Genomic DNA, 55,998 nt, shown 5'->3' with positions numbered 1-55,998 from the left:
AACATGAGCTATTTCCAGTGCCCGCAATGCGGCACGAAATCCGACATTTTCGGCCATGGCGGCGCGCGCCACGAGGCTGAGAAGCTCGGGGTGCCGTTCCTGGGCGAGATCCCCCTGCACATGGCGATTCGCGCCACCTCGGATGCGGGCACGCCCGTTGTGGACAGCGAGCCGGACGGTCCCCATGCGGCGATCTACCGCGCCATTGCGGGACAGGTGCGGGACCAGCTCAAGGGCGTCGTCGCCGCGGCCTGAGCGGATCCAAGGCAATACCTTCAAGCCAACCCCTTCAAACCAATACTCTGGGGACATGCGACTTTCGTAGAGCCCTGTCATGCCAATGTCGCGTTTCGAAAGCGGGGCTTCCGTGTTAAAGGCCCACGGCAGTCAAGCCCCTTCGGTTCGACGCGGCCCAAGAACGCGTCGCCGGAATGAGCGGCAGCAAAGAGGAAGTTAGGGGAAACGCCCCAACAAGGAGAGACTGAAGATGAAGCGTCGTGATTTTCTGAAAGTGTCGGCAGCCGGCGCGGCGGCGACCGCCGCGGTGGCCTCGCCGGCAATCGCGCAGTCCTCGCCCGAGATCAAGTGGCGCCTGACATCGAGCTTCCCGAAGTCGCTCGACACCATCTATGGCGGTGCCGAGCAGATGGCGAAGTACGTCGCCGAGATGACCGACAACAAGTTTCAGATCCAGGTCTTCCAGGCGGGTGAAATCGTTCCGGGCCTGCAGGCGCTCGATGCGACGCAGAAGGGCACCGTCGAGATGTGCCACACGGTGTCGTATTATTACGTCGGCAAAGACCCGACCTTCGCGATCTTCGCGTCGGTGCCTTTCGGCCTGAACGCACGCCAGCAGAATTCCTGGCTGTACCAGGGCGGCGGCAACGAACTCGCCAACGAGTTCTTCAAGAAGACGAACGTGGTGGGCTTCCCCTGCGGCAACACCGGCACCCAGATGGGCGGCTGGTTCCGCAAGGAGATCAAGACCGTTGCCGACCTCTCGGGCCTCAAGATGCGCATTGGCGGCATTGCCGGCCAGGTGCTCCAGAAGGTCGGCGTGGTGCCGCAGCAGCTCGCCGGCGGCGACATCTATCCGTCGCTCGAGAAGGGCACCATCGACGCGGCCGAATGGGTCGGCCCCTACGATGACGAGAAGCTCGGCTTCGCCAAGGTCGCCAAGTACTACTACTACCCGGGCTTCTGGGAAGGTGGTCCGACCGTTCACGCCTTCGCCAACATCGACAAGTGGAACGAGCTGCCGAAGAACTACCAGGCGATCCTCACCAACGCGACCGTCAACACCAACACCTGGATGGCCGCGCGCTACGACATGGTGAACCCCGGCGCCCTGAAGCGTCTGGTCGCCGGCGGAACGCAGCTTCGCCCGTTCACCAACGAAGTTCTGGAAGCCTGTCTCAAGGCGACCAACGAATTGTGGGGCGAGATCTCGGCCAAGAACCCCGACTTCAAGAAGTCGATCGACGCCATGCAGGCCTACCGCTCCGACGAGTATCTGTGGTGGCAGGTTGCCGAATACACCTACGACAGCTTCATGATCCGCTCGCGCACTCGCGGTTGATCTTCGAATAAGCCGCAAGACGACAGGCCCGGTCTCGTTCGCGAGGCCGGGCTTTTTCTTTGGGACGAGGCTGCGGAGCGGCGTTGTCGCCGGGGTACGGGTGGGGCGTCCAACAAAAAATCTGAAAAACAACCCCATGCACAGTAGACGAGGGGTGAGAGGACAAGGCGCTGCGCGTGCAGCCAAGCGCTTGATGCGATGGAGCTAATTGGCAGGCAGGCCCAAGCATCGCGCGGTGGATGGGAACTTCGCATTTTAAGCGCAAAAGCGGGGTGAGCCCAGGCGGACCAAGCGAATGTTTCAGCGAGGGCCATTTGACTCGTCGGGCAAAACAGGAGCATAAAGGTATTATCGCATAATCCGAAATTGCTACCTCGGTGCCGCTCCGTGGGGTGATGATGAGCTTCGATCCCGATGAGGTTCAAAGCGCGCTGCGCAAGGCCTGGTCGTTGGCAACGGCCAGTCAATGGACGGCGAGCAATCCGGCGGCAGGACAATGCAACGTCACCTCGCTGCTGATCCACGAGCTCTTCGGCGGCGACATGCTGAAGACGCCGCTGCCTGCCGGCGACCATTTTTACAATCGCATCAAAGGCCGGCGGTATGACTTCACGGCGAGCCAATTTGATCAGCCGATTGCTTACAAGGATTTACCTGCAAGCCGTGCCGATGCGGGATTGGGAGCGACAAGCGATGAACTGGCCGAACTCAGAGCCGCCTTTCAGGAGCGTCGTACGAAGAAAAGGTAAGGGCCAATCGCAGACGGATGACAGGACTGTGCGCGGGAAATCAGCTGAACATCAATTCGCAAGACGGTCTTTGCTCATGCGCAGGATGACCACCACACCCTCATCCGACCAGTCAAAAGTTATAGCCCCGCCAAGCTGGGCGGCCATACTTCGGTGCACCAACTTGCTTCCAAAGCCTTCGAGCTTTGTTGGAGCGACAACGGGAGGACCGCCCCGTTCCGTCCACTTGACCACGACCTCGTCCTCGTGGGCGTTGCACGACACGTCCAGGGTACCACTTGAAAGCGACAGCGCACCGTATTTCGCAGAGTTGGTTGCCAGTTCATGCATTACCAAGGCGAGCGCTGTGCTGGAAGTCTCTCCCACGTTCATCTTGGGGACCGAGACGCGAATACGAACGCTGGCTCCCTTTTCATCGTACGGAGCAAGCAGAACAGAGATGAGGTCTCCAAGAAGCGTCCCCTCTCGATTTCGTCCTGGTACCGGGCGAACAAGGTCCTGAGCACGTCCAAGAGCGATCAGGCGGCTGGTCAGCTCATGGGCCATATCTTCTTTTGATGTTGCCGAGCGTGAGCTCATTTGAGTCAGCGCCGTTGTGATGGTGAGAAGGTTTTTCAGCCGGTGACTCATCTCGCCCGCCAGCAGCTCGTTGGCTTCCTCAGCTTGCTTGCGTTGGGTTACATCCAGGAAAATACCGAACATGGTTCGATCCGCGATGTCGGCGTCGTCGCCTTGGCCCCGAGCGGAGATCCAACGGATATCGCTTCCGGTTAGAATACGAAAATCTATTTCGTAGGAGCCGACGACTGCGCGAGTAGCGGCAAATGCCGATCTCACCCTCTCGAGATCGGCGGGGTGGATGTTTTTGGACAGTATCTCAAACGTAATTTTCTGCTCGCCCTTGGGCACCTCCCAAAGGTCGTACGCGGGTTCATCCATGGTGATGGCGTCGGTATCAACGTTCCACGACCATAGAGCGACACCGGCCGCGCGAGTGGCAGCCCGGAGGTGCCTTTCGTGCCACAACGGCATCGTCACCTGGCTAGCACACATTGCGCTTTGCTTTCCTGCATATCCGGCCAAATCGGCCCCCCTGCCGACCGGTGATTGACAGATACCATACCCGGGCGAAAAGGTCTCGGTTCTATCGAAAGGGCGGGTTGAAGCCTGGTCCCGCGCCCGAGTTGGCTCAGAAGCGATCCTCCGCGAACGACCCATGAGGTTCGCCGGCGGCCATCAGCGGCGTTGTTGGTGAGCGATTACGCGTTGCTTCGCGAAACGCCTGAGTCTGCCCTTCCATGAATCAACACGGCCTCGGCAGCAGCTTCGTCGATCGCCGCCATCACGTCCGCGGTTGCGGAATGATGAATCATGTGACCCGCTCCGTCGATCCGGCGCAATTTGCTCTGCTTGATCTCGCCATGCAGCCTGACCGACTGCTTGATATCGATCATACGGTCGCCCTGACCCGCGATAATGATCGTCGGCATCTTGAGTTCAGCGTAAGCCTTCGCGCCTGAGAATGCGGCGGGGACCAACATCGTCGCTTCGGCCGCTGCGGCCCGCATCTGTGATGGACGCAGCGCCATTTCTTTCGGAAAGCCCGCGAACTTGGCCGGGACCGGCCGGGGCCCAAACAACTTGCGCAACGTCGCGGGCCACATCATCCGACCGGCTAGCGGCGAAATCGTGGAGCTGATGAGGTCCCCGAGCACCGGTAGGGCGGACAGCACTGACGCGGCGCTGTCCGAGCGGGGCGTCGGGAAATAATAGCCCGAGGCCAGCACGAGAGCCTGCACGACCGAAGGATGTCTTGTCGCCAGCGCAACCGCAACCGACGCGCCCCACGAATGGCCAAGGACAATCGCTTGAGAGACGCCGAGCTGATCGAGCGCCTTCTTGAACAGGTCCGCCTGGGCATCCGGGGTCCAGACGACGTGCCTCGGCCGCGAGCTATGCCCAAATCCGGGACGATCGAACACGATGACCCTGTAGTTTTCGGCTGCGAGATCGATCAATCCACTCGCGTCGAAATCCTGGACCAGGCTGCCATTGCCGTGAAACAAAACCAGCGGCTTGCCCCCTGCCGCGTTCCAAATAGTGCAGGCGAACGCCATCGATATCGATGAACCGACCCTGCGGAGGATTATCGCGTTGCGCTTTGTTCGCGAGCCGCCGGTTTATGATTGCGCTAGCCGCGATGAAGGTACCTGCGGCAGCAAACGCGGCGGCGCCCGGATGTCGCGTGATGGCGGCCAGGCAATCGGATAGAAGGGAGCTGGAACGTGTTCGTCGTGCAAGGCGCATGTGCATTACCTAGGTGGTCTGCACGACGCCCCATCAAATGAGAAATGTTGCAGCTGAGTTGAACGGTTCGCCGGGGTGTTCGTTCCTTGGCAGGATCGGTGCGGCGCCGGCGGCGGGGCCCAAGGGGGCAAACGTCCGCGCCATCCGCGACCTCATTCGCAGGTGCCCTGATTGGCTTACAGGAACCTGACGGAAGGGAGCAGCCGGCCCGCCGGCTGCTTTTTCGCTGGCCGAGATGCCCCGGATGATGGATGACAGCGAAGATGCGGCGGAAGCCGTGCGGTGACAGCGGAACATCCCGCGGGAAAATGCGATGCGCCTTCTAATCGTCGAGGACAATGCCGAGCTGTCACGGCTCGTTGCCGGCGGGCTGTCGGCGGCCGGCTATGAGAGCGACATCGTCGGCAGCGCGGCCGAAGCGCGCGAGGCGGTCAGCAGCGTCAGCTATGCCGCGATGATCCTCGACCTCGGACTGCCCGACGGCGATGGCCTGTCGGTGCTGCGCGAGCTGCGCCGGCAGATGGAGCCCTTGCCGGTGCTGGTGCTGACCGCGCGCGGCGGCTTGCAGGACCGCGTCAGCGGCCTGCGCAGCGGCGCCGACGACTATCTCGCCAAACCGTTCGCGATGGAGGAGCTGGTGGCGCGGCTGGAGGCGATCCTGCGCCGTCCGGGCCAGTTGCTCGGCCGCTCGCTGCGCCTCGCCAACCTCGTCTATGACACCGAAAGCCGCCAGATCTTCGTGGACGACCAGCCGCGCATCATCTCCGCGCGCGAGACCTCGGTGCTTGAGATCCTGCTGCGCCGGCAGGGCAGGGTGGTGCCGAAGAAGAACGTCGAGGACCACATCTTCGGTCTCGACGGCGAAGTCGCCTCCAATGCGGTCGAGGTCTACGTCTCGCGGTTGCGCAAGCAGCTCGCCGAGCACGGCGCCAAGGTCGTGATCCACACCATCCGTGGCGTCGGCTATCTTATGGCCGAGGAGAAATAGCGTGGCCCGGATCGGATCTCACGCCGGATTCCGCGCCGGAATCCATGCGAGGTCGCCAACGTTCAAATCGCTAATCTGGCGCATCGTGTTCCTGCACATCGTGGCGGTCGCGGTGGTCGCGATCTTCCTGCCGCTGGTGCTGTTCTGGCTGCTCAATTCCGAGATCGACCAGTTGCATCGCGATGCCATGCGCGCGCAGGCCGAGGTGTTGGCCGAGCGCATCGTCGCCCAGCCCGACGGGCTGTTGACGTTCAACCTGCCGGACAGTCTCAAGGGCCTTTATTCGGAAGCCTATGGCCGCTACCAGTACGACATTCGCGATGCCGAGGGGAATCTGCTGTTCTCGTCGCGGCGCAAGACCGGCACTGCTACGGCCGCGCCTCCGCCGCTCTCCGAAACGATTTCCGGCGCCGGCGTCACTCGCATCATCGACGGCAAGGTGATGCGCATTCGCGTCGCGGAGGACCTCGCGCACCGCGACGTCATCATCGATGACATTGTCTCGAACTTCTTCCGGCGGGTCGGGTGGATCACGATTCCGATCCTGCTGGTCCTGCTCGCCATCGACATCATCATCTTTCGCCGCGCCGTCGCGCCGCTGTGGAAGGCCTCCGAGGAGGCGAGCAATATCGGCCCGGCGCGCACCGACATCCGCCTGCCGACGGAGCAGATCCCGCGCGAGATCATGCCGCTCGTCACCGCCGTCAACCAGGCGCTCGACCGCCTCGAGGACGGCTTTCGGGTGCAGCGGCAGTTCACCGCCGACGCCGCGCACCAACTGCGCACGCCGCTCGCGATCCTGCGCACGCGGATCGAGACGCTCGGCGACGGCGCTGCAAGGCAGGCGCTGCATGCCGATATCGAGGGCATGAGCCGCATTGTCGCGCAATTGCTGGAGATCGCCGAGCTCGACACGCTGGTGCTTGATCCCGGCGAGACCGCGGATTTGCGCGCAGTCTGCGCCGAGGTGGTCGGTTCGATCGCGCCGCTCGCGATCGCGCAGCACAAGGATATCGCGCTGAGGGGCACCGAGGCGCCGGTGCTGATCCACGGCAACTCCATGATGCTCCAGCGCGCGATCTTCAACCTCGCCGAAAACGCCATCAAGTTCACCGCAAAGGACACGTCGGTCGATGTCGATGTGAGCGAGAACGGTGCGGTGCGCGTGCGCGATTGCGGACCGGGAATTGCGGAAGCCGAGCGTGAATTGATCTTCCACCGCTTCTGGCGCGCCGACCGCCAGCGCAGCGACGGCGCCGGCCTCGGGCTCTCGATCGTGCGCGCGGTGGCGGATGATCACGCGGCAACGGTTGCGGTGGAGAATCTTCCGGGCGGCGGCGCGCAGTTCACGCTGCGGTTCAGGCTGGCGGAGAAGCGGGGCGACGTTGATTTGAACGCAGTGCGGCACTGACGCTGCACCCTCGCCCCTTGTGGGAGAGGGTGGCTCGCCGCGACAACGGCGAGCCGGGTGAGGGGTCTCTCTCCGCGAGTCCGACTGCGAGTTGAATGCGCGGAGGCAACCCCTCATCCGGCGCTTCGCGCCACCTTCTCCCACAAGGGGAGAAGGAAGAGAGCGCTATTTCAGCTTGCCGGTGGACAGATCCATGATCATGCGCGTGGTCAGATAAAGGCGCGGCACGATGCTGTCGAGTTTGACATATTCGGCGTCGTTGGAATGCGCGCCGAAACCCGACAGGCCCATGCCTTCGACCACGGCTCCGCTGGTCTTCAGCGCGGCAAACGCGGCATCGGTGCCGCCGCCGGTCGCCTTCTCGTCGACCTTGAGGGGCAGTCCGATCTCCCCATAGATGGTCTTGCCGTAGGCCGCCACGCGGCGCGAGGCGTCGTTGGCCTCCAGCGGCGGACGGCGCACCTCGAATTTGAGCGCGACCTTGGAGTCGGGCAGCAGGTGATTCTTGATCTTGTCCTGCAGCGCCTTCTCCAGCTCGTCGAAATCGGCGACCTTGAGGGCGCGCGCATCGGCCTGGGCCGTGGCCTCGGCGGGGATGACGTTGCGGTTGGTACCGGCCTTGGAGACCGTCCAGTTCAGTTTCAGGCCCTGCTCCGGTTTGGACAGGTCCTTCATCTGCAGCAGCTGATGGGAGAGTTCGTACAGTGCATTGACGCCGCCCTCGGGCCGCGAGCCTGCATGCGACGACTTGCCCTGTACCGTGAGATACGCCGAGCCGATGCCGCTGGTGGCCAGCCGCAGCGTGCCGTCGGTGCCGCCGCCTTCAAACGAGAACACCACATCCTGATCCGCGGCGAACCTGGTGATGGTGCTGCGCCAGCCGGGCGACGAGATCTCCTCGTCGCCATTGGTAAGCACCGTGAGCGTGCCGTAATCCCGGAAGCTCAGCTTCTGCAGCAACGCTACGGTGTGAAGAATGAGCGCGACGCCCTGCTTGTCGTCGGCAATGCCGAGGCCGTAGGCCTTGTCGCCGTCGATGCGGAACGGTTGATCCTTCAGCATGCCCTTCAGGTACACGGTGTCCATGTGGGCGATCAGCATGATCTTCTTGCTGCCTGTGCCCTTGAATACGGCGTGTACGGCCGGGCCGATCTTCTCGGGTGTGTCGTCGAGGCGATAGACGTCGGTGGGCTGCAGGATCTCCACCGTGCCGCCGAGCTGCTTGAGCTGGCCGGCAACGCGCTCGGCGATCTGATTCAAGCCTTCGACATCCTTGCTGCCGGATTCGATGCTGACGAGATCGCGCAGCGTGTCGAGCAGCGGCTGCTGCTCCTTTTGCGCCAGCGCATGGACGTCGGCCACGACATTCGCACTGGGCTCCGCATGCGCCGGCATTGCCGCACATGCCAGCCAGAGCGACGCGATCAACGGAGCAACGAGCGATGGAGCAGGGTGGGATCGAGACATGCGTGGCGGCCCTAGGTTGGGGGGATGGCGCGGTATGCCCGTGTTTCCGGCGCTTGTCACGCGCCCGGGGCACCCGGCATGCCCGGCCGAGGCGGACGTGATGGGAAGGGCCAGGGCGCCGGCCGCCTAAGCCTAAAGTCGTAGGATCGGATGGCGTGGGAGCTGAGCATTTTTGTCCCTCACATCGTGAGGGATGGAAATCGGACGACACTTGTTCCATGCTGGCCTCCAAGCCTCGGCAAGAAGGCCCACCGTCACAATCCATCAGGGTAGGAAATCATGAAAAGACGAGATTTTATCAAGGTCACCGGGCTTGGTGCGGCGGGTGTCGCCACGCTCGCCGCTCCAGCGATCGCGCAGACGACGCCCGAGATCAAATGGCGCATGCCGACGAGCTGGCCGAAATCACTCGATACGCTCTATGGCGGCGCCGAGATGATGGCCAAGATGGTCGCGGAAGCGACCGACAACAAATTTCAGATTCAGACATTTGCCGGCGGCGAGATCGTGCCGGGCCTTCAGGTGCTCGATGCCGTGCAGAACGGCACCTGCGAAATCGGCCACACCGCGTCCTACTATTATTTCGGTAAGGACCCGACCTTTACTTTCGGCTCGGCTGTGCCGTTCGGACCGAACATGCGCATCAACCAGGCCTGGTACATGCTGGGCGGCGGCAGGGACATCCTCAACGAGTTCTACAAGAAGTACAACGTCGTCTCGCTGCTTGCCGGCAACACCGGCTGTCAGATGGGCGGCTGGTTTCGCAAGGAGGTCAAGACGCCTCAGGACTTCAACGGGTTGAAATTCCGCATCGGCGGCTTCGCCGGAAAAGTGATGGCCAAGCTCGGCGCGGTGCCACAGCAGATCGCCGGTGGCGACATTTATCCTGCGCTGGAGAAGGGCACCATCGACGCCGCCGAATGGGTCGGACCCTATGACGACGAGAAGCTCGGCTTCGTCAAGGTCGCGCCGCATTATTACTTCCCGGGCTGGTGGGAAGGCGGGCCCATGCTTCTGGCCTTCGTCAACCAGGACAAATGGAATGCGCTGCCGAAGCACTATCAGAGCATCCTCGAGCAGGCGGGGCATTACGCCAACAACTGGATGATGGCGAAGTATGACCAGTCCAATCCGCCGGCGTTGCGACGCCTGCTCGCGGCCGGCGCCAAGCTGCATCCGTTCTCGCCGGAGGTCATGCAAGCCTGCTTCAAGGCGGCAAAGGAGCTGCACACCGAAGTCTCGGCCAACAACGCGGACTTCAAGAAGGTCTACGAATCGCTGACCGCGTTCTCGAACAACGGATATCAGTGGTTCCAGGTCGCCGAAGTCGGCTATGACAACTTCATGGCGCGCAACTCGCAGAGCTGATCGCAGAGCGCACGATCGGCCCAAACAAAAAACCCGGGGCGCAAGCTCCGGGTTCTTTTTTGCGGGTGGGCCGGGCGCTATTGCTTCGGCTGGCCGAAGTCGAGCGGCGGCAGATCGATCTGGGGAATCTCGATCTTGATGCTGTTGGGATCGACGGTGGACTGCACGCCCTTGTAGTGCATCACCATCGACGGGAACATGATCACCAGAAGCACCATGATCATCTGGATGACGACGAACGGCACCGCACCCCAATAGATCTGTCCCGTCGTGACCGGCTCCATGCGCTTGCCGGTGACGCGATCCGTATAGCGCTCCTTCGGCGCGACCGAGCGCAAATAGAACAGCGCAAATCCGAACGGCGGATGCATGAACGACGTCTGCATGTTGACGCCGAGGATGACGCCGAACCAGATCAGGTCGATGCCGAGATGCTCGGCCGCGGGCCCGAGCAGCGGGATCACGATGAAGGCAAGCTCGAAGAAATCGAGGAAGAACGCCAGCACGAACACGAAGGCGTTGACGAAGATCAGGAACCCGATCTGGCCGCCGGGCAGGGAGGTCAGCAGGTGCTCGACCCAGACGTGACCGCTGACGCCGTAGAAAGTGAGCGAGAACACGCGCGCGCCGACCAGGATGAAGACGACGAACGCGGACAGCTTCGCCGTCGATTCGGTGGCCTGACGGATCAGGTCCCAGGTCAGTCGCCGCTTCGCGGCTCCGAGAATGAGGGCGCCGGCTGCACCCATGGCGCCGCCTTCGGTGGGCGTCGCGACACCGATGAAGATCGTGCCCAGCACCAGGAAGATCAGGAACAGCGGCGGCACCATGACGAAGGTGGTCTGTTGCGCCATCTTCGAGAGGAAACGGAAGCCCGTCAGCTTGTCGATGGCCCAGTTCGCGATGGCGACGAAGAACGCGAAGAGGATGCCGAAGAACATGCTGAGCACGACGAAGTCGGCGCCGTGTGTCTCCGAATTCCGCATCATGAACCAGCCGAACACACAGCTCGCCAGGAACAGCACGCCGAGCGACTTCAGGCCGCGGTCGCCGCTCTCCTCGCGGAAGCCGATCGCTTCTTTGGGAAGACCCGGCGCCGCCTTCGGGAAAATCATGGTGACGAGGAACGCGTAACCCGCATAGAGGCCGGCGAGCACCAGGCCCGGAATGAACGCGCCCTCATACATGTCGCCGACCGACTTGCCGAGCTGGTCGGCCATCACGATCAGGACGAGCGAGGGCGGAATGATCTGCGCCAGCGTGCCGGAGGCCGCGATGATGCCGGTCGCCACACGGCGATCGTAGCCGTAGCGCAACATGATCGGCAGCGAGATCAGGCCCATCGAGATCACCGACGCCGCCACGACGCCGGTCGTCGCCGCAAGCAGGGCGCCGACGAACACCACCGCGTAGGCGAGGCCGCCGCGGATGGTGCCGAACAACTGACCGATGGTGTCGAGCAGATCCTCGGCCATGCCGGAGCGCTCGAGCACCAGTCCCATGAAGGTGAAGAAGGGAATGGCGAGCAGCGTGTCGTTGTTCATGACCCCGTAGACGCGCTCGGGCAGGGCCTGGAGAAAGTCCGGGTGGAATTGCCCGAGCTGAACGCCGATGATGGCGAAGAACAGGCCGACGGCGCCGAGCGAAAATGCCGCCGGATAGCCGAGCAGCAGCACGATCACCAGCGTCGCGAACATGATAGGCGCCAGATTGGCGATAATAAACGCGGTCATGACTTCCCCCTAAACCGTCGCCAACGGCTACTTTTTTTCGATCGCTTCGACGAGGTGCTCGACCTCGGCCTCCAGTGCGGACACCTGCGACTCGTGTGGGTCCGGGATCATGCCGCGCATGATCGCAATTCGCTTGATCAGCTCGGAAATGCCTTGAACGAGCAGGAGGGCGAAGCCGATCATGATCAGCGCTTTTGCCGGCCATTGCGGCAGGCCGCCCGCATTGCCGGATTGCTCGTTGATCTGGAGCGAGCGCAGGAAGAACGGTACCCCGGTGACGATCATGACGACGGTCAGCGGGATCAGGAAGAAGATGTGCCCGATGATGTCGATGATGTTGCGAGCCCGCTTCGGCATCATGCTGTTGAAGATGTCGATCCGGATGTGCTCGTTATCGAGCAGCGTCCACGACGAGCACAGCAGGAATACGATGCTGAAAAGCACCCATTGCAGCTCGAGCCACGAGTTGGACGACGTGTCCAACGTCTTCCGAATGATCGCATTCAGCGCCGAGATGACGACGGCGACCAGGATCAGCCAAGCCAGACGCTTGCCCGTCCAACGTGTGAACGCGTCAATTCCATTGCTCAGCTTCAGGAGCGCTTGCAAGATTGGTCCTCCCCGATTTGCCCCGGCCGTCTTGACTGCGCCGAGTGGCGCGTTGGCTTGTCTCGCCGCGCAGGCATGAGGCAGCCGCACCAAACCAGCGAGTTTGCCGCCAGTCAATCGGAAGTTTGTTGATAGTTAAGGGGAATAAGCCGCGGCCGGGCAGCCGATGCTAGCCGCCGGTGACGCTCATGTGCCTGCTGACGCTGGGGCGGTCGTGGCGGCGGTCGATGATGAAATCGTGGCCCTTGGGCTTCAGGCCAATGGCGCGGTCGATCGCATCCGCAAGCAGCGAATCGTCGTCCGATGCACGCAGAGGTTTGCGCAAATCGGAGGCATCCTCGTGGCCGAGGCAGGTGTGCAGCGTTCCCGTGCAAGTGACGCGCACGCGATTGCAGGATTCGCAGAAATTATGGGTCATCGGGGTGATGAAGCCGAGCTTGCCGCCGGTCTCGGCGACGCTGACATAGCGCGCGGGCCCGCCGGTGCTCTCGGCCAGATCCGTCAACGTGAACTGCTGGGCGAGGCGCGCGCGCACCAGCGACAGCGGCAGGTATTGGTCGATTCGTCCGGATCCGATCTCGCCCATCGGCATGACCTCGATCAGCGTCAGCCCCATGCCCTTGCCGTGGGCCCAGCGCATCAGGTCGGGAAGCTCGTCCTCGTTGAGGTTCTTCAGCGCAACGGCATTGATCTTGACCGCGAGGCCCGCAGCGCGTGCCGCCTCGATACCTTCCAGCACCTTGTCGATCTCGCCCCACCGGGTGATCTCGCGAAACTTTTGTGGGTCGAGCGTGTCGAGCGAGACGTTGATGCGGCGGACGCCGCAATCGGCGAGTTCGCTGGCATGCTTCGCAAGCTGGGTGCCATTGGTGGTCAGCGTCAGCTCGCCCAGCGCACCGCTCTCGAGATGCCGCGACAGCGAGCGCACCAATGTCATCACGTTGCGGCGGACCAGCGGTTCGCCGCCGGTGAGCCGCAGCTTCTTCACGCCCTTGGCAATGAAGGCCGAGCAGAGCCGGTCGAGTTCCTCCAGCGTCAGCAGGTCCGCCTTGGGCAGGAACGTCATGTCTTCCGACATGCAGTAGAAGCAGCGCAGGTCGCAGCGGTCGGTGACGGAGACGCGCAAATACGAGATGGTCCGTCCGAACGGATCGGTCATCGCGCTCGACAGCGCGGCGCGGGAGCTCGCGGAAAGTCCGTTCATACCAAATGCCTTGTCACTTGCGGCGGCGGGAGCAGCTTTGCTTCAGCGGCGCCCTGAACGCAATCTAAGCATCGGAGGCGTCAGAGACAATTGGGGGGATGACGGAGGTCAGCGCTTGCCCGTGTTCGGATCGGGGAACGGCGAGCCCGCAGCCGGTGCGGCAGCAGCAGCCGGGGCGGTGGCGGGCGCCGCCGGTTTCGGCTTCTTCAGCCGGTGCGGCTTGCGGACCGGTTTTGGCGGAACGGCCGGCTGGAGCTCCGCGAAAACCGGGTTGGGGTCCGTGGTGACCGAGGCGGGCGTCGTGAAGTCGCCGGGGTTCTTGATGACGTTCACCGGCACGCTTACCGGCTGGTATTTCGGCAGCGCGAAAGCGACCGTGAAGGGGACGTCGGGGGCGGGAACCGATACGGAGCAGGGGGTCTTGCAGCCCTGTCCGAGCGAGGTCGTGGCGTCAGCACCCGCAGGATTGGATTCGAGCCGGACCTGGACGGTCGGCGGGGCCGATTTGAACATGTTCCAGGAAGTTGAAGACATCGAGGAGCAGCCGGCAAGGCTCGTTGCCCCGAGGACGCTCACTCCAGCTAATGAAAACGAGATGACACGACGCATGACATTCACCTAGTGCGGCGAACCGCCACACCCCGGACAAACTTAGGAGTGTCGTTCCGAGCGAGCAACCGGCGGGCCTCGCATAGTTAATAGATGGTTAACGCGGGATTTCTGCGGAATAATCAAGCTATCTCAGCTATTTGAGATCTGCCTGCGCAGTCATCAGGCTGCTGGCGGCTGCCGGCAGGTCGCGCATGTGATGGATCAGCCGGTCCGGCTTCAGCTCGGCGATCGGGACGTCCGTATAGCCGAAGCTGACCCCGATCACGGGAACTCCGGCGCGCCGGGCCACGCCGACATCGGGTCCGGCGTCGCCGACCATGATGCTGGCTTTGACCTCGCCGCCGGCCCGCGCCACCGTTTCGCGGAAAATGGTCGGATCGGGCTTTTGGACGCCAAAAGTGTCGGCGCCGCAGATCGCGGCGAAGCGTCGGCTCAGGTCGAGCTGGTCCAGCAGGCGCTTCGACAGCCATTCCAGCTTGTTGGTGCAGACCGCGAGACGATGGCCCTGGGCCGCAAAATGGTCGAGTGCGGCCTCCAGTCCCTCGAAGGGCCGGGATTCGACGGCGATATTGTCAGCGTAATAAGCGATGAAATCGGCCGTCATCCGGTCCATGTCGCCAACCGTGACGCTGCGGCCCTCGGCCTCCAGCCCCCGCTCGATCAGCTTGCGGGCGCCGGCGCCGATCATGTTGCGGGCCGAGGCCATCGGCACGGGCGGCAGCCCTTCGCGGTCGAGCACGTAATTGAGCGCGGTGATCAGGTCGGGCGCCGTATCCACAAGCGTGCCGTCGAGATCGAAGACGATGGTGTGGGGGGAGGTCATGGTCCAGCGCTACCGGCCCGGCCCCGCCCGCGCAAGGGCGGAAGCCATAAGATCACCTTATAAGGTGGGGCGGGAGGCCTGTTCCCCAGACCCTGTTCTCCGAGGGAAAACGAGGCTACACAGGCCGCCGCGAGCCTATAAGGCACGACACTCGTAATTCAGGGACGGCGCAAACGTGAATATGGACCAGTTGAAGCGGCAGGCTGCGGCGCGCGCCCTCGAGGACGTCCGTGACGGCATGCAGCTCGGGCTCGGCACCGGCTCGACCGCAAAACATTTCGTCGAGCTGCTCGGCGAGCGGGTCCGCGCTGGACTCAAAGTGATCGGCGTGCCGACCTCCGAGGCGACGCGCCTCGATGCAATCCGCTGCGGCGTGCCGCTGACCACGCTGGACGAGATCGACCATCTCGACATCACCGTCGACGGCGCCGACGAGATCGATCCCGAACTCAATCTGATCAAGGGCGGCGGCGGCGCGCTGTTGCGCGAGAAAATCGTGGCGGCCGCCTCGGATCGCATGATCGTGATTGCCGACGACACCAAATGGGTCCCGACACTTGGCCGCTTTCCGCTGCCGGTCGAAGTCATCCCGTTCGGGCTCGGCGCAACGCGGCGCGCGATCGAGAAGGCGTTTGCGGAATGCGGCGTTTCCGGGCAGATGGCGGTCCGCAACGGCAAGGACGGCCACGTTTTCGTCACCGATGGCGGCCACTGGATCGTCGATGCCCAGCTCGAAAAGATTGAGGATCCCGCCCGCCTTGCCACGGCGTTGAGCGCGATCCCCGGCGTCGTCGAACATGGTTTGTTCATCGGCTTGGCCAGCTCGGCTGTTTTGGCGGGTGGCGAAGGAATTCGCGTGATTGAACGGCGAAAGCCGAAAGGAGACTAGGAATGAAGAGCGTTTTGAAATTGTTGCCGGTCGCGACTCTCGCTGTGGGACTGGCCCTCTCGGTCGCCCCGGCCGGGGCCCAGCAGGCCGCGGCGCCGAAATCGTCGCCGGCCGCCGTCGCGGCCGCCAAGGAGATCCTGGCGATCAAGAACGCCAGTGCGATGTACGCCAACGCGGTGCCCGGCCTGGTCGAGAAGACCAAGATCGCGCTGATCCAGCAGAACCTGAACTACCAGAAGGACCTCACCGAGGTCGCCCAGATCGTCGCCCAGCAGCTCAAAGGCCGCGAGAGCGAAATCGGCGATGGCATGGCGCAGGTCTATGCCAGCGAGTTCACCGAGCAGGAGTTGAAGGATCTCGTCACCTTCTACAAGTCGCCGCTGGGCAAGAAGCTGATCGAGGCCGAGCCGCGCGCGATCGGGCTGAGCATGGCCTTCATGAACTCCTGGGCCCAGAACTTCTCCGAGACCGTGATGGGCAACTTCCGCGCCGAGATGCGCAAGCGTGGCAAGGAGATCTGACAGTTCCTATCTGATCAGAATCCGGATCATGTTCTGAAAGAGGTCGGAGTGGACAATGGCTGAATTCGACGTCGACCTCTTTGTCATCGGTGGCGGTTCGGGCGGCGTGCGTGCCGCCCGCATCGCGGCCGGCTACGGCGCCCGCGTCATGATCGCGGAAGAGTACCGCATGGGCGGGACCTGCGTGATCCGCGGCTGCGTACCGAAGAAGCTGTTCGTCATCGGCTCGCATTTCCGTCACGAGATCGAGGACGCCGCCGGCTTTGGCTGGACCGTTCCGCCTGCGACCTTCGACTGGCCGACGCTGATTGCCAACAAGGACAAGGAGATCGCGCGTCTGGAGGCGGCTTACACCGCCAATGTCGAGAAGTCAGGCGCGCAGATCGTCAAGAGCCGGGCGGTGATCGAGGACAAACACACGGTCCGCCTGCTCGAGAACGACCGGAAGATCACCGCAAAATACATTTTGATCGCCACCGGCGGCGCGCCCAATCACGGTGCTCCGATTCCCGGCATCGAGCACGTGATCTCCTCCAACGAGGCGTTTCACCTGACCAGGCTGCCGAAGCGGATCGTGATCCAGGGCGGCGGCTACATCGCGCTGGAGTTCGCCGGTATCTTCGCCGGCTTCGGCTCCGACGTCACAGTCATCTATCGCGGCGACAACATTCTTCGCGGGTTCGACGAGGATGTTCGCGCCCATGTCCGCGCCGAGATGGAGAAGCAGGGGATCACCATTCTCACCGGCTGCACTGTGACGAAGGTCGATCGGCACGGCGAAGAATTCACCACGCATCTGTCGAACGGATCGAGCCTCGCTTCCGACCAGGTGATGTTCGCGATCGGCCGCCATCCGGCGGTGGCCAATCTCGGCCTGGAGAAGGCCGGCGTCGCCATCAACCCGCGGAACGGCGGCATTGCGGTCGACCATTTCTCGAAGAGTTCGGTCGACAGCATCTATGCGATCGGCGATGTCACCCATCGCTTCAACCTGACGCCGGTCGCGATCCGCGAGGGCCATGCGTTCGCCGACACCGTATTCGGCAAGCGCGAGGTGCAGGTGGATCACGCCAACATCCCGACCGCCGTGTTCTCGCAGCCGGAGGTCGGCACCGTCGGCCTCACTGAGACCGAGGCGCGCGCGCAATTTGGCCATGTCGACATTTACAAGACCACGTTCCGCCCCATCAAGGCGACGATGTCGGGCCGCGATACCCGCGTGCTGATGAAGCTCGTCGTCGACGGTGCCTCCGACCGCGTGCTCGGCTGTCACATCGTCGGCGATGCCGCGGCCGAGATCACGCAGGCAGTCGCGATTGCCGTGAAGATGAAGGCGACCAAGGCCGATTTCGATGCGACGATCGCGCTGCATCCGACCGCGGCCGAAGAACTCGTCACCATGCGCACCCCGACCGCACGCCACGTGCGCCAGGCGGCGGAGTAAACTCCGCTCAGCCGTACAAATATCCGACCGGCTTGCCCTCGGTCCGCAGGGGACGGATGTCCCTCTGCGTGATGATCTGACCGGCGAGGCCGTCGATTTCGTCGCGTTGCGTCGGCGTCCAGCTGCGGAGGTCGTTCATGCCTTTGAGAAGGCCGAGCCGAAGGACCTGCGTGTTCTCACCGACACCGATGAGGCTTGTGGCGTTCTTGCCTGCCGTCACCACATCGCCGGCCGTGAGCTCAAAGGTCTCGCCAGTCTTGTTCTTGAATTCGGCCGTGCCGCGGATGACGCGGTAGATCACGACCTCGCCCTTGGCGAAACATGTGGTGTCCGCTGCTGCCGACGTGCTCTTGGGCAGCAGCGATTGGCCGCGTGGGTCGGTTGCGATGATGTGGCCGGTGACGAGACGGCCGCTCGGCACTTCAATGCCGATGTCGCGCACGTAAACCGGCATGGCCGATTTGACCGGGCTGTCGGTGAGCGGCTTGAACAGCGCGTCGAGCGCCAAAGGGTCTTGAAGCCAGAAGCCTGCATCGGCCGGGCGATCATGCAGAGAGTGGCTCCATGCCACCCGTGGCGTCTCGTCTTCGTTGATCTGATCCGGGCCGACAATGGTCGGGTTTGGAAAGGTCGTCGGATCGGTGATGAAGGCTTCGAGGAATTTGCCGGAATAGCCCATGGAAATCGGATCCGGCGCCACTGTTTGTGGTGTCTTCAAATTCTCTTCGGTCGACAGTCCCGACCAGGTGTAGAACAGCTGGCGGTGCACGATCGCGCTTTGCAGCATCACCGCGCCGGGGCCGACATTGTAGAAGCGCCCGTCATAGTCGAAGGTGAACGCGCCCGAGGTGACCAGCACGAGCTGAAAGCCGCCCGGTGGCAGATGAAGATGGAAATCTGTCGGTCCGGTGTCGGGCAGATAGATCGGCAGATTGGTCGCGACCTCGTGCAGCAGGAAAGTTTCGTTGTTGGCGTGAAAGCCCTCGTTGGCGCGATTGTAGAGGGCCTGCGGCCGGTACGTCGCCTCGAACTTCGCATTCCGGTCGCGGTCGATCGCCACGAAATCCCGGTCGTTGAGGCGAAGGGGGGCGCCGTCCGGGCGGGTCAGGCCGGTGATTTTGAGATCGCCGGCGGCATGCACGTTCATGGCAGTCTCCGATTCTAGGCCGCTCACCCGGTCTCTCTCGGCGCACGCATCTTGCTGCTGCAATCAGGAGAGCAGGGGATCAGGCCTGATGCTGCCTTGCGAATTTTGGGCCAGTCTCGGCGCCGCGCGGCACGGAGGCTTTGCGACCCGCCGCCACTCGAAGAAAAATCAAGGTTGCACCTGAGGTTAGATGACACGCTTCGCCAGCCTGCATGGCCATGTTCGCCCAGTCTGCAAGCCTGGCGACGAGACGTGTCTTGTCTAATTTGTCGGCATTCTGGCGCGGACGTGCAGCCGCGCCGATCAGGAGAAGTTGGCGGCCGGGTGTCTGAAGCCGTTCATTCGAAAGATCGACGCACCGTCCGCTCGCGCTTTCCGTACGGGCTGTCAGCCCACTTCGCCATGTCTGCTGCACGCGCCTCGATCAGCTCGCACCAGAGGCAGCTGAGCTCCGCACGACCTTTGGCCGAGAGCATCGGAATGAGGCCATGGCCGCAGCCGGCACAACATTTGACGCGATTCATGGTTCTCCCCGCGAGCTTCCGAATTCAGGAGCGACATTGTTGCTCCCGAAGCTTGCGCGGGCGCTATGAGGGCGTAGGGACGCTTGCCGGCGCGGCGCTCGTCCCCGAGATCGTCGCGTCTGCGATCCAGCGCGACACGGCGGCGATGTCCTCCGCATTGTCGCGGAAGGCACGAAGCTGGAATTCAGCCGAGCTGCCACGCTCGACGATGGTGCGGCAGTGTTCGACCTCGGCGGCGCAGTTCAGCGTGGCCGCGTCCCCGGCGACGTCCTCGATCACGCGGGAGAGCAGTTCGGAGATCTCGACCGGCCCCTCCCTGGAGGCAAAGATGCAATCGGTGCCGTAGCGCTGGGCTCGCCATTTGTTCTCCACCGCAATCGCGCGTTCGACCGCGGTGACCTCTTTCGACAGATGAGGTCGCAGGTAGAGATAGCGCGTCAGGCAGCGATAGAGCGAGGCAATGGCAACGGCGTCGTCGACGAAGGTGCAGGTATCGGGCGCACGCAACTCGAGGGTCGGGTGCTTCATGGATGGGCGCATGGCCCACCAGATGTGGCTTTCATCGGGGATCACGCCGGAGCGTTGCAAGGCGCCGACATATTCGTCGTAATCTTGCCTGCTCTCGAACAATTCGGGCAGGCCTGTGCGCGGCAGCTCGGAATAAGCGGCGAGCCGGTAGCCCTTCAGACCGGTCTTGTGTGAATTCCAGAACGGAGAGGAGGCCGACAGGGCGATGAACAACGGCAAATGCGGCAGCATCGCTCGCATCACCGCCGTGCGCTTTTCGGGATCGGGCAGCTGGACGTGCACATGCATGCCGCACATCAGGTTGCGGTGGCCGATGCTGCGCAGATCCTCGATCATCTCCTCGTAGCGCGGCTTGGGGCTCGGCTGCGACATGCGCCAGACCGCGGTCGGATGCGTGCCGCAGGCCATGATCACGAAGCCGTATTGTGCCGCGACGTTCGCGACTTCGCGCCGCAGGAAGCGAAGCTCTTCGCGCGCGTCGGCGACGTCGACATGAACGTTGGTGGCGACCTCGAGCTGGGACTGCAACATCTCCCGCATCGCCTGGCCGCCTGTCGACCAGTTTGCAGATTCGAAAAGCTCATTGGGGGTCTGAATCGCGACCTCCAGGCTACGGCGATCGGCGAGGAAGTATTCCTCCTCGATGCCGAACGAATATTCCGCAGCCTTGCCGCGTCCGCCGGCCGAGCGAATGACGAGGTGCTGCTTGTCTTCCGAGGAATCGAGCCGCAGCAGTTTTAAAACGTCTGATGCAAATGTCATTGTGCCACCCGGCCAAGGTATTTACCTGCGGGCGTTAATCCTTCTGACGGGGGCGGGTTCCGCGTCGAGCCCACCGGAAATTGCAAGGTCGAACGGAACAATTTTCGCGCTTTCGGACGCACGTGCGACCAGCGCGTGATTCGCGGGCACTTCCGTCCAGTCCGTTTCCTTGTCGAACGGCTCGGACACGACGATGACCTGGCCGCCAGCCTCGCGGAAATACAGCGTGTTGGCGGCATCGTTGACCGCGCCCCGGAAGGCATAGAGATCGCGGCCGTTGGCGATGGCACTGGTGAAGCGTAGCCGCTCACGAAGCTCGCCTTCGTTGACGAGATCGACGAGGGCCCGCAGCACGCGATGCGTCGCACCCAAGGGATCGGCATCGAGCCCCGCGCCCATCATGGCGAGAAATACGGCTTCCGAATCGGTCGTGCCTGTCCGCGAAGGATAGTAGGCGTCGGGGATCAGCGCCTCGACCTTGCGCCGTAGGCGATTCCAGCTGCCGACGAAACCGTTGTGCATGAACATCCAGTGGCCGCAGGCAAAGGGATGACAGTTCTGCCGTGTCACCGCCGTGCCGGTGGCGGCGCGCACATGGGCGAAGAACAGATGCGAGCGCAGATGCCGGCAGAGATAGCGGAGATTTTCGTCCGACCAGGCCGGGCGTGTTTCACGATAAAGACCAGGCTCCGGATGCTCGCCGTACCAGCCGAGACCGAAGCCGTCGCCATTCGAGCCGGCCGTCGACTGGAGCGAGCGGATGCTTTGCGCGATCAGCGAATGCTCGGGCTCGGTGACGTAGGGCTCGAAAGACGTGGTCTCGCCACGGTATGCGATCCAGCGACACATGGGAATCCTGTCAGGAGATGCTTGCTGAAATGTATCAACGAACCTGACAGGAGGATGGTTCCCGACAGCGAGTGTCGGGAACCAAGTGGTCACTACACCGGCACCGGAATCAATGGAGCAACCTCGCGATCCAGCGCGTTCTCGCTAGCTGCGAGACCTTGTGCGACGCCGACCCGGTCGGCCTCGGGACGGTTCTGGCTCATCTTGCGCTTGCCTTCGAACCGCATGACGGGAATGCGCACGCCGACGATTCCGCGCAGCTGCGCGGCGATGAAATCCGCAGGGGCATCCGTCACGGCCCAAGGCTTGGCACGCGATCCTTCGTGCCTGTTCGTGAGCCGCGTCACGGCGTCGAGCAGGCGCTCGGGCTCCTGGAAGAATTCGACCGGGCCGTAGGCATGCACCGCGACGTAGTTCCAGGTCGGCACGACCTTTTCGGTCTCCTGCTTGGTCGCGTACCAGGACGGCGTCACATAGGCGTCGGGACCGCTGAAGATCGCCAGCGCATCTCCGATCGGCGGCAGTTTCCATTGCGGATTGGCTTTCGCCACATGTCCGTACAGCACGCCATGCTCGCCTTCGCTCTCATCGAGAAAGAGCGGCAGCGGTGTGGCGACCGGGCCTTCGGTGGTGGCCGTGACCAGACTGGCGAGGCGGGCGCCGCGAATGGTCGCCCGGATGCTCTCGATATCGTCCTTGAAGGCGGGAGGGATGTACATGGTCTATCTCCGGTGTTGGTCTGGAGATAGCCGGAATCTGGCCTATAATAAACTGCCAGTTATCGCCTATTTAATCAGTCCAGTTCGGCGACGGCCTGAGCGAGAAGCCTGCAGCCGCGCTCGATCTGTGACACCTCCAGTGCCGAATAGCCCATGACGAGGCCGACTGTCTTCCGCGGTCGGCGAGGTCCGACGAACAGTGCCGAGACGGGATAGATGCCGACGCCCTTTGCATGGGCCGCCTTGATCAACGCGTCCTCTCGCTTCTGTGGCAGGTTGTCGAACCACGCCACGATGTGCAGGCCGGCGGCCGTGCCCTCGATCCGGACGCGATCCCCGAACCGGCGGCGAAGCGCGTCGAGCAGCGTGCGCTGGCGTTCGGCGTTGCGCCGGCGCACGCGTCTGATGTGGCCGTCATAGGCGCCGCTTTCCAGCATCGACGCGAGTGCGTCCTGTTCGATCAGCGGCGTGTGCCGGTCCATGATCTGCTTGGCGGCGGCGAACAGGGATCGCAGGGCGCTGGGCACCACCAGATATCCAATCCGCAAGGTCGGCGACAGCGTCTTGGAGACGGTGCCGAGATAGATCACGTTGCCGCCGCCTTCCAGCGCATGCAGCGGCGGGATCGGCTTGGTGTCGTAGCGATACTCGCTGTCGTAATCGTCCTCGATCACGTAGGCGTCGTTTGTCCGGGCCCAGGCGAGCAATTGGTGCCGGCGTCCGATCGGCATGACGCCGCCGAGCGGATATTGATGCGACGGCGTGACATAGGCGAGGCGGGCTTCGACGCCCTCGAGCCGCGTGGTCTCCAATCCATCCGCGTCGACGGGAATCGGGATCGTCTTGGCGCCCGTCGCCGCAAAAGTATGCCGCGCCATCTGGTAGCCGGGATCCTCCATCACGAAGCGGTCGCCGGCATCGAGCAGCAGGCGCGCGCAGATGTCGAGGCCTTGCTGCGAGCCGTTGACGACGACGATCTGATCGACCTCGCAGCGGACGCTGCGCGACCGCCACAGATAGCCTTGGAGCGCGGTCCGCAGCCGCAGCGCGCCGCAGGGGTCATCATAGGCCAGCCGCTCGGGCTTGCGTGCCATCGCAGCAGTCACGGCCTTCTTCCATGCCACTACCGGGAAATCCGACGGCGCGAGCTCGCCATAGCGGAAGTTGGCGACGAGCCCGCGCGGCGGCTCGGTCCAGCGCGGCGGGTCTTGAAGCAACCGGTCCCCGAAAGCCGACAGCCGCACCTTCCGCGCCGACGGTCGCGACACTACGCGCGCGTGTCCTCGCTCGACGACGGCGCGAGCCACACGCGGCCGCGCGCCATGGCGTGTCTCGATGAAGCCTTCGGCGGCGAGCTGTTCGTAGGCGATCGTCACGGTCGAGCGTGCCACGCCCATCTCGCCGGCCAGCGCGCGGGAGGACGGCAGCAAACCGTCGATCCCGTACACCCGCGCCAGGATCTGATCTCTCAAGGCCTCGTAGATCTGGCGCGCGCCCATGCGGTCGGCACGGGGCGCGGGATTGGTCTTCATCTGGGTCATCCACATTCCAAGCCGGCATTCGCCCGAGCGGACGATGTCGGAATGTGGTTCTAATCCCGTTCGCCGAGAGTTTCGACGTAAGCCTTGCCGTAGGGATGAAAATGCTCCTTGCGGCCCTGGTCCCACAGTGCCCTAAGGCCGGGCGTCGTGATGTCCCAATCCGGCCGGCACTTCATGCCGACTGCCCTGAGGTCCTGGCGGAGCTCTTCGACGGTTGGACGGCCGAAGAACCAATAGCCGTTGTAGATCTTGTGAATGACGAGGCCGGGCTCGAGCACGATCACGTGCGGAATCATCGGATTGTGGACGGGGTCGGTGTATTCGGCGATGTCGAGATCCTTCTGAACGAGGCGCCGCGAATCCGAGAGGAAGGGCCAGTGCGCTCCGACGCCGCTGCGATATTCGCTGGTCTGGGTGATGTTGTCGGTCGTGATCGTGACCATCCGGCAATAGCCCACCTCCATCTCGCGATGGAGCTGGAGCAAGCCTTCGGCCTGGCGGCGATCCTTCGGACAGTATCCGCCGCGGCCGAGCACGAGCACCATGGGAGCGCCCGCCTGCAGTTCGGAGAGCTTTCGGTGCTTGCCGGTGTGGTCGCTGAGCTCGTAATCCGGGAAGGTTACTCCCGGCATGATGTCAGGTCGCATTACGCTCTCCCAGTTTTACAGATCAATCACGACGTCGTTTCGGGGCCGTGCGCAGCAGATCAGGACATTGCCGTCCGCCGGCGGATCGAGCGGATCCGGCGCATAGTCGACCGTCCCTGCGATCAATCCGCTCTCGCAATTGTGGCAGACGCCGGTCCGGCACGACCAGCGCACGGGAACGTCGCAGGCTTCGGCCAATTCCAGCAGGCTGGCATAGGCCGGTCCCCAGCGGACATTGAGGCCGCTGCGGGCGAACGAAACCATCGGGCCGGGGCCAGGAGCGCCGACCGGCGGGTGCGCTCGCTTCTGCGGAGAGGATGCTATGCCGGGCGTCAAGGATGGTCCGGCGCCGAACAATTCGGTGTGGATGCGATCCGGTGCGATGCCCAACGTGGTGAGGCCAGCTTTCAGATCGCTCATGAAAGCTGTCGGTCCGCACAGATAGAAATCGCCGTCACGCGGCACGCTCAGGCTCTGGAGCAGGCGTGCGTCGAGATGTCCGGCTGTATCGAACGCGACATTGAGACGATCGCCCGGGTCAGGCGCGCTGTAGCAGACGTGGCTATGGTGACGAGAGAGCCCACCTAGCAATTCGCGCGCCTCGGCGGCGAACGCATGTTCGCGGCCGTTGCGGGTGCCGTGCAGCCACCACACGTCCCGCGTCGTCGCTTCAGCGGCGAGGGCGTGGAGCATCGCGAGCACCGGGGTGACGCCGATACCGGCGCTCAGCAGGACGACGGGCCCGGTGCCCGGTCGTAGCGTGAAACTGCCGCGTGGCGCACCGAGCTGCACGGCAGCGCCGTCCACCAGCTCGTCGGCGATGTAACGGCTGGCGGCGCCGTGAACTTCGCGCTTGATGCTGATGCGATAGGACGCGGCATCGGAGCCGCTCGACAGCGAATAGCTGCGCGTCATCGGCTGCGCACGGGAAGGCTCGAGCCTGATGACGACGAACTGACCGGGCAGGGCGGCCGCCACGGGATGTCCGTCGACGGGTTCGAGGATCAGCGACGTCACGTTGTCGCTTTCGGCGATCTTGCGCGCCACGCGAAAGGAACGGAATCCGCGCCAGGCCGGAGGAGCGCTCGCCGCCGGCCCAAGCCCGGCGTTTCCCGCGGTCTTGTTTTCCTTCTGCTGCTCGAGCAGCGCCTCGAATGAACGGTGCCAGCCGCGGCTCAGCGCGGGAATCCGCAGCGCGCGCTCGAGGCGTTCGTGCGGATGCGGCGGCAGGTAAAGCAACGCATTGATCTCGGACACGCTCATGCGCTCGGGTCCCACGGCGATCTGCGTGATCTCGTCACCGGCCTCGACGTCGCCTTCCTCGATCACACGAAAATAGAATCCCGGCCGCCCGTGCCTGACGAGCAGCGCGGCCATGTCCGGCTCCTCCATGCGAATACCGAGCCGGTAGCAGGTGACGCGCGGCTGGGTCACTTCGAACACCGCGGAGCCGATCCTGTAGCGGTCTCCGATGCACACGTTGGTGTCGGCGAGGCCCTCGACCGTAAAGTTCTCGCCGAACTGGCCATGAACGAGGTTCGATCGACCCAGATGCTCCTGCCAGTACCGATAGGATTCCTCCTGATAGACGAATACGGCACGATGTTCGCCGCCATGACCGGCCGTATCGCCCTGGCCGTCGCCATCGATGTTGAGCCGGCGCACCCTGCGCGGGCCTGCGACCTGCGCCTTCCAGATGCCGGTGTGGACGGTCCGACCCTGCCAGGCAACGTCGCGCGGCAGGCCGACATTGACCGAAAGCAGATTTGCCATTGCGTGTTCCCGATCTGACTGCGCGGTTCTGCCGTCATCCTTGCATTCGGATGGGGTTTTTGGCTCGTTAGTCGTTGTTAGACGTTGCGAGCAAGCCTTGCCACCGGCGGCCTTGAGGCCAATCTCAGATGGCATAACGAGAACACAGTCAAACGGGAGATCACGATGGATGATCAGGGTAAGCTGGCCGCGCTCCAGCGCCATTGGGACGCTTCGGACGCGAACGATTTCGAGGCCGAGCACGACATCTACCGCGAGGACGCGGTGCTCGACTATCCGCAATCCGGCGAGCGGATCCGCGGTCGCAGCAACATCCAGCAGAGCCGGTTCGTACAACCGAACAAGAAGCGCTTCACGGTTCGGCGCATCGTCGGCGGTAACGATCTCTGGGTAAGCGAATTCGTGCTGACCTATGACGGCGTGCCGTCCTACGTCGTGAGCATCATGGAATTCCGCGACGGCCTCGTGGCGCACGAGACGCAGTATTTCGGCGACGGGTTCGAGCCGTCGCCCTCGCGGGCGCATCTTGTCGAGCGGGTGGGGTAACACGGGCTCGGTCGCAACACGGAACCCGATGCGGCGGCTGGTCGCAGCCGCGTCGCCTTGATTCCGACAGCCCCATCTTTATGTGTGAAAGGAACAAGAATCCGGGCCCCTCTGGCGAGGACGTCGACACTGTCGGCAAAACCTCGTGATGTCGGATGACCTGTCCCGCGCGAATGCGATGGATCGGCCGATCGTCGGGCCTTCTTGAGAGCCTCTCCGACCCAATCGTCCCCATCGCAGCCCCGTGCGGTCATTTCGCAAGATAAGGGAGCAACGATGTCTGACGCCAAGCATTCAAATCCGATCGAAATCGAGATCACGGAGCCGTCCAGCCTGAACGAGCAGGCTGCGGTGGCGCTGGTGATTGTCGGCGCGCTGGTTGCGGTTGCCGACCGCCAAGTTTCGCCGGTCGAACGCGACGAGGTCGTCCGTTTCATCCGGGATCGCAAGCTGGCACCGCACATATCCGAGAACCGGCTCTACGCCATGTTCGACGAGCTTGCCGAACGGCTCGAGGAACCGGATTTCGCCAATGTGGTGATCGAGAATTTGCGTCCGGTTTCGGACCTGCCGCTGTCGGCTCATTTGATGGAGCTGTCGGAGCGCGTCGCGGCCGCGGACGAGGACGTGCATCCCCACGAAGTGCAGGCGATCAAGCTGTTGCGCCTGCTGACGCTGGTGCTGCCCCGCGCAAAGCAGGTGGCGCCGGGCGCCGTGCGCGCCGAACAGCGCATCGCCGCCGAGGAGTAAGCATGAGCGCAGTTTCGGACGAGGATAAGACAGGGACTGCGGGCGCTACCGGCCAGATGGCTGGCGGCGACCCGCGCCTCGACAAGCTTGTCCATCGCCTGCCGCCGCGCATGGGCGAAACCGTCGCCTATCTGCTCAAGCCGTCCAGCCGCTGGGTGAGAATCCCTTCGGGCGCGCTGCTGATTGTCGGCGGCGTGCTCTCGTTCCTGCCGGTGCTCGGCGTCTGGATGCTGCCGCTCGGCCTCGCTTTGCTCGCGGAAGACGTGCCCGCGCTGCGATCCTCGCGCAGCAAGGTTTTGGATTGGGTCGAGCGGAAGAAGCCGCAATGGCTCGATCCTGCCGCACCGAAAAATGACCAATCATGACTGAATTCATCACCACCGAAGCGTTGACCGCGCTGCTTCAGGTCGTCTTGATCGACCTCGTGCTCGCCGGCGACAACGCCGTCGTCATCGGCCTTGCCGCAGCCGGCCTGCCGGCCGAGCAGCGCCGGCGCGCCATCGTCGTCGGCATCATCGCCGCGACCGCCCTGCGCATCGTCTTTGCCGGCGTCGCGACCCAGCTTCTGCAAGTGATCGGGCTGTTGCTCGCCGGCGGCGTGCTGCTGCTCTGGGTGTGCTGGAAGATGTGGCGGGAGCTACGCGAGCAGTCCGCGCATGCGAACGAGCTCGCGTTCAGCCATGGTGGCAGCGGCGCTGCTCCTGCCTCCCGAAAGACCTTCAGGCAGGCGGCCGTGCAGATCGTCGCCGCCGACGTCTCGATGTCGCTCGACAACGTGCTCGCGGTCGCGGGCGCCGCGCGCGAGCATCCCTACATCCTCGCCTTCGGCCTGTTATTGTCGGTCGCGCTGATGGGTGTCGCCGCCGATTTGCTCGGCCGCGTGCTCCAGAAGCAGCGCTGGATCGGCTATGTCGGCCTCGCCATCATCGTTTACGTCGCCTTCGAGATGATCTATCGCGGCTCGCTCGAGCTCGCGCCTGTGATCGCGAGTCTCTGAGGCAACGCGTCTGTCTATCATCCGGAGTGATCAATGACGTCCGAACCCAAAGCACCTTCGGCGGTTTCCGTGCCGGCGCCGCAAATCGGCCCGTTTGCCCAACTCATCTTTGGCTCGCGCTGGCTGCAGGTCCCGCTTTATGTCGGCCTGATCGTCGCGCAGGCCGTCTATGTGCTGCTGTTCCTGAAGGAGCTCTGGCACCTGGTCGTGCACTCGTTCGACGCCAGCGAGCAGCAGATCATGCTGGTCGTGCTCGGGCTGATCGATGTCGTGATGATCTCGAACCTGCTGGTGATGGTGATCGTCGGCGGTTACGAGACCTTCGTCTCGCGCCTGAACCTCAGCGGTCATCCGGACGAGCCGGAATGGCTCAGCCACGTCAATGCCAGCGTGCTCAAGATCAAGCTTGCGATGGCAATCATCGGCATCTCCTCGATCTCGCTGCTCAGGACTTTCATCGAGGCGGGCAATCTCGGCACGACGCGGAGCAATTTCACCGAAAGCGGCGTGATGTGGCAGGTGCTCATCCACCTGACCTTCATCATTTCCGCAATCGGCATCGCCTGGGTCGACCGCCTCAGCGATAGCGGCCAGCGCAAGGGAGCTGGTCACGGCTGAGTGTGACAGACGGCCGCTCAAAGACCGAAGGCTGCGCTCAGGAACGTCGGCTCCGCGCCAGCGTCTCGGAGGGTGCCTCGCCGAACGCCAATCTGTAGCCGCGCGAGAACTCACCAAGATGCCAGAAGCCGTTGCCGAGCGCTGCGGCCTTGACGCTCATGCCGCCGCCTCCGACCATGAGCTGGATGCGGGCGGACCACAGCCGCTTGAGGCGCAGATAGTGGTGCAGGCTCACGCCGTGCACCGCATGTGCGGCGGTCTGCAGCGTACGCACCGATACGCCGAGCGCAGAGGCGAGGTCGTCACTGTAGAGTGCCTTGCTGCCGGACCACATGACCATTTCGTCGAGGCGCGCGATCAGCTTGCGGTGCTTGGCGAACGATCCGCGTCGCGCGGTCAGCCCGCCGGCCGGCGCCATGGCATCGTCGAGACAGGCGAGCAGCGTCTCCTGGATGGGTCGGTTGAGCGCCTCGAATTGCCGGGGATCGTTGCACGCCGAGGCGAGTGAGAACATCTCCAGGATAGCGGCACGTAGGCGCGCCATCGGATGGTCCTGCGCGCGAACATATGCGAGGCCGGTGTCGAAATCCGTCCAGCCGCGATGGCGCATGTCCGAGTTGAAGCGCAGCATCAGGTAAGTGTTGGGATGATGCTCGATCGCGTCGACGGGGGTTTTGCCGCGCATGATCGCAATCGTTGAATTGTCGACCTCGCGGCCGTTGGAGGTGGAGTGAAACGTGAGGGGGACGACGAGGCCGACACCATTGTCCGTGCCGATCTCGGCCTCAAATCGCCGTGCAAAGGAGCGCTGGAGCACGAACAACCCATCCTGGAGCGGCAGGATGGCGCGAGACAGCGAGAATTCGCGCGGGCGGAGCGGCGTGCTGATGCCGAGGCCGAGCACCTCGTTGGCGCGAAACTCGGCGAAATCCGAGAAGCGCTCGATGCCGAGGATTCGCGAAGGCTTCAGCCGAGCTAGCGGCATTTCGGGATCCTGGCGCGAGGGATGAGCCGCAAAATACAAACGGTATCAGATGGTCGACCGTCGGCCCTATCCCGGGAAACTACTGCGACGCTTCATCACGCAACCTGCGGATAGGCCGCGTTTTCCCGCCGCTCGCGCTCGCCCAGCTCGCGCACCAGCTCCTGGAGGAAGGATTCCGTGTGGGCGGGCAGGGTGCGCTCGGCGCGAACGTAGATGCCGAGATCTGACCACACCGGACTGCCGGCATTGTCGAGTGGCAGGAAGACGAGCCGGCTGTCGCGCGACAGCCTGTCGATGCCGAGCTGGGTCTGGAAGGCGACGCCGACGCCGCGCGCGGCGAGCTCGCGCATCAGGTCGATCGAGTTGGCCTGGATGGCAGGCTCCGGCGTCTCGGACAGCTGCGCGATCAGCGGCTGGAGCAGATGATAGATCGACAGCTCCGGCAGCGCGTGGATGACGGGAAAGGCGAGACATTGGGTTAGGGTGACCGTCTTGCGGCGCGCCAGTGGATGCTCGCGCGCGACGACGGCGCCGAGGCGAAACCGTTTCAAGGCGACCTGGCGCAGGTCCGGCGGATGGCGCAGCGCCATGGCGATGCCGATGTCGGCCTCGCCGCGGCTCAGGGCCTCCAGCACATCCGACGATCCCTTCACCTCGGTGGTGAAGCTGACGCGCCGGGCGCGGCCGCGATGTGAGGCGATCAGGTCCGGCAGCACCGATTCCGTGAGCGACTCGATGCAGGCAATGCTGACGGTGCCGTGCCAGGTCCCCGACAGGGACGCGACGTCCGAGCGGAAGCGGTCGAGGTCCTGGAGCACGTTCATGACGTGCCGGGCCAACATCTCGCCGACCGTCGTCAGCGTCAGGCCGCGCGCATTGCGCTCGAACAACGGTGACCCAACCTCCTGTTCGAGCTTGAGAATCTGGCGGCTTACGGCCGACGAGGCAACGTTCAGCAGGCGCGCCGCGGCCCGAATCGAACCGGTGCGGCGGACGGCGTGGAAGTACTGGATGGCCGGTGAGTGAAAGCGCATGGGATCCCCGGCCCACTATAGCTGTTGCCGAAACGGCATCAATATGTACGAAATTCTGTGCTTTTCGAGCACGCTCCTCCCACCTAGGTTCGCGCCCGGCTTGGCCGGTCCCGCCGGACCGTCATGCCATGCGCAACGAGGCGCCAGGGGATCCGGGGTGGACGAGAACATTGTTTGCGAGGTCGCGCCGGATACGCGTCTGGTCGATCGCCGTCGCGCGGCGGCCTATGTCGGCGTCACCGCCGGACGCTTCGAGCAGCTGGTGCGCGACAGCGTCATGCCACCGCCGGTCATGGTGGACAACAAGCGGCGCTGGCCGCTCGCGTTGCTCGACGTCGCGAAGGACGCGGTTGTCAGCAGCAGCATGCCGTGCCTGCCGCAGGTGACGGTCGAGATTGCGCAGGACGCGCGTCCCTGCGAACGGGCCCCGGCACCGGCCTTGCACGAACTGCCGGACCAAAACTGGTTCGAGCAGCGCGCGCGGTTCGTTCAGCGCGTGCGCCGGTCGCTGCTGTCGGGCAACGAGATCCGTCTCTTGCGCGAGTTCAAGCTGCTCAGGCAGAACCAGATCAGCATGTTCGGCTATTACGGCAGCTTCGAAGCCCTGATGGTGCGCGGCTACATCGTCGAGCTCGCGCGCAAACCACCGTCGAGCCGTCCGCTGGTGACGTACCGGCTGACCGCGCAGGGCGAGCGGGTCCTGTCGGCGCTGAAGGACGAGCCGGCGATCTGACCGGCGCGGATAAGGCGACGGCATCCTTCGGCATTATCGCACGGCGTGCATCTCCAGAAACGCCTTCACACCGGTGACGGTGCCCGTGTCCGACGGCACATAGCCGGGTAGCGTAGCGACAGCCGCGCGAAAATTGGCGCTGCGGATGATCTCCAGGATGCGCTGCATCGGCCCGGTGTCCAGGAACGCGCGCTTGCAGACGAAGAAATAATCCTCGGTCAGGAGCCGGATGAAATCGAGGCCGAAATGCCGGGCGGCGGCCTCGACGCCGAAACTCGCATCGGCCATGCCGCTCGCGACATAGGCTGCGACCGCGGCGTGGGTGAACTCGATCTGCTGCGCGCCGTTGATACGGCTCTCGTCAATTCCGCTTGCCGCGAGCAGTTGGTCGAACAGGAGCCGCGTGCCGGAATCGTGGTCGCGATTGACGAAGCGGACTTTTGGTCCGGTGAGATCGTCGAGCGAAGCGATGCGCAGCGGATTGCCGCGCGCGACCATCAATCCCATTTCGCGTGTGACGAAGCTGACGATGCGATCCTCGCGTGGATCGAGCCATTCGCGCGCAGCCTTGATGCCCTGGGCGCGCAGCGCGCCGTGCGGCAGATGCAGGCCCGAGAGATCGCAGGCGCCCTGCGCCAGCGAGACCAGCGAATGCTGGTTGCTGACATAGCGCAGATCGACGCCGATGCCCGGCTCGCGGTCGAGGAATTCGCGCAGTTTTGCCACCGCAAAGCCGTGGCTGGCATGCACGCGGATCACCGACGGGCGCTGCTCGAGGAACGGCTTGATCTCGCTCGCCAATTCCTGCGCGAGGTTTTCAAGCTGAGGTCCGAGCCGGGCCTGCATGCGCTCGCCCGCCCACACCAGCCGCTCGCCGAACGGTGTGAGCTTTGAGCCCTTGCCGCGCTGGGTCTCGACCAGCGGCGTGCCGAAGAACTCCGACCATTGCTCGATCAGATTCCAGACATGGCGATAGGAGAGGTGGGCGTCCTTGGCCGCGCTGGTGATCTTCCCGGTCCTCCGGATTTCGTTGAGGACGCCGAGCATGATGATGGCTGTGCGCGGATTGCCCTCGCGGCGAAACCGCCATACGGCCTCGATCTCGATCTGAAGCATTGGTCCTCTTTATGAACTGGACTTCATATCAGGAGCGTCCATTTGCAAACCATATCATATTTACTCCGCTCTACAGACATCTAGTCTGGCATACCAGAACTGGAGGAAATATGATGTCTGTTGCATATGACTTTGCACATTCGCCGGCCACCGAGTTCATGTCCCGCCCACAGCATCTGCTGATCGACGGCCGCCGCGTCCCCGCAAGCTCCGGTCGCACCTTCAAGTCGCTCAATCCGGCCACCGGGCAGGTCATCGCCGTCGTCGCCGAAGGCAACGAGGCCGATGTCGAGCATGCGGTCGCCGCCGCGCGCCGGGCTTTCGAAGGCTCCTGGCGCACGATGCGGGCGTCCGAACGCGGCCAGATACTGCTGCGCTGGGCTGACCTGCTCAAGGCCCACGCCGAGGAGATCATCGAACTCGAATCGATCGACGCCGGCAAGCCGATCTCCGCGACATCGCGGCAGGATTTTCCGGCCGCCGTCGACACGCTGATCTACTACGCCGGTTGGGCCGACAAGATCAGCGGCGACGTCGTGCCCGTGCGCGATGATGCCCTGACCTACACCGTGCGCGAGCCGGTCGGCGTGGTCGCGGCGATCGTGCCCTGGAATTTCCCGCTGATGATCGGGATGTGGAAGCTTGCGCCGGCGCTGGCCTGCGGCTGCACCATCGTGATGAAGCCGGCCGAGCTGACCTCGTTGTCGGCGCTACGCATCGCCGAGCTCGCGCTTGAAGCCGGCCTGCCGGCGGGCGTCTTCAACGTCGTCACTGGCCCCGGCCGCGTCGTCGGCGACGCGCTGGTCAATCACCCCGACGTCGACAAGGTCACCTTCACCGGCTCTCCCGGTGTCGGGCGGGGAATCATGAAGGGCGCCGCAAGCAACTTCAAGCGCGTCTCGCTCGAGCTGGGCGGCAAGTCGGCCAACGTCATTTTCGACGATGCGGATCTCGAATCCGCATCGAAAGCTGCGGCTTCCGGCATCTTCTTCAATGCAGGCCAGGTCTGCTCGGCAGGCTCCCGCGTGCTGGTGCAGGAGAAGGCCCATGACGAGGTCGTCGAGCGACTGGCAGCGCGCGCAAAGTCGCTCAGGATCGGCGACCCGCTCGACCGCAAGACGACGCTCGGCCCCGTCATATCCGAGAAGCAGATGAAATCGGTCCTCGATTATGTTGATATCGGCCGGAATGAGGGCGCGACCCTCGTCACCGGTGGCGAGAAGGTAGGCGATCGCGGCTACTTCATCAGCCCCGCGGTGTTCGCGAATGTCGCGCATGAGATGCGGATCTCGCAGGAAGAGATCTTTGGCCCCGTCGTCAGCGTCATCAAGTTCAAGGACGAGGCCGACGCTTTGCGGATTGCCAACGGCACGGCTTACAGCCTCGCCGCCGGCGTCTGGAGCCGCGACATCGGCAAGCTGCAGCGCTTCGCCAAGCGGGCGCGCGCGGGCACGGTCTGGATGAACACCTATGGCTACACCGACGTGCGCCTGCCCTGGGGCGGCGAGCGCGACTCCGGCCTCGGCCGCGAGCACGGCACCGCCGCGCTCGACAATTTCACCGAGCCCAAGGCTGTCTGGATGAATCTGGCCGTTTGAAACCTCCCGAGCGGCCAAGCCTTGAGCCCGCCTGATCACCCGGTCCGGCGGGCTCTTTTTTCGAGATCGGTAAAATTGTCTGCATTCCGCTCAGCGGCGGCAAACCCTGCGGACAAGAACTATACGGCCATAAACCCCGGCTTTGGAACCGGCGTGCATCCTGCCTGCAACAGGGTGGGGCATCAGCAATGTCAGTTCTCAGGGAGGTCGTCGTCGCGGTCGCGGGAGTCTACGCACTTCTGTTCGCGTGCGACGCAATGTTCGGGATCGGCGAGGCGCGCTTCGACGATGCTTATTACAGCGCCAGCTTCTACGCGCCGCGGCCAAAGGAGTTTCGTTTCGCCGGCGATACGCCGCCGGCCGTCCGCGTCAGCGACGCCTTTGCGCAATTCGCGCCCGGCGAAGCCAAGCCGAACAAGCGCTATTCGTCGCTGACGACAATCATTCGCTAGGACGCATACTCGTCGTTCCGACTGCAACCGCGGCGGTTCGCGCCCAGGCCGGCGGCTTGCCGCTTGCGTCGGACCCCGCGCTACATCACCGACACGACGGGCCGTGAATGGAAATCGGTCAACTGCCTCTTCAATCCTCCCAACCGGCTTTACGAAGGCCGTCCAACATGAGGGCGTGATCTTCTGGCCGAAACCACGGTGGCCGTTGACGGACCTGAAACTCGAAGGATGCTGATGAAATTGCGATTGCTTTCTGCAGCGCATCGTCGGCTTCAGCGGTTCGACCGAGTTGGCCGAGAGCTGCGGCAAGCCAGCGGTAGGGGGAGGGAAAATCGGGAAATGTTCGGATCGCGCGCTCCGCCGCCTCGACTGTGGCCGTGTAGTCCCGGCAAAAATAGTGAGCCAACGCGACCTGGTTCAAGCGATTCACCAGCGATGGGTCACGAGGGTCCAGCCGAATGCACGTCTCGAGGGCGACGAGGCCCTCTTTGGGACAGCCAGAATACGCGAGAATGACGCCCAGCGCTCCGTGAGCCGGTGCGAGATTCGGGCAGAGTGCCAGCGCACGCTCGGCCTGCGCACGTGCTCCGCCGTGATCGCCCCGAGCGTTGAGCGCCAGCCCCAGGCGTGAGTGGGCGTCTGCGTTGCCGCGATCCAGAGCGACCGCGCGTCGCGCCAATTCTTCTTCTTCGACTTGTGTTCCTTTCGACCGACTGAGCACGGTGGAGAGCCCGATATATCCGGGCGCGAACATCGGATCGAGATCGATGGCCCGCTGAAAGAATTCTCCGGCAAGCGCATCATCCTCGGTACTCGCTTTGCCGAGATGCCACATTCCACGCTGGTAGGCGCCCCAGGCATCAAGACTTGCGGGTGGCTTGCGCATTGCCCGCTGTTGCTCGGCGCCGGCAATGACCGGCGCGATTGCGATCGTCGTGGACTGCGCGATGTCATCCTGTACGGAGAAGATGTCCGCTATATCGCGGTCGTAGCGTTCCGCCCAGACATGATTGCCTGTCTCTGCTTCGACAAGCTGCGCGGTGACTCGGACGCGGTTGCCGGATTTTCGCAGCCCGCCCTCAAGCACATAGCGAACGCCCAGTTCGCGGCCGACTTGTTTCACGTCTACCGCGCGTCCCTTGAAGGAAAACGACGAATTGCGGGCGATGACGAAGAGTGAAGAATATCGCGACAATGCCGTGATGACGTCCTCCGCGATTCCGTCGGCGAAGAACTCCTGGTCCAGATCGGGACTCATGTTCTGGAACGGCAGAACCGCGATGGATGGCTTGTCCGGGAGCGCCAGCGGTCGCGCAATTTCAGGCGCTTGTGCTGGCTTTGATGCTGCAGAGGAATTCGCATCGACAAGGAGGCGCCATGCATGCATCGGTTCGGCGATATTCTTGAGTGCTTGCAGGCCCATATCATCGTAGGCGACGTCTATCTTGCCCCGAATCTGCCGACGAGCATCGTCGGAGATACAGATGCCGCCGGGGTCGGCTATTCCTTCAAGGCGCGCGGCAATGTTGACGCCATCGCCGAAGATGTCGTTGTCATCGATGATGATATCGCCGATGTGGATGCCGATCCGGAAATCGATCCTCATTGCCGGGGAGACGTCGGCGTTCTGCGCCGCCATTCCGCGCTGGACTTCGACCGCACTGCGCGCGGCGTCGACCGCACTCGCAAACTCGACCAGCATGCCGTCGCCGGTGGTCTTGACGATGCGGCCGCGATGCGCAGCGATCGTGGGGTCGACAACGATCCTTCGAGCCGCCTTCAGCCGGGCCAGCGTGCCTTCCTCGTCGGCGCCCATGAGACGGCTGTAACCGGCGACATCGGCAGCCAATACCGCTACAAGTCGTCGTTCCACGCGCTCGCCGGTCAAAATTGCCTCTAACAAAATGGCCTCTAAAATAAGATATTTGGCCCTGCGCATCAAAGCACGCAGAGCTGCTTTCGGCTAGCACCGACGTTCGTCCGGGGTCACAAGACGGAATGCCGGATCATCGTGCTCAGGTCTGCTTCACTCAGGGAAGGAGCATGTGTCGGTCCACGCCTTTCATGCTGTATTCTCATTCCCCCTGGATCCATTCCGCGACGCCACGCCACAGCGTGTCGCGATGGTCGGGGCGGAAGAAGCCGAAATGGCCGATCGCCTTGGCGCCCACGTCGGACGGCTTCACGTTGACCACCTCCGGCTTGATCGCGGTGAATCCGCTCGCAAGCAACTCGACCGCGGGCTGCGTTGCCCAGGGATCGTCGGAGAAGCAGAGTGTGCGCAGCTCGCCCTTGAACTTGGCGAAATTCTCCAGCGCCGGCAGCTTTGAATCGAAGAGATAACGGGGGCTCGAAACCCACTCGGCCCATTGCAGGAAGACGCCCTTGGGTAAATCCTCACCGATGCCGGCCCAGCCCGGCGCGTAACCGAGCGCGTGGACGAGCGGCACACCGACAAGATTCATGAAAGCGAAGACGCGGTATTTTTCCGGCGATGTCATCAGCCGCCAGGTCGCCGCCTGCGAGGCCACGAACGCGGCGCGCGAGATGTCCGCGTTGTTGGCGATCAGCCCGAGCGCCTGGCCGCCAAAGGAGTGACCGACATAGGCTAAGGGCACGGTGTTGTAGCGCTCCCGCATCCAGTGCACTGCGGCGGTGACGTCGAGCGCGGCCCAGTCCGACATCGAGGCCTTGAAGCCGACCAGCGATTTCGGCTGGTTGTAGCCGACCATCGCCGGCAGCCGGGAGTCGCCGATGCCGCGATAGTCGTAGGTCAGGACCGCGCAGCCGCGATGGGCGAGATAGGAGGCAAAGCCGCGATAGATTTTTCGCGGGACGGCAGTCGCCGAATTCACCAGCACGGCATGGCGTTTGGTGCCGCGCGGCAGAAATAGCGTGCCGGCCAGCGCATACCCGTCGGTCGCCGGGAAGCTGATCTCGTCGATGAAAACGTCGTCCAGTGCCACGCCCATGGGCAGAAGGTATCCTGCCGGTTTCCTCGCCGTTTCCCAGCAAATGCGAATTTGGCTTTCCCCGCAAGGCTTTGCAGTGCCAATTGGATTTACAACTGGCGGCCGGTGGCCAGCCTGTGTATAAGGCGACCCTCGCAACCTACAGATCAGGTTGTGCTTTTTGCTTCACGGAGAGATTGCGATGTCCGAGCGGTGGACGCCCGAATCCTGGCGCAGCAAGCCGGTGCTACAGGTGCCCGATTATCCCGACGCCAAGGCCCTGGCCGACGTCGAGGCGCAGCTTGCGACCTTTCCGCCGCTGGTATTCGCGGGCGAGGCGCGCAATCTGAAGAAGGCCTTAGCGCGGGTCGCGGCCGGTGAGGCCTTCCTGCTGCAGGGCGGCGACTGCGCCGAGAGCTTTGCCGAGCACGGTGCCAACAACATCCGCGACTTCTTTCGTGTGCTGCTCCAGATGGCGGTGGTGCTGACCTATGCCGGCGCCGTCCCGGTGGTGAAGGTCGGGCGCGTCGCCGGCCAGTTCGCAAAACCGCGCTCCTCGCCGATGGAGAAGATCGACGATGTCGAGCTGCCGAGCTATCGCGGCGACATCGTCAACGACATCGCCTTCACCAAGCAAGCGCGCATCCCTGATCCGCAGCGCCAGCTGATGGCCTATCGCCAGTCGGCCGCGACGCTGAACCTGTTGCGCGCGTTCGCGACCGGCGGCTACGCCAATCTCGGCAGCGTGCATCAGTGGATGCTCGGCTTCCTCAAGGACTCGCCGCAGTCCCGCCGCTACAAGGAATTGGCCGACCGCATCTCCGATGCGCTCAACTTCATGCGCGCCTGCGGCCTCGATCTCGAGGCCCACCCCGAGCTGCGCGCCACCGATTTCTACACCAGCCACGAGGCCCTGCTGCTCGGCTACGAGCAGGCCATGACCCGCGTCGATTCCACTACCGGCGACTGGTACGCGACCTCGGGTCACATGATCTGGATCGGCGACCGCACCCGCCAACTCGACCACGGCCATATCGAATATTTCCGCGGCATCAAGAATCCGATCGGGCTCAAATGCGGCCCGTCGCTCAAGCCCGACGAACTGCTGAAGCTGATCGACGTGCTCAATCCCGACAACGAACCGGGCCGGCTGACCCTGATCGGCCGCTTCGGCTCCGACAAGATCGGCGAGCACCTCCCGAACATGATCCGCGCCGTGAAGCGCGAGGGCAAAGTGGTGGTCTGGTCGTGCGATCCCATGCACGGCAACACCATCACATCGACGTCAGGTTACAAGACGCGGCCCTTCGACCGCATCCTGTCCGAGGTGAAGTCGTTCTTCGCGATCCACGCGGCGGAAGGCACCCATGCCGGCGGCGTGCATCTGGAGATGACCGGCCAGGACGTCACCGAGTGCCTCGGCGGCGCCCGTGCGATCACTGACGAGGATCTCAACGACCGCTACCACACGGTCTGCGATCCCCGGCTTAACGCCGAGCAATCCATCGACATGGCTTTCCTGGTCGCAGAACTGCTCAAGCAGGAACGCGCTGGCAAGGTCAGGCCGATCCCGGTCGCAGCGGGGCTCTAAGACCTTGCTGCGGATCTGGAAGGCCACGATCAATTCCCGTAACGGTCTGGCCTTTGCGTTCCGCTCGGAGCAGGCGGTCCGCGAGGAAATCGTTGCGCTCCTCTTGTCGCTGCCGCTCGCGTGGTTCGTCGGCGCGACTGCGATGCGCGCGGTCGAGCTGATCTGCGCGGTCGCGTTCGTGCTGGTGGTCGAGCTGCTCAATACTGCGATCGAGAAGCTTGCCGACCGGCTGACCATGGATCACGACAAGCAGATCGGACGGGTCAAGGACATGGGTTCGGCCGCGGTCGGTCTTGCGCTCCTGATGGCCGGCGCATTCTGGATCATCGCCATCATCGAGCGATTGGGATTCCTCTAAAGCGCTAATCGCGCTTTAGGTTGTTGTTTTGAGCATGATCTTTTCGGAAAACCGCTTCACACTTTTCCGGATCATGCTCTGATCGGAGCGCGGTGGCCATGACCGAACGTCTCAATGCATTCGCGGTCACGCTCGCCCAGCTCAATCCCACCATGGGCGACATCGACGGAAATGCCGCCAAAGCGCGCGCGGCGCGCGTGCAGGCAGCCGCCGACGGCGCCGATCTCCTGCTGTTTCCGGAATTGTTCATCGCCGGTTACCCGCCGGAAGATCTGGTGCAGAAGCCTTCGTTTCAGGCCGCCTGCCGCGCTGCGATCGAAGCGCTGGCGCGCGAGACCGCCGATGGCGGGCCGGCGATGCTGATCGGCACGCCGTGGGTCGAGGAGGGCAGGCTCTACAATGCCTGTGCGCTGCTCGACGGCGGCCGTATCGCTGGCTTGCGCTTCAAATGCAATCTGCCGAACTACGGCGTGTTCGACGAGAAGCGGCTGTTTTCGCGCGGTCCCGCGGCCGGCCCCGTCACCGTGCGCGGCGTGCGCATCGGTGTGCCGATCTGCGAGGACATCTGGCTGGAGGAGTCCGAGAACTACGAGAACGTGGTCGAGACGCTGGCCGAGACCGGCGCGGAGATCATCCTTGTGCCGAACGGCTCGCCTTATGCCCGCGACAAGGCCGACGTGCGCTTGTCGGTCGCGGTCGCGCGCGTCACCGAGAGCGGTCTGCCGCTGGTCTATCTCAACCAGGTTTGCGGCCAGGACGAGCTGGTGTTCGACGGTGCTTCCTTCGCGCTCAACGGCGACCTTTCGCTCGCGGCGCAATTGCCGGCGTTCGCGGAGAGCATCACCACACTGCACTTCACGAGAAGCGGCGACGATTGGCGCTGCACCGGTCCGATCGCCGCGCAGCCCGAGGGCGACCACGCCGACTACGCGGCTTGCGTGCTGGGCTTACGCGACTACGTCGCCAAGAATGGCTTTCCCGGTGTGCTACTCGGCATTTCCGGCGGTATCGACTCTGCCCTCTGCGCGGCGATCGCGGTCGATGCACTCGGTGCCGATCAGGTGCACGGCGTGATGCTGCCTTATCGCTACACCGCGGCACACTCGATCGCGGACGCCGGCGAGCTCGCCGGCCATCTCGGCATCCGCTACGAGGTGCTGCCGATCGCGGAGGCGGTGACCGGGTTCGAGACCATCCTGTCCGGCGTCTTCAAGAATCTGCCGCCCGATGTTACCGAGGAGAATCTCCAGGCCCGGACCCGTGGCACGCTGCTGATGGCGATCTCCAACAAGACCGGCCTGATGGTGGTGACCACCGGCAACAAGTCGGAGATGTCGGTCGGCTACGCCACGCTCTACGGCGACATGAATGGCGGCTTCAATCCGATCAAGGACATCTACAAGACGAAGGTGTTTCGGTTGGCAAGCTTGCGCAATTCGTGGAAGCCCGAGGGGGCGCTGGGGCCGGACGGCGAGGTGATCCCGCCCGACATCATCACGCGGCCGCCGACGGCGGAGTTGCGCGAGAACCAGACCGACCAGGATTCGTTGCCAGCCTACGACGTGCTCGATGCCATCCTGGAGCGTCTGATCGAGCGCGAAGAGCCGCTCGACACAATCATCGCCGCCGGCTTTGACCGCGAGACGGTCACCCGCATCGATCATCTCCTCAACGTCGCCGAATACAAGCGCCGCCAAGCCGCGCCCGGCGTCAAGGTCACAGCCAGGAATTTTGGCCGCGACCGCCGTTATCCCATCACCAACCGCTTTCGCGACAAAGGCGAGCAGCTCGCCGCCCCGGACGAGACGCTGGTGTCGCGTGGGAGCAAAGCCTCGATCGACGCGTTCGAGGGGTGAGGCTGGCCGAAGGTCGTGGGATGGACGGTGTCGTCACGTACGACGCTGTCATCATCCGCGAAGGCGGATGATCCAGTACGCCGCGGCGGATGTTGTCGAAACCCAACTGCCGCCGCGGAGTAATGCCCGCCTTCGCGGGCATGACAGTTGAATTTGTGGCCGCCTACTTCTGCTGTTGCGGCAGGAAGCTCGGGCCGACCGAACGGATCGGCTTGTTCTCGGACGAGGTCGCAGGGGTGCCGGTTTCCGCCGGCGGCGTTGCTGCCGGCGCGCCAGCCGTCGTCGGCGCTGGCGCCGCGCCCTTCTTGGCATTCGCAGGCGTGCCCTTGTTGAGCTGCCGCTGCTGCATCTTCTTGGCGCTCTCCTCGGTGACGATGATGTCACCCTGCTGCTCGGCCGATGCTTTGTCGTCTGCCGATTTGAGCGCGTCCGCCCAGGTCTGGCCCGCGGCCTTGCAGGAGCAGGACGGGTTGAACTCGCTGCGGAATTTGAACGCGGTCGGCAGCGCCGTATAGGGCTGGCCGCTGGTGGAGACCGCGGAGTTCATGTCCTCGCCGGGATTGCGATGGGTGTAGAGCACGGCTTCGGCGGCAGGGCACAGCGCCTTGCAGGTCTTCTCGTCGTCGGGGAAGCGCGCCGGCACGGTCGCAAACGAGACCGGGAAATACGCGCCGTCGCAGGTGCGCACGCACACGGTGCGATAGGTGCCTGATTGCGGGCCGAGATCGGACGGCGGCACACTTTGCGGATTGTTGGGGTTGTTGCCGCCGAACAGATTGCTCAGGAAGTTGCCGCCGCCTTGCGACTGCGCGGCGTTGGCATATTGCGGGCCGCAATTGTTCTGCGCCAGCGCTGCCAGCACCGAGCGGCGCTGGTTGTCGCGCTCGGGGCTGAAGCCGCCGGCGCCGCCGCGCAGGCGTTCGAGATTGCCGGTGATCTGGTCCAGATTGGCGCGCATCTGCTGGATCTGGGTGTTGACCGGACCGCATTGCGCGGACTGGCCGCTGAACAGCGAGAAGAAGCCGGAGGAATCGCAACCCATGCGCTTGGCCTGCATGGTGACGCGGTCGAGCTCGGCCTGCTGCTTGCTCTGCGATTCCTGATAGCGGCGGATCTGGTCTTCGCGCGCGGGATCACCGCCGTTGCCACGATCGAGACCGGCGAGCTGGCCTTCCAGGCGCGCGCACATCGGGTTGGGTCCGAGCCCGTTCTGGCCGGGCTGAGGCGGCGGTCCCGGCGGGCCGGCCTGTGCGGAGGCACCATTGGCGAGCACGACCGTGCTCAAGAGCACGGCGCAGGCAAGGATCGAGCGAGCACGGGAGAGAGACAAAAATTCAGGCATATCCGCCATTCTAGCGAGGTCACGGCCACGCGTGATGTGGGGGGCCGAAGCGCGCCCTCCCATAGCCGCTTCCTGCGGCATCGTCACGTCGTTTCAGAGGCCAGCGATTGGGCCTAAGGTACGCCAGTTCCGAGCGAATTCAGCGCTGGCAGGTGATTGCGACATATTCATCGCAATGGCCATGGGAGCAGTTTGCGCCGGATTTGGGGACAGAGCCGGTAATTTCGTCGGGATCGACCCGGCGATAGGCCGAAGCCTGGGCAAAATCGCGTGACTGGCAGTAGGTGCGGGCGACCTGCGCGCCGCATTTGTCGCTTTTAGCCAGGCACTGATCGACGCCGTAGCCATCCGCTTGGTTGGGGATGATGAAGACGCGGGTCTCGGCGAGAGCGCTGGAAACGACAAGGATGGAGGCGCAGGAAATGAGCGCGAGCAATGATCGCATGAAAACACCGGAGGGCAAAAAATAGGAACTGCCAGTTCCAGAATGGGCTCAAATGGTTAAGGATATGAACCATCTATGCGCGGCGGCTGCGCATTGCGGAGATAAAGCGGCATTTTCGCGGCTCTCTTGACGCGGGGCCGCCTCATAGCCCATATGTTCCGTCATGAACGGTCTCCTCGTCATTTGCGCCATTTGCCGCGAGATTACGAGCTAGCGATTCGCTGGCTGGAGCCGTCTTTTCTCAAAACCATTGAGAGCACTGGACGCCCGGCCAACAGCCGACGGGTATCCTTATGGAATTGCGCCTTTACGATACGCTGAGCCGGGAAAAGCGCACCTTCGTGCCGCTCGATGCCAAGGACGTCCGCATGTATGTCTGCGGACCGACGGTCTATGACTTCGCCCATATCGGCAACGCCCGGCCGGTGATCGTGTTCGACGTGCTGTTCCGGCTGCTGCGCCATCTCTACGGTGAGGCGCACGTCAAATATGTCCGCAACATCACCGACGTCGACGACAAGATCAACGACCGCGCCGCGCGGGATTTCCCTGGCCTGCCGCTGAACGAGGCGATCCGGAAAGTCACGGAGCAGACCGGCAAACAGTTTCACGCCGACGTCGACGCGCTCGGCGCGCTGCGGCCGAGCGTCGAGCCGCGCGCGACCGAGCATATCGGCGAGATGCGCGAGATCATCGAGCGGCTGGTTGCCGGCGGCTTTGCCTATGTTGCCGAGGATCACGTGCTGTTCTCGCCGCAGGCGATGAACGCGGCGAATGCCGGGCTGCCGCGCTATGGCGCGCTGTCCAACCGTTCGCTGGACGAGATGGTCGCCGGCGCCCGCGTCGATGTCGCGCCTTACAAGAAGGGCAACACCGACTTCGTGCTGTGGAAGCCGTCCAAGCCCGGCGAGCCGTCATGGCCATCACCGGCCGGCGTCGCCGCGCAGGGGCGGCCGGGCTGGCACGTCGAGTGCTCGGCCATGGCCTGGAAGCATCTCGGCGAGCACTTCGACATCCATGGCGGCGGCATCGATCTCGTGTTTCCGCATCACGAGAACGAGGTCGCGCAGACCTGCTGCGCCTTCCACCGCGAGCGCATGGCTAACTACTGGATGCACAACGGCTTCCTGCAGGTCGAGAGTGAGAAGATGTCGAAGTCGCTCGGCAACTTCGTCACGATTCACGAGCTGCTCGCGGACTGGCCGGGTGAGGTGCTACGCCTCAACATGCTGAAGACGCACTACCGCTCGCCGATCGACTGGACGACGAAGTCGCTGGAGGAGAGCGCCAGGACGCTCGACGACTGGTATCGGGTTGCGGCTGACGTCGTACCCGGCAAGCCCGCCCCGTCGGTGATCGAGCCGCTGCTCGACGACCTCAACACGCCGCTGGCCATCGCGGCGCTGCATGGCCTGCGCGGCAGCGACGTTGGTGCCCTCGCGGGTTCGTTGCGGCTGCTCGGCTTTCTCTCCGAGAGCGCCGCACAGTGGGAAGGGCGCAAGCAGCAGGCGAGCGGCGTCGATGCCAAGGAAGTCGAGCGGCTGATCTCGGAGCGGACGGCGGCGCGTGCGCGCAAAGACTTTGCGGAATCCGATCGTATCCGCGATCTGCTTGCCGCGATGGGCGTTGCGATCAAGGACTCCAAGGAAGGGACGACGTGGGAGGTCGCACGATGAAGCGGCCCGACACGCCTTTTCCGCGGCACTGGTTCTATTACATCGCGCTGAAAATCCTGCTGCTCGGCGCCGCCGTGGCGCTGGCGCTGAAACTCTATGGGATGTGGTGAAGACGATGGCACAAGCACTCCCAAAGCCCGGCTTGCGGCCCTTTCTGCCAGAGGACGTGCCGGTTCTCGCCGCGATCTTCACCGCCAGCATCGAAGAGCTGACCGGCGACGACTATAGCGAAGCGCAGCAGCAGGCCTGGATGGCGTCGGTGGAGGACGAAGAGTTCGGCAAGGGGCTCGCCTCCGACCTGACGCTGATCGCAACGCTGGAGGGATCACCCGTGGGCTACGCCTCGCTGCGCGGCAAGGATCACATCCGCATGCTCTATGTGCATCCGGCCGTGGCCGGGCAGGGGCTGGCGACGATGCTCGTCGATGCGCTGGAAAAGCTTGCGGGCGGCCGCGGCGCCGACAAGCTGACGGTCGACGCCAGCGATAACGCGCAGGGCTTTTTCGCCAAGCGCGGCTATGTCGCCATGCAGCGCAACAGCATCACCGTCAACGACGAGTGGCTGGCCAACACCACTATGCAAAAGACGCTCGGCAGCGGCCCCGCGTCGGGAGCGCTGCAATGAGCAAGGAGCGTCTCTATCTGTTCGACACCACGCTGCGCGACGGCGCGCAGACCAATGGGGTCGATTTCACGCTGACCGACAAGCAGATCATCGCCCAGATGCTCGATGAACTCGGCATCGACTATGTCGAGGGCGGCTATCCCGGCGCCAATCCGACCGACACCGAGTTTTTCGGCACCCAGCCGAAGTTTTCGCATGCGCGCTTCACTGCGTTCGGCATGACACGCCGGGCGGGACGCTCGGTCTCCAACGACCCGGGCGTGGCCGGGCTGCTTGAGGCCAAAGCCGATGTGATCTGCTTTGTGGCGAAGTCGTCGGCCTATCAGGTGCGCGTTGCGCTGGAGACGACGAAGGAGGAGAACCTCGCCTCGATCCGCGACAGCGTTGCGGCGGCGAAGGCCGCCGGCCGCGAGGTGATGCTCGACTGCGAGCATTTCTTCGACGGTTACAAGGAGGATTCCGGTTTCGCGCTCGCCTGCGCGAAAGCTGCCTATGACGCCGGCGCGCGCTGGGTGGTGCTGTGCGACACCAACGGCGGCACCATGCCCAACGAGATCGAAGCGATCGTTGCCGAGGTGACGAAGCACATCCCCGGCGATCATCTCGGCATTCACGCCCATAACGACACCGAGCAGGCGGTGGCGAATTCGCTCGCCGCGGTGCGCGCCGGCGCGCGGCAGATCCAGGGCACGCTGAACGGCCTCGGCGAGCGCTGCGGCAACGCCAATCTCTGCTCGCTGATCCCCACCTTGAAGCTGAAGGCCGAGTTTGCCGACGCCTTCGAGATCGGCGTGACAGCGGAGAAGCTCGCGACCCTGGTCAAAGTGTCGCGCACGCTTGACGACATGCTCAACCGCGTGCCGAACCGGCATGCAGCCTATGTCGGCGAGAGCGCGTTCGTCACCAAGACCGGCATCCATGCCTCCGCCGTGCTGAAGGATCCGCAGACCTACGAACACGTCCTGCCGGAACTGGTCGGCAATCACCGCAAGGTGCTGGTGTCCGACCAGGCCGGACGCTCCAATGTCATCGCCGAGCTCGACCGCGCCGGCATCGCCTACGAGAAGAGCGATCCGAAACTGTCGCGGCTGGTCGAGGAGTTGAAGGAGCGGGAGGCGCAAGGCTACGCCTATGAATCCGCCAACGCCTCGTTCGAGCTGTTGGCGCGGCGCACGCTCGGCAAGGTGCCGCATTATTTCGAGGTCGAGCAGTTCGACGTCAATGTCGAGCAGCGTTACAATTCGCATGGCGAGCGCGTCACCGTGGCGCTGGCGGTGGTCAAGGTCAACGTCGCCGGCGAGCATCTGATCTCGGCGGCCGAAGGCAACGGTCCCGTCAACGCGCTCGACGTCGCGCTGCGCAAGGATCTCGGCAAGTACCAGAAATATATCGAAGGCCTGACGCTGATCGACTATCGCGTGCGTATCCTCAACGGCGGCACCGGCGCGGTCACGCGCGTCCTGATCGAGAGCGAGGACGAGAACGGCGACAGCTGGACCACCGTCGGCGTGTCCCCCAACATTATCGACGCCTCGTTCCAGGCGCTGATGGATTCGGTGATCTACAAGCTGGTGAAGTCGGGCGCGCCGGCGTAGGGGATAGTGACCGTGAGCCATGGCGGCGCCACAAACGCCGTCATTGCGAGGAGCGAAGCGACGAAGCAATCCAGACTGCGTCCGCGGGGCCAGTCTGGATTGCTTCGCTTCGCTCGCAATGACGAGGAGAGAGGGGAGCGCGACCCATGATCGACCACATCTCCGTCGGCGTCAGCGATCTCGAACGTTCGGCGACATTTTACGAAGCAACGCTCGGGGCCCTTGGGCTCACGCGCATCGTCACGCGGCCGCGGACGATCGGCTTTGGCAAGACCTATCCCGAATTCTGGATCAATCTGCGCGAGGGCATGCCGCACGTGCCGCCGGAGAGCGGCGTGCATATCTGCCTGCGGGCCAAGACGACCGCCGAGGTCGATGCATTTCACGCCGCGGCGCTGTCCGTCGGCGTGTCCGACGGCTCGCCGGGTATCCGCCCGCACGATCGCGTGCGTTATTACGCAGCCTTCGTCCTCGACCCCGATGGTAACCGGATCGAGGCGGTGACGTTTCCTGCGGACTAGAGCTTGCGCGCCATTTCCGGGGCGATCTGCTTTTCCGCATCTTCGATCTGCGCTGCCGCCGATTTCAGCTTCGGCAAAATCTCTTCGATCCGATCGGCCTTGAGGATGTCGACCGAAAGCCCGGCGCGGATGAATTCCGTCTGGCGCATGTGCGACAGCAGCGAGAACAGCGGCTCCCAGAAATTATCGATGTTGGCCAGCAGCACCGGCTTGGCGTGACGTCCGAGCTGCTTCCAGGTCAATTGCTCGACCAGTTCCTCCAGCGTGCCGACGCCGCCCGGCAGCGCCACGAAGGCGTCGGAGCGTTCGAACATCAGCCGCTTGCGCTCGTGCATATCGGGGGTGACGATCATCTCCTGCACGCGCGTCAGCGCGTTTTCGCGCATCCGCAGGAAATCGGGGATGATGCCGGTGACAGTGCCGCCGTGATCGAGCACGGAGGTCGCGACCGAGCCCATCAGGCCGAGCGAGCCGCCGCCGTAGACGAGGCGGATGTTGTTCTCGGCGAGCGCCTTGCCGAACGCCTTGGCGCCTTCGGTGAAACGGGGATTGGTTCCTGGGCCGGAGCCGCAATAGACACAGACGGTTTTGATCGTGCTCATTGGTGCCATGATGCATTGCAGCGGAGAGGCGTCAAGCCCAATCGGTGATTCGGGACTTCCGGAAATCTACCGGTAAACGACGGCGAACAATCGAAGATTCGCCATCTGGCGGGGTGCATGGGCATCGGTAAGGCTCTATATGACAATCGAAAATCCTTAATAGCAACGCAGCCCGCATCCGACGGGCTTTTTCAGGCTTCTTGATGGACCAAGCTCAATTGCCCGCCGGCCCCAACGTTCCTGATCCCGCCGGGGGGCCGCTGGAGCGGGCCACGCTGATGGGCACGCTGGCGCATCTGTGGCCCTATATCTGGCCGGGCGACCGCTTCGACCTGAAGATGCGCGTGGTCTGGTCGATGGTGCTGCTGCTCGCCGCCAAGCTGATCACGCTGACGGTTCCTTTCAGCTTCAAATGGGCGACCGACGCGCTGACCGGCGCCAACACCGCGCCGGTTCAGGCCGACAATTGGCACCTCTGGGTGATCGCCTCGCCGCTGCTGCTGACCGCCAGCTATGGCGTGATGCGCATCGTGATGGCGGTGCTCACGCAATGGCGCGACGGTATTTTCGCGCGCGTTGCCATGCATGCGGTGCGCAAGCTCGCCACCATCACCTTCATCCACATGCACGAGCTGTCGCTGCGCTTCCACCTGGAGCGCAAGACCGGCGGCTTGACGCGCGTGCTCGAGCGCGGCCGCGAGGGCATCGAGGTCATCGTGCGCATGGTGATCCTGCAGCTGATCCCGACCATCGTCGAAGTCTCGCTGCTGATGGCCGTGCTGCTGTGGCAGTTCGATTGGCGCTACGTGCTCGCGACCCTCGTCACTGTCGCGGTCTACATGTACTACACCTACATCGCGACCGAGTGGCGGATCGGCATCCGCCGCAAGATGAACGATGCCGACACCGAGGCGAACACCAAGGCGATCGACTCGCTGCTCAACTACGAGACCGTCAAATATTTCAGCGCCGAGACCCGTGAGGCGCAGCGCTACGACCGATCGGTCGCGCGTTACGAGGAGTCGAGCGTCCAGGCTTACACTTCGCTTGCCGTGCTCAACACCGGACAAGCCGTGATCTTCACGCTGGGGCTGACCGCGACCATGCTGATGTGCGCGATCGGCGTGCGCAACGGCACCAACACGGTCGGCGATTTCGTGCTGGTCAACGCCATGATGATCCAGCTCTACCAGCCCTTGAATTTCATGGGCATGGTCTATCGCGAGATCAAGCAGGCGATCATCGACATCGAGAAGATGTTCAACGTGCTTGGACGCGAGGCCGAGATCAAGGACGCGCCGGGCGCGAAGCCGCTGGTGGTCTCCGCGGGCAATGTGCGTTTCGAGGACGTGCGCTTTGCCTATGAGCCGTCCCGTCCGATCCTCAAGGGCATCAGCTTCGAGGTGCCGGCCGGCAAGACGGTCGCGATCGTCGGCCCGTCAGGTGCGGGCAAGTCGACCATCTCGCGGCTTTTGTTTCGCCTCTATGACATTTCCGGCGGCAAGATCCTGATCGACGGCCAGGACATTCGCGAAGTCACGCAGGCGAGCTTGCGCGCGTCCATCGGCATGGTGCCGCAGGACACTGTGCTGTTCAACGACACCATCCGCTACAACATCCGCTACGGCCGTTGGGACGCCAGCGATGCCGAGGTCGAGCAGGCAGCGCAGCTGGCGCAGATCGATCGTTTCATCCGCATGGCGCCGAAAGGCTACGAGACCCAGGTCGGCGAGCGCGGCCTGAAACTGTCAGGTGGTGAAAAACAGCGGGTCGCGATCGCGCGCACCGTGTTGAAGGCGCCGCCGATCCTGGTGCTGGACGAGGCGACCTCCGCACTGGACACCCACACCGAGCACGAGATCCAGGGCGCACTCGAGCGCGTGGCCAAGAACCGCACCTCGCTGGTGATCGCCCATCGGCTGTCGACCATCGTCGGCGCCGACGAGATCATCGTGCTGGACCAGGGCCGCATCGCCGAGCGCGGCACCCACGCGAAACTGCTCGCGGAGGAGGGGCTTTACGCCAGCATGTGGAACAGGCAGCGCGAGGCCGAGGCGGCGCGCGAGAAACTGGCCAGGATGGCCGACCCTGACGAGGCGCCCAACCGGGAGCCACCGCCGGTCGCCGATGTCCTGACGACGCCTGCGGCGGCGGAGTGACCTTGTCTCAGGTCCCAACTCTGGCCTAAACAACACCACCGCGCGGGACGACCTGCGCCATCAACCCTGAGCGGCAGATAGCGATGTCCATTCTCGATTCGATCCAGCGTCAGATCCCGCCGATCCACAAGGAGGGTTATCCCTTCATCGGCGGCTTTGCGCTGGCAAGCCTCGTCCTGTTCTGGCTGTGGTCGCCTTTGGGGTGGATCGGCACCATCCTGACCGTGTGGTGCGCGCTGTTCTTCCGCGACCCCGTGCGTGTGACTCCTGTGCGCGAGGGGCTCGTGGTGTCGCCGGCCGACGGCCGCGTCTCGATGATCACCATGGCGCTGCCGCCGGCCGAGCTCGGGCTCGGCGACCGGCCACTGCCGCGCATCTCGGTGTTCATGAGCGTGTTCAACTGCCATGTGAACCGCAGCCCGATCACGGGCCGGGTGGACCGTATCGCCTACCGTCCCGGCCTGTTCATCAATGCCGAGCTGGACAAGGCGAGCGAGGACAATGAGCGCAACTCGCTGGCGATCACGACGCCGACGGCGCGGATCGGCGTGGTCCAGATCGCAGGGCTCGTCGCCAAGCGCATCGTCTGCTTCGTCAAAGAGGGGCAGGCAATCGGCGCCGGTGAGCGCTTCGGTCTGATCCGCTTCGGCTCGCGGCTCGACGTCTATCTGCCGCTGGGCACCAGGGCGCTGGTCTCGGAAGGCCAGACCGCGATCGCCGGCGAGACGATTCTGGCCGATCTCGCCGGAGACGACCCGAGCCGCGCCTACCGCTCCAATTAACCAATAAGTCGGCCCGAAGGGTCTTCCGCCGCAATGGCGGAGGGGAACGCGGCTTGCTATATCTCGCCCCAAGGTGAGGACGAGCCATGACGCCCTACGACTTCAAAGATCCTGATGTGCGCCGCCGGCGGTTCCGCCCGATCCCGGTGCGCATGCTGGTGCCCAACGTCATCACGCTGCTGGCGATCTGCGCCGGCCTGACCTCGATCCGGCTCTCGATCGAGGGGCGGATGTCGCTCGCGGTCTACGCCATCGTGTTTGCGGCGGCACTCGACGGCATCGACGGCCGCATCGCGCGCATGATCAAGGGGCAGTCCAAGTTCGGCGCCGAGCTCGACAGCCTCGCCGACTTCGTCAATTTCGGCGTGGCGCCCGGCCTGATGCTGTATTTCTGGCAGCTGCACGAACTCGGCAATGCCGGCTGGATCGCCGCCATGGTGTTCGCGATCTCCGGTGGCCTCCGCCTAGCGCGCTTCAATGCCACCATGGACGATCCCAACAAGCCGGCCTTCGCCGCCAATTTCTTCACCGGCGTGCCGGCGCCGGCGGGCGCGATCACGGTGCTGCTGCCGATCTATGTCGCGTTCCTCGATCTCGGCCGGCTGCCTGCGGCGGTGACGGCTGCCTATACGCTGCTGATCGCCTTCCTGATGGTGTCGCGCCTGCCGGTGTTCTCCGGCAAGACCAAGCGCATGCGCGTGCCGCCCGAACTGGTGCTGCCCGCGTTCGTCGCGGTGATCGTCTTCATCGCGATCCTGATCGCCTATCCCTGGCACGTGCTGTCGATCGGCACGGTGCTGTATCTGCTCGCTTTGCCGCTCGGCTACAAATCCTATCGCGACCAGGCGCGCGCGATGGAAGCCACGGCGCCGGCGGGAGGCGAGGTCTCGTCGCCGCCGTCGGCACCGACGCTGGCAAACCTGTCGGAGCCGCCGCGCGACGACGACCGGCCTGACCGGCTGCACTGAGCCACTTAAGCAGCAAGACTTGGATATCTGCCATGAGGTGCCCTGAGTTGGGTTGAGGCCCGATCTCGGCTATATCGCCTGGTGACGGCGGCACCGCGCCAACAGCGGCCGCCAATCTGGGAGAGAACGCCGTGACGAATATCGCGACCGGGCCGCTGCCCGCTTCCGTCCTCGAAGCGCTGGGCCGCTATGACACGCCGACGATCTGCAATGCCATGGAGATCGTGGCGCCCGAGCGCCGGCTGATCGGCTACACCACCAAGCCGCTGGTCTGCCCATTTCCCGATCTGCCGCCGATCGTCGGCTATGCCCGCACGGTCGCGATCCGCTCGGTGCTGAAAAACTCGCTACCGGCGGAAGAGCAGTCCAAGCGCCGCATCGACTATTACGAATATGTCGGTACCGGCCACGGTCCGCGCATCTCGGTGATCCAGGATATCGACGGTCCCGACGTCGGCTACGGCGCGTTCTGGGGCGAGGTGCAGAGCAACGTGCACAAGGCGCTCGGCTGCCTCGGCGTCATCACCGACGGTTCGATCCGCGACATCCCGCAATGGGCGCCGGGCTTCCAGGCACTGGCCGGCTCGATCGGCCCGTCGCATGCATGGGTGCATGCCGAGAGCTTTGGCGGCGAGGTGCGCGTTGCCGGCATGACCGTGAAGTCGGACGATCTGATCCACGCCGATCTGCACGGCGCCATCGTGATCCCGCACGACATCGCAGCAAAGTTGCCCGAGGCAGCCGAGCTCTGCGGCCGCCGCGAGACGCCGATCCTCGAGATCGCCCGCAGCCCCGACTTCTCGTTGGAGAAGTTGAAAGCTGCGCTGAAGCGTTCGGCGGAGATTCACTAACGGCGGGACCGGAACGATCTACGGTTGCGACGCCGCTCGCAGGCTGCCCTGTTCCGTCAGGAACAAGGCGGCCTGATCCGGCTCGCCGAGCATCGCGGCAGCGCAGCCGAGGACTTCGCGCGTCCCGCCTTGGGTGACGGTGCGGGGCCGCCGTATGGTTAGCAAAATGTTGAAATCCGTGTCGGCAGTCGGCAAAAGCCGGCGCCTTTCAGCGCGCTGCGGCCGCCAGGCGCGCCGGCTCAACTTAACCTTTACGCGTCTTTAATCGCGGCTCACTAGGGTTTCCGATGCGGTTCGGGGTTGGGCCGCGCCATCGGCCAGGACGGCCGTTGTTGCGTTCGCGTTGGAGTCTCCCATGGATATCATGACGAGCATCGGGCTCGTGGCGGGCATTGTCGTCATCGCGACGATGATGCTGCTGGGCGGCGATCTCCACATGTTCATTTCCGAGCATGCGATGATCATCATCTTCGGCGGCTCGACGGCTGCGACCATGATCCGCTTTCCGCTCTCGACGCTGATCCACGGCCTGCCGCTCGGCGCCAAGTTTGCCTTCACGATGAGCCGTCTGTCAGCGCATGATCTGGTCGACGAACTCGCCCGCATCGCCGAGATCGCCCGCAAGCAGGGGCCGGTGGGTTTGGAAAAGGTCGAGACCGACGAGCCGTTCCTCGCCAAGGGCATCCGCTACGTCGCCGACGGCTACGACCTCGATTTCATTCGCGACAATCTCGAGCGCGACCGCGACAATTTCCTGATGCATCTGGACGAAGGCAGCAAGATCTACCGCGCCATCGGCGACTGCGCGCCTGCCTTCGGCATGGTCGGCACGCTGATCGGCATGGTGCAGATGTTCGCCAACATGACCGACCCGTCAAAGCTCGGCCCGTTCATGGCGACCGCGCTGCTCGCCACTCTCTACGGCGCGCTGGTCGCCAACCTATTCTGTATCCCGATCGCCGACAAGCTGCATGGCAAGCTCCTGGACGAAGAGACCAACCGCACGCTGATCATCGACGGCATCCTGATGATCCGCGACTCCAAGAGCCCGACGCTGGTCCGCGAAATGCTGCTGGCCTATCTGCCCGAGAAGCACCGCCACGCCGAAGGCGAGCCGGTGCCGGCCTGAGGCCGCGCGTCGGGATTTGAGACATGGCCAAGAAGAAGCGCGGCGATTCACACGGAGGCGGTCACGGCTGGTTCGTGACCTTCGCCGATCTGATGGGCCTGATGATGAGCTTCTTCGTGATGCTCGTCGCGTTCTCGACCCAGGATGCCAACAAGCTGAAGGTCGTCGCAGGCTCCATGCGCGACGCCTTCGGTGTCCAGACCGAAGCGCGCTATTCCGGCATCGTCGAGTCCGACGGGCTGCCGACCCGCCCTCGGCTGAAGAACGTCGATCACATTCAGCCCGAGGACTCCTCCAACACGCCGACGCCGGACCAGGAGGATCGTGACCGCACCTCGGGCGCGAAGATCAAGGTCGACCGGAATTTTGCACTGGCGGCGGCCTCGCTGCGCCAGGCGTTGCAGGACATGCCGGAACTGACCGAGATGTCCAAGCACATCATGTTCGAGGAGACCAAGCAGGGCCTCAACCTCGAGATCGTGGACCAGGACGGCCGCTCGATGTTCGCCGACGGCTCCAAGGTGCCCTATGACCGCACCCGTCGCCTGATCGAGAAGCTTGCTGTTCCGCTCAAGGCGACGCCGCTGCGCGTCTCCATCGCCGGCCATACCGCGGCTGGATTCGTGCCGACCCGCAGCGACTACGGCGCCTTCGACCTGTCGGCCGATCGCGCCAATGCCGTGCGTCAGATTCTCGAACGCGAGGGCTTGCCGGCCGCCCATGTCTTCGCCGTCGCCGGCAAGGCGGACACCCAGCCGCTGTTTCCGGACGATCCCTCGCTCGCGGCCAACCGGCGGGTGACCATCACCCTGATGCGCGAAGATCCGCCGCTGCCGCCGAATCTGAAGCCGTAGGGCGCATTCGAGCGAAGCGGGCCCTGTTTCGCGCGAAGAAAGCGCGACAAAACAAGGATGTAGAGCCAATTCCCGTTCAATCGGGAACGGGAAGGCTCTGGGCTCTTGCGCCACCATCTTACCTGAGGCATGTCGTCGCGTGGGCGACGACCGTTGCTGCGCCGTCACAGCATCCGTCCCGGCGCCTGCTATGGTGATGTGCTGATTGACAGGGGCGCCGGAACCGTCAAAAGGCGCCGGATCAATTCTCGGGCAGAAGCGTTCCAGTTTCATATGACGGCGAGCATCACATCGACCGAAGCTCCGGACGGGCCGGTCACCTCTGGTTTCTGGGGCCTGACGCTCGGGAGTATCGGCGTTGTCTTCGGCGACATCGGCACGTCGCCGCTCTATGCATTCCACGAGGCCGTCAGGGGTGCCGCCCATGGCCAGCCGGTCTCGCGGGTCATGGTGCTCGGCGTGCTCTCGCTGATCCTCTGGGCGCTGCTGATCGTCGTCACCGCCAAATACGTGCTGCTGCTGCTGCGCGCCGACAACAACGGGGAGGGCGGCACGCTTTCCCTCATGGCGCTCGGCCAGCGCGCGCTCGGGCGGCGGAGCTGGTTCCTGATGGCGCTCGGCGTGGTCGGCGCCTCCATGTTCATCGGCGATTCCATGATCACGCCGGCGA

Annotated in this window: 53 protein-coding genes and 1 pseudogene (2 of these 54 only partly in view); 31 read left to right on the top strand and 23 right to left on the bottom strand. The window is 63.9% G+C overall.

What is annotated here, in order from left to right:
* From AC0L3K_RS06735 to AC0L3K_RS06725, 3 genes are all read left to right on the top strand, one after another.
* Positions 1 to 255, top strand: partial view of an Mrp/NBP35 family ATP-binding protein gene (locus AC0L3K_RS06735; protein WP_354127831.1) — the 3' end only. The gene continues 888 nt to the left of window position 1, outside the view; the window shows 255 of its 1,143 coding nt (coding positions 889-1,143); its start codon lies beyond the left edge, outside the window; the stop codon is at positions 253 to 255.
* A 232-nt stretch (positions 256 to 487) separates the two neighbouring features.
* On the top strand, positions 488 to 1,579 hold the full coding sequence (locus tag AC0L3K_RS06730; RefSeq protein ID WP_018459388.1) for a TRAP transporter substrate-binding protein: 1,092 nt from the start codon (positions 488 to 490) through the stop codon (positions 1,577 to 1,579).
* A gap of 395 nt (positions 1,580 to 1,974) precedes the next feature.
* Positions 1,975 to 2,328: a YunG family protein gene (locus AC0L3K_RS06725; RefSeq protein WP_473365630.1), complete on the top strand. Its 354-nt coding sequence runs from the start codon at positions 1,975 to 1,977 to the stop codon at positions 2,326 to 2,328.
* 51 nt (positions 2,329 to 2,379) lie between these two features.
* Here the strand turns inward: AC0L3K_RS06725 and AC0L3K_RS06720 are convergent, their stop codons facing one another.
* Together AC0L3K_RS06720 and AC0L3K_RS06715 are read right to left on the bottom strand one after the other, a co-directional pair.
* Complete coding sequence (locus AC0L3K_RS06720; protein WP_354127962.1) at positions 2,380 to 3,360, bottom strand: sensor histidine kinase; 981 nt, start codon at positions 3,358 to 3,360, stop codon at positions 2,380 to 2,382.
* A 227-nt stretch (positions 3,361 to 3,587) separates the two neighbouring features.
* A pseudogene (locus tag AC0L3K_RS06715) lies at positions 3,588 to 4,635 on the bottom strand (alpha/beta fold hydrolase).
* A gap of 313 nt (positions 4,636 to 4,948) precedes the next feature.
* On the opposite strand from AC0L3K_RS06715, the gene AC0L3K_RS06710 reads away from it, so the two are divergent.
* Both AC0L3K_RS06710 and AC0L3K_RS06705 read left to right on the top strand, forming a co-directional pair.
* On the top strand, positions 4,949 to 5,623 hold the full coding sequence (locus AC0L3K_RS06710) for a response regulator transcription factor (RefSeq protein ID WP_007592584.1): 675 nt from the start codon (positions 4,949 to 4,951) through the stop codon (positions 5,621 to 5,623).
* A gap of 1 nt (position 5,624) precedes the next feature.
* The gene (locus AC0L3K_RS06705; RefSeq protein WP_219683547.1) at positions 5,625 to 7,034 is read left to right on the top strand and encodes a sensor histidine kinase; all 1,410 of its coding nucleotides are present in this window, start codon (positions 5,625 to 5,627) and stop codon (positions 7,032 to 7,034) included.
* A gap of 165 nt (positions 7,035 to 7,199) precedes the next feature.
* Here the strand turns inward: AC0L3K_RS06705 and AC0L3K_RS06700 are convergent, their stop codons facing one another.
* The gene (locus AC0L3K_RS06700) at positions 7,200 to 8,501 is read right to left on the bottom strand and encodes a M20/M25/M40 family metallo-hydrolase (RefSeq protein ID WP_354127833.1); all 1,302 of its coding nucleotides are present in this window, start codon (positions 8,499 to 8,501) and stop codon (positions 7,200 to 7,202) included.
* Between the two features lie 279 nt (positions 8,502 to 8,780).
* Between AC0L3K_RS06700 and AC0L3K_RS06695 the strand changes: the two genes are divergently transcribed.
* The gene (locus AC0L3K_RS06695) at positions 8,781 to 9,869 is read left to right on the top strand and encodes a TRAP transporter substrate-binding protein (protein ID WP_354127834.1); all 1,089 of its coding nucleotides are present in this window, start codon (positions 8,781 to 8,783) and stop codon (positions 9,867 to 9,869) included.
* Positions 9,870 to 9,946: 77 nt separating this feature from the next.
* On the opposite strand, the gene AC0L3K_RS06690 is transcribed toward AC0L3K_RS06695, so the two are convergent.
* The 5 genes from AC0L3K_RS06690 to AC0L3K_RS06670 form a co-directional block, all read right to left on the bottom strand.
* Positions 9,947 to 11,602 (bottom strand): TRAP transporter large permease, encoded by a 1,656-nt coding sequence (locus AC0L3K_RS06690; protein ID WP_354127835.1) that lies wholly within the window; start codon positions 11,600 to 11,602, stop codon positions 9,947 to 9,949.
* Between the two features lie 27 nt (positions 11,603 to 11,629).
* Positions 11,630 to 12,211 (bottom strand): TRAP transporter small permease subunit, encoded by a 582-nt coding sequence (locus AC0L3K_RS06685; protein WP_354127836.1) that lies wholly within the window; start codon positions 12,209 to 12,211, stop codon positions 11,630 to 11,632.
* 169 nt (positions 12,212 to 12,380) lie between these two features.
* Positions 12,381 to 13,415 carry a GTP 3',8-cyclase MoaA gene (gene moaA, locus AC0L3K_RS06680; RefSeq protein WP_473365629.1) on the bottom strand — a complete coding sequence of 345 codons (1,035 nt, stop codon included), beginning with the start codon at positions 13,413 to 13,415 and terminating at the stop codon, positions 12,381 to 12,383.
* Between the two features lie 108 nt (positions 13,416 to 13,523).
* The gene (locus tag AC0L3K_RS06675; RefSeq protein ID WP_473365628.1) at positions 13,524 to 14,024 is read right to left on the bottom strand and encodes a hypothetical protein; all 501 of its coding nucleotides are present in this window, start codon (positions 14,022 to 14,024) and stop codon (positions 13,524 to 13,526) included.
* A gap of 136 nt (positions 14,025 to 14,160) precedes the next feature.
* Positions 14,161 to 14,850, bottom strand: coding sequence for an HAD-IA family hydrolase (locus AC0L3K_RS06670; RefSeq protein ID WP_473365627.1), 690 nt, complete (start codon positions 14,848 to 14,850; stop codon positions 14,161 to 14,163).
* 175 nt (positions 14,851 to 15,025) lie between these two features.
* On the opposite strand from AC0L3K_RS06670, the gene rpiA reads away from it, so the two are divergent.
* From rpiA to gor, 3 genes are read left to right on the top strand one after another with little or no spacing between them, the layout of a single operon-like run.
* Positions 15,026 to 15,739, top strand: coding sequence for a ribose-5-phosphate isomerase RpiA (rpiA, locus tag AC0L3K_RS06665; protein WP_219682536.1), 714 nt, complete (start codon positions 15,026 to 15,028; stop codon positions 15,737 to 15,739).
* Between the two features lie 2 nt (positions 15,740 to 15,741).
* A complete protein-coding gene (locus tag AC0L3K_RS06660) occupies positions 15,742 to 16,260 on the top strand; it encodes a DUF2059 domain-containing protein (RefSeq protein WP_219682537.1) in 519 nt (172 codons plus the stop codon).
* Between the two features lie 55 nt (positions 16,261 to 16,315).
* On the top strand, positions 16,316 to 17,704 hold the full coding sequence (gor, locus tag AC0L3K_RS06655) for a glutathione-disulfide reductase (protein ID WP_473365626.1): 1,389 nt from the start codon (positions 16,316 to 16,318) through the stop codon (positions 17,702 to 17,704).
* 7 nt (positions 17,705 to 17,711) lie between these two features.
* On the opposite strand, the gene AC0L3K_RS06650 is transcribed toward gor, so the two are convergent.
* From AC0L3K_RS06650 to AC0L3K_RS06620, 7 genes are all read right to left on the bottom strand, one after another.
* Positions 17,712 to 18,851, bottom strand: a complete 1,140-nt coding sequence (locus tag AC0L3K_RS06650) for a hypothetical protein (protein WP_354127840.1) — start codon at positions 18,849 to 18,851, stop codon at positions 17,712 to 17,714.
* A gap of 587 nt (positions 18,852 to 19,438) precedes the next feature.
* On the bottom strand, positions 19,439 to 20,665 hold the full coding sequence (locus AC0L3K_RS06645) for a carboxylate-amine ligase (protein WP_219682540.1): 1,227 nt from the start codon (positions 20,663 to 20,665) through the stop codon (positions 19,439 to 19,441).
* 21 nt (positions 20,666 to 20,686) lie between these two features.
* Positions 20,687 to 21,514, bottom strand: coding sequence for a class II glutamine amidotransferase (locus AC0L3K_RS06640; protein ID WP_354127842.1), 828 nt, complete (start codon positions 21,512 to 21,514; stop codon positions 20,687 to 20,689).
* A gap of 92 nt (positions 21,515 to 21,606) precedes the next feature.
* Entirely contained in the window at positions 21,607 to 22,233 is a 627-nt protein-coding gene (locus AC0L3K_RS06635) for an FMN-binding negative transcriptional regulator (protein ID WP_007592555.1), read from the bottom strand.
* A gap of 74 nt (positions 22,234 to 22,307) precedes the next feature.
* Positions 22,308 to 23,774, bottom strand: a complete 1,467-nt coding sequence (pdxR, locus tag AC0L3K_RS06630; protein ID WP_473365625.1) for a MocR-like pyridoxine biosynthesis transcription factor PdxR — start codon at positions 23,772 to 23,774, stop codon at positions 22,308 to 22,310.
* A 50-nt stretch (positions 23,775 to 23,824) separates the two neighbouring features.
* Positions 23,825 to 24,421 carry a redoxin domain-containing protein gene (locus AC0L3K_RS06625; RefSeq protein WP_007592552.1) on the bottom strand — a complete coding sequence of 199 codons (597 nt, stop codon included), beginning with the start codon at positions 24,419 to 24,421 and terminating at the stop codon, positions 23,825 to 23,827.
* 15 nt (positions 24,422 to 24,436) lie between these two features.
* Positions 24,437 to 26,194 (bottom strand): MOSC and FAD-binding oxidoreductase domain-containing protein, encoded by a 1,758-nt coding sequence (locus tag AC0L3K_RS06620; protein WP_007592549.1) that lies wholly within the window; start codon positions 26,192 to 26,194, stop codon positions 24,437 to 24,439.
* Between the two features lie 165 nt (positions 26,195 to 26,359).
* On the opposite strand from AC0L3K_RS06620, the gene AC0L3K_RS06615 reads away from it, so the two are divergent.
* The 5 genes from AC0L3K_RS06615 to AC0L3K_RS06595 all read left to right on the top strand — a co-directional run bounded on the left by AC0L3K_RS06615 (position 26,360) and on the right by AC0L3K_RS06595 (position 29,105).
* Positions 26,360 to 26,740, top strand: a complete 381-nt coding sequence (locus AC0L3K_RS06615) for a nuclear transport factor 2 family protein (RefSeq protein WP_007592548.1) — start codon at positions 26,360 to 26,362, stop codon at positions 26,738 to 26,740.
* A gap of 276 nt (positions 26,741 to 27,016) precedes the next feature.
* On the top strand, positions 27,017 to 27,490 hold the full coding sequence (locus AC0L3K_RS06610) for a tellurite resistance TerB family protein (RefSeq protein ID WP_007592547.1): 474 nt from the start codon (positions 27,017 to 27,019) through the stop codon (positions 27,488 to 27,490).
* Positions 27,491 to 27,492: 2 nt separating this feature from the next.
* Entirely contained in the window at positions 27,493 to 27,855 is a 363-nt protein-coding gene (locus tag AC0L3K_RS06605; RefSeq protein ID WP_007592546.1) for a hypothetical protein, read from the top strand.
* Positions 27,852 to 28,487 (top strand): TerC family protein, encoded by a 636-nt coding sequence (locus AC0L3K_RS06600; protein ID WP_007592545.1) that lies wholly within the window; start codon positions 27,852 to 27,854, stop codon positions 28,485 to 28,487. Before AC0L3K_RS06605 ends, AC0L3K_RS06600 begins: the two co-directional genes overlap by 4 nt.
* Positions 28,488 to 28,520: 33 nt before the next feature.
* On the top strand, positions 28,521 to 29,105 hold the full coding sequence (locus AC0L3K_RS06595; protein ID WP_007592544.1) for a TIGR00645 family protein: 585 nt from the start codon (positions 28,521 to 28,523) through the stop codon (positions 29,103 to 29,105).
* Between the two features lie 37 nt (positions 29,106 to 29,142).
* Here AC0L3K_RS06595 and AC0L3K_RS06590 read toward each other — a convergent pair whose 3' ends face one another.
* Together AC0L3K_RS06590 and AC0L3K_RS06585 are read right to left on the bottom strand one after the other, a co-directional pair.
* Complete coding sequence (locus AC0L3K_RS06590; RefSeq protein ID WP_007592542.1) at positions 29,143 to 30,090, bottom strand: helix-turn-helix domain-containing protein; 948 nt, start codon at positions 30,088 to 30,090, stop codon at positions 29,143 to 29,145.
* A 95-nt stretch (positions 30,091 to 30,185) separates the two neighbouring features.
* On the bottom strand, positions 30,186 to 31,124 hold the full coding sequence (locus tag AC0L3K_RS06585) for a LysR family transcriptional regulator (RefSeq protein WP_007592541.1): 939 nt from the start codon (positions 31,122 to 31,124) through the stop codon (positions 30,186 to 30,188).
* Positions 31,125 to 31,281: 157 nt separating this feature from the next.
* Here AC0L3K_RS06585 and AC0L3K_RS06580 point away from each other — a divergent pair, with 157 nt between their 5' ends.
* Positions 31,282 to 31,857 carry a hypothetical protein gene (locus tag AC0L3K_RS06580; RefSeq protein WP_007592540.1) on the top strand — a complete coding sequence of 192 codons (576 nt, stop codon included), beginning with the start codon at positions 31,282 to 31,284 and terminating at the stop codon, positions 31,855 to 31,857.
* 33 nt (positions 31,858 to 31,890) lie between these two features.
* On the opposite strand, the gene AC0L3K_RS06575 is transcribed toward AC0L3K_RS06580, so the two are convergent.
* The gene (locus AC0L3K_RS06575) at positions 31,891 to 32,973 is read right to left on the bottom strand and encodes a substrate-binding domain-containing protein (RefSeq protein ID WP_007592538.1); all 1,083 of its coding nucleotides are present in this window, start codon (positions 32,971 to 32,973) and stop codon (positions 31,891 to 31,893) included.
* 113 nt (positions 32,974 to 33,086) lie between these two features.
* On the opposite strand from AC0L3K_RS06575, the gene AC0L3K_RS06570 reads away from it, so the two are divergent.
* Positions 33,087 to 34,571: an aldehyde dehydrogenase family protein gene (locus AC0L3K_RS06570; RefSeq protein WP_007592537.1), complete on the top strand. Its 1,485-nt coding sequence runs from the start codon at positions 33,087 to 33,089 to the stop codon at positions 34,569 to 34,571.
* A 188-nt stretch (positions 34,572 to 34,759) separates the two neighbouring features.
* Positions 34,760 to 35,023 carry a hypothetical protein gene (locus AC0L3K_RS06565; RefSeq protein WP_007592535.1) on the top strand — a complete coding sequence of 88 codons (264 nt, stop codon included), beginning with the start codon at positions 34,760 to 34,762 and terminating at the stop codon, positions 35,021 to 35,023.
* A 130-nt stretch (positions 35,024 to 35,153) separates the two neighbouring features.
* Here AC0L3K_RS06565 and AC0L3K_RS06560 read toward each other — a convergent pair whose 3' ends face one another.
* Positions 35,154 to 36,962: an adenylate/guanylate cyclase domain-containing protein gene (locus AC0L3K_RS06560; protein ID WP_007592533.1), complete on the bottom strand. Its 1,809-nt coding sequence runs from the start codon at positions 36,960 to 36,962 to the stop codon at positions 35,154 to 35,156.
* 136 nt (positions 36,963 to 37,098) lie between these two features.
* Complete coding sequence (locus AC0L3K_RS06555; RefSeq protein WP_473365624.1) at positions 37,099 to 37,995, bottom strand: alpha/beta hydrolase family protein; 897 nt, start codon at positions 37,993 to 37,995, stop codon at positions 37,099 to 37,101.
* Positions 37,996 to 38,176: 181 nt separating this feature from the next.
* On the opposite strand from AC0L3K_RS06555, the gene AC0L3K_RS06550 reads away from it, so the two are divergent.
* From AC0L3K_RS06550 to AC0L3K_RS06540, 3 genes are all read left to right on the top strand, one after another.
* On the top strand, positions 38,177 to 39,565 hold the full coding sequence (locus AC0L3K_RS06550; protein WP_473365623.1) for a class II 3-deoxy-7-phosphoheptulonate synthase: 1,389 nt from the start codon (positions 38,177 to 38,179) through the stop codon (positions 39,563 to 39,565).
* Positions 39,566 to 39,569: 4 nt separating this feature from the next.
* Positions 39,570 to 39,923 (top strand): diacylglycerol kinase, encoded by a 354-nt coding sequence (locus tag AC0L3K_RS06545; protein WP_354127850.1) that lies wholly within the window; start codon positions 39,570 to 39,572, stop codon positions 39,921 to 39,923.
* Between the two features lie 98 nt (positions 39,924 to 40,021).
* A complete protein-coding gene (locus AC0L3K_RS06540) occupies positions 40,022 to 41,779 on the top strand; it encodes an NAD+ synthase (RefSeq protein WP_473365622.1) in 1,758 nt (585 codons plus the stop codon).
* A gap of 163 nt (positions 41,780 to 41,942) precedes the next feature.
* Here AC0L3K_RS06540 and AC0L3K_RS06535 read toward each other — a convergent pair whose 3' ends face one another.
* The gene (locus AC0L3K_RS06535; RefSeq protein WP_219682554.1) at positions 41,943 to 43,130 is read right to left on the bottom strand and encodes a DUF2865 domain-containing protein; all 1,188 of its coding nucleotides are present in this window, start codon (positions 43,128 to 43,130) and stop codon (positions 41,943 to 41,945) included.
* Between the two features lie 130 nt (positions 43,131 to 43,260).
* Positions 43,261 to 43,566: a hypothetical protein gene (locus tag AC0L3K_RS06530; protein ID WP_007592521.1), complete on the bottom strand. Its 306-nt coding sequence runs from the start codon at positions 43,564 to 43,566 to the stop codon at positions 43,261 to 43,263.
* A 293-nt stretch (positions 43,567 to 43,859) separates the two neighbouring features.
* Between AC0L3K_RS06530 and cysS the strand changes: the two genes are divergently transcribed.
* From cysS to AC0L3K_RS06510, 4 genes are all read left to right on the top strand, one after another.
* Positions 43,860 to 45,242, top strand: coding sequence for a cysteine--tRNA ligase (gene cysS / locus AC0L3K_RS06525; protein WP_473254241.1), 1,383 nt, complete (start codon positions 43,860 to 43,862; stop codon positions 45,240 to 45,242).
* Between the two features lie 115 nt (positions 45,243 to 45,357).
* Entirely contained in the window at positions 45,358 to 45,867 is a 510-nt protein-coding gene (locus tag AC0L3K_RS06520; RefSeq protein WP_473365621.1) for a GNAT family N-acetyltransferase, read from the top strand.
* Positions 45,864 to 47,462 carry a citramalate synthase gene (gene cimA, locus AC0L3K_RS06515; protein ID WP_473365620.1) on the top strand — a complete coding sequence of 533 codons (1,599 nt, stop codon included), beginning with the start codon at positions 45,864 to 45,866 and terminating at the stop codon, positions 47,460 to 47,462. Before AC0L3K_RS06520 ends, cimA begins: the two co-directional genes overlap by 4 nt.
* Positions 47,463 to 47,608: 146 nt before the next feature.
* Positions 47,609 to 47,983 (top strand): VOC family protein, encoded by a 375-nt coding sequence (locus AC0L3K_RS06510; RefSeq protein WP_473365619.1) that lies wholly within the window; start codon positions 47,609 to 47,611, stop codon positions 47,981 to 47,983.
* Here the strand turns inward: AC0L3K_RS06510 and AC0L3K_RS06505 are convergent.
* Positions 47,980 to 48,585, bottom strand: a complete 606-nt coding sequence (locus AC0L3K_RS06505; RefSeq protein ID WP_007592508.1) for an LOG family protein — start codon at positions 48,583 to 48,585, stop codon at positions 47,980 to 47,982. The two genes, AC0L3K_RS06510 and AC0L3K_RS06505, sit on opposite strands and share 4 nt — an antisense overlap.
* A 203-nt stretch (positions 48,586 to 48,788) precedes the next feature.
* On the opposite strand from AC0L3K_RS06505, the gene AC0L3K_RS06500 reads away from it, so the two are divergent.
* From AC0L3K_RS06500 to AC0L3K_RS06470, 7 genes are all read left to right on the top strand, one after another.
* Positions 48,789 to 50,744 carry an ABCB family ABC transporter ATP-binding protein/permease gene (locus AC0L3K_RS06500; protein ID WP_473254242.1) on the top strand — a complete coding sequence of 652 codons (1,956 nt, stop codon included), beginning with the start codon at positions 48,789 to 48,791 and terminating at the stop codon, positions 50,742 to 50,744.
* A gap of 77 nt (positions 50,745 to 50,821) precedes the next feature.
* On the top strand, positions 50,822 to 51,526 hold the full coding sequence (locus AC0L3K_RS06495; protein WP_256375820.1) for a phosphatidylserine decarboxylase: 705 nt from the start codon (positions 50,822 to 50,824) through the stop codon (positions 51,524 to 51,526).
* Positions 51,527 to 51,612: 86 nt separating this feature from the next.
* Positions 51,613 to 52,494, top strand: coding sequence for a CDP-alcohol phosphatidyltransferase family protein (locus AC0L3K_RS06490; protein ID WP_007592503.1), 882 nt, complete (start codon positions 51,613 to 51,615; stop codon positions 52,492 to 52,494).
* Positions 52,495 to 52,625: 131 nt separating this feature from the next.
* Positions 52,626 to 53,345: an RraA family protein gene (locus AC0L3K_RS06485; protein ID WP_007592501.1), complete on the top strand. Its 720-nt coding sequence runs from the start codon at positions 52,626 to 52,628 to the stop codon at positions 53,343 to 53,345.
* Between the two features lie 355 nt (positions 53,346 to 53,700).
* The gene (locus AC0L3K_RS06480; RefSeq protein WP_007592499.1) at positions 53,701 to 54,474 is read left to right on the top strand and encodes a motility protein A; all 774 of its coding nucleotides are present in this window, start codon (positions 53,701 to 53,703) and stop codon (positions 54,472 to 54,474) included.
* 23 nt (positions 54,475 to 54,497) lie between these two features.
* Positions 54,498 to 55,328, top strand: a complete 831-nt coding sequence (locus tag AC0L3K_RS06475) for an OmpA/MotB family protein (protein ID WP_007592497.1) — start codon at positions 54,498 to 54,500, stop codon at positions 55,326 to 55,328.
* Positions 55,329 to 55,601: 273 nt separating this feature from the next.
* Positions 55,602 to 55,998 carry the beginning of a potassium transporter Kup gene (locus AC0L3K_RS06470; RefSeq protein ID WP_007592495.1) on the top strand. It continues 1,502 nt past the right edge of the window, so the window shows 397 of its 1,899 coding nt (coding positions 1-397); its start codon is at positions 55,602 to 55,604; the stop codon falls past the right edge of the window.

The organism is Bradyrhizobium sp. MI1.10, from assembly GCF_055811035.1.
The sequence above is the reverse complement of the archived record's forward strand: the minus strand, read 5'-3'. Positions and strand labels throughout refer to the sequence as shown.

Excerpts from the sequence above, each read along its gene's own strand:
- AC0L3K_RS06610 (WP_007592547.1), top strand. The coding sequence starts at position 27,017 with ATGTCTGACGCCAAGCATTCAAATCCGATCGAAATCGAGATCACGGAG.
- AC0L3K_RS06570 (WP_007592537.1), top strand. The coding sequence starts at position 33,087 with ATGTCTGTTGCATATGACTTTGCACATTCGCCGGCCACCGAGTTCATG.
- AC0L3K_RS06620 (WP_007592549.1), bottom strand. The coding sequence starts at position 26,194 with ATGGCAAATCTGCTTTCGGTCAATGTCGGCCTGCCGCGCGACGTTGCC.
- cimA (WP_473365620.1), top strand. The coding sequence starts at position 45,864 with ATGAGCAAGGAGCGTCTCTATCTGTTCGACACCACGCTGCGCGACGGC.
- AC0L3K_RS06560 (WP_007592533.1), bottom strand. The coding sequence starts at position 36,962 with ATGCGCAGGGCCAAATATCTTATTTTAGAGGCCATTTTGTTAGAGGCA.
- AC0L3K_RS06615 (WP_007592548.1), top strand. The coding sequence starts at position 26,360 with ATGGATGATCAGGGTAAGCTGGCCGCGCTCCAGCGCCATTGGGACGCT.
- AC0L3K_RS06700 (WP_354127833.1), bottom strand. The coding sequence starts at position 8,501 with ATGTCTCGATCCCACCCTGCTCCATCGCTCGTTGCTCCGTTGATCGCG.
- AC0L3K_RS06595 (WP_007592544.1), top strand. The coding sequence starts at position 28,521 with ATGACGTCCGAACCCAAAGCACCTTCGGCGGTTTCCGTGCCGGCGCCG.
- AC0L3K_RS06480 (WP_007592499.1), top strand. The coding sequence starts at position 53,701 with ATGGATATCATGACGAGCATCGGGCTCGTGGCGGGCATTGTCGTCATC.
- AC0L3K_RS06575 (WP_007592538.1), bottom strand. The coding sequence starts at position 32,973 with ATGCTTCAGATCGAGATCGAGGCCGTATGGCGGTTTCGCCGCGAGGGC.
- AC0L3K_RS06600 (WP_007592545.1), top strand. The coding sequence starts at position 27,852 with ATGACTGAATTCATCACCACCGAAGCGTTGACCGCGCTGCTTCAGGTC.
- AC0L3K_RS06670 (WP_473365627.1), bottom strand. The coding sequence starts at position 14,850 with ATGACCTCCCCCCACACCATCGTCTTCGATCTCGACGGCACGCTTGTG.
- AC0L3K_RS06505 (WP_007592508.1), bottom strand. The coding sequence starts at position 48,585 with ATGAGCACGATCAAAACCGTCTGTGTCTATTGCGGCTCCGGCCCAGGA.
- AC0L3K_RS06475 (WP_007592497.1), top strand. The coding sequence starts at position 54,498 with ATGGCCAAGAAGAAGCGCGGCGATTCACACGGAGGCGGTCACGGCTGG.
- AC0L3K_RS06565 (WP_007592535.1), top strand. The coding sequence starts at position 34,760 with ATGTCAGTTCTCAGGGAGGTCGTCGTCGCGGTCGCGGGAGTCTACGCA.
- pdxR (WP_473365625.1), bottom strand. The coding sequence starts at position 23,774 with ATGACCCAGATGAAGACCAATCCCGCGCCCCGTGCCGACCGCATGGGC.
- AC0L3K_RS06710 (WP_007592584.1), top strand. The coding sequence starts at position 4,949 with ATGCGCCTTCTAATCGTCGAGGACAATGCCGAGCTGTCACGGCTCGTT.
- AC0L3K_RS06695 (WP_354127834.1), top strand. The coding sequence starts at position 8,781 with ATGAAAAGACGAGATTTTATCAAGGTCACCGGGCTTGGTGCGGCGGGT.
- AC0L3K_RS06690 (WP_354127835.1), bottom strand. The coding sequence starts at position 11,602 with ATGACCGCGTTTATTATCGCCAATCTGGCGCCTATCATGTTCGCGACG.
- AC0L3K_RS06585 (WP_007592541.1), bottom strand. The coding sequence starts at position 31,124 with ATGCGCTTTCACTCACCGGCCATCCAGTACTTCCACGCCGTCCGCCGC.
- AC0L3K_RS06640 (WP_354127842.1), bottom strand. The coding sequence starts at position 21,514 with ATGTGTCGCTGGATCGCATACCGTGGCGAGACCACGTCTTTCGAGCCC.
- AC0L3K_RS06590 (WP_007592542.1), bottom strand. The coding sequence starts at position 30,090 with ATGCCGCTAGCTCGGCTGAAGCCTTCGCGAATCCTCGGCATCGAGCGC.
- AC0L3K_RS06720 (WP_354127962.1), bottom strand. The coding sequence starts at position 3,360 with ATGCCGTTGTGGCACGAAAGGCACCTCCGGGCTGCCACTCGCGCGGCC.
- AC0L3K_RS06625 (WP_007592552.1), bottom strand. The coding sequence starts at position 24,421 with ATGCGACCTGACATCATGCCGGGAGTAACCTTCCCGGATTACGAGCTC.
- AC0L3K_RS06490 (WP_007592503.1), top strand. The coding sequence starts at position 51,613 with ATGACGCCCTACGACTTCAAAGATCCTGATGTGCGCCGCCGGCGGTTC.
- AC0L3K_RS06530 (WP_007592521.1), bottom strand. The coding sequence starts at position 43,566 with ATGCGATCATTGCTCGCGCTCATTTCCTGCGCCTCCATCCTTGTCGTT.
- AC0L3K_RS06645 (WP_219682540.1), bottom strand. The coding sequence starts at position 20,665 with ATGACATTTGCATCAGACGTTTTAAAACTGCTGCGGCTCGATTCCTCG.
- AC0L3K_RS06725 (WP_473365630.1), top strand. The coding sequence starts at position 1,975 with ATGATGAGCTTCGATCCCGATGAGGTTCAAAGCGCGCTGCGCAAGGCC.
- AC0L3K_RS06555 (WP_473365624.1), bottom strand. The coding sequence starts at position 37,995 with ATGGGCGTGGCACTGGACGACGTTTTCATCGACGAGATCAGCTTCCCG.
- AC0L3K_RS06510 (WP_473365619.1), top strand. The coding sequence starts at position 47,609 with ATGATCGACCACATCTCCGTCGGCGTCAGCGATCTCGAACGTTCGGCG.
- AC0L3K_RS06520 (WP_473365621.1), top strand. The coding sequence starts at position 45,358 with ATGGCACAAGCACTCCCAAAGCCCGGCTTGCGGCCCTTTCTGCCAGAG.
- cysS (WP_473254241.1), top strand. The coding sequence starts at position 43,860 with ATGGAATTGCGCCTTTACGATACGCTGAGCCGGGAAAAGCGCACCTTC.
- AC0L3K_RS06675 (WP_473365628.1), bottom strand. The coding sequence starts at position 14,024 with ATGCGTCGTGTCATCTCGTTTTCATTAGCTGGAGTGAGCGTCCTCGGG.
- gor (WP_473365626.1), top strand. The coding sequence starts at position 16,316 with ATGGCTGAATTCGACGTCGACCTCTTTGTCATCGGTGGCGGTTCGGGC.
- AC0L3K_RS06635 (WP_007592555.1), bottom strand. The coding sequence starts at position 22,233 with ATGTACATCCCTCCCGCCTTCAAGGACGATATCGAGAGCATCCGGGCG.
- AC0L3K_RS06540 (WP_473365622.1), top strand. The coding sequence starts at position 40,022 with ATGACCGAACGTCTCAATGCATTCGCGGTCACGCTCGCCCAGCTCAAT.
- AC0L3K_RS06650 (WP_354127840.1), bottom strand. The coding sequence starts at position 18,851 with ATGAACGTGCATGCCGCCGGCGATCTCAAAATCACCGGCCTGACCCGC.
- AC0L3K_RS06730 (WP_018459388.1), top strand. The coding sequence starts at position 488 with ATGAAGCGTCGTGATTTTCTGAAAGTGTCGGCAGCCGGCGCGGCGGCG.
- AC0L3K_RS06550 (WP_473365623.1), top strand. The coding sequence starts at position 38,177 with ATGTCCGAGCGGTGGACGCCCGAATCCTGGCGCAGCAAGCCGGTGCTA.
- AC0L3K_RS06660 (WP_219682537.1), top strand. The coding sequence starts at position 15,742 with ATGAAGAGCGTTTTGAAATTGTTGCCGGTCGCGACTCTCGCTGTGGGA.
- AC0L3K_RS06535 (WP_219682554.1), bottom strand. The coding sequence starts at position 43,130 with ATGGCGGATATGCCTGAATTTTTGTCTCTCTCCCGTGCTCGCTCGATC.
- AC0L3K_RS06605 (WP_007592546.1), top strand. The coding sequence starts at position 27,493 with ATGAGCGCAGTTTCGGACGAGGATAAGACAGGGACTGCGGGCGCTACC.
- moaA (WP_473365629.1), bottom strand. The coding sequence starts at position 13,415 with ATGAACGGACTTTCCGCGAGCTCCCGCGCCGCGCTGTCGAGCGCGATG.
- AC0L3K_RS06500 (WP_473254242.1), top strand. The coding sequence starts at position 48,789 with ATGGACCAAGCTCAATTGCCCGCCGGCCCCAACGTTCCTGATCCCGCC.